The 56,861-nt window shown below is 65.7% G+C and carries 56 protein-coding genes and 1 tRNA gene (1 of these 57 running past the window's edge); 39 read left to right on the top strand and 18 right to left on the bottom strand.

Translation table 11 applies throughout. From position 1 onward, the window contains the following. The 4 genes from trpS to UC32_RS04915 all read left to right on the top strand — a co-directional run. On the top strand, positions 1-30 hold the 3' end of the coding sequence (trpS, locus tag UC32_RS04930; protein WP_045730143.1) for a tryptophan--tRNA ligase. The gene continues 1,014 nt to the left of window position 1, outside the view; only the last 30 of its 1,044 coding nucleotides appear in the window; its start codon lies beyond the left edge, outside the window; it ends in the stop codon at positions 28-30. A gap of 4 nt (positions 31-34) precedes the next feature. After that, positions 35-628, top strand: coding sequence for a 2'-5' RNA ligase family protein (locus tag UC32_RS04925; RefSeq protein WP_045730142.1), 594 nt, complete (start codon positions 35-37; stop codon positions 626-628). A 37-nt stretch (positions 629-665) separates the two neighbouring features. Further along, positions 666-1,640, top strand: coding sequence for a YihY/virulence factor BrkB family protein (locus tag UC32_RS04920; protein ID WP_200896316.1), 975 nt, complete (start codon positions 666-668; stop codon positions 1,638-1,640). Positions 1,641-1,747: 107 nt separating this feature from the next. Continuing rightward, positions 1,748-3,046: an ABC transporter substrate-binding protein gene (locus tag UC32_RS04915; protein ID WP_045730141.1), complete on the top strand. Its 1,299-nt coding sequence runs from the start codon at positions 1,748-1,750 to the stop codon at positions 3,044-3,046. A gap of 34 nt (positions 3,047-3,080) precedes the next feature. Here the strand turns inward: UC32_RS04915 and UC32_RS04910 are convergent, their stop codons facing one another. The 5 genes from UC32_RS04910 to sdhC form a co-directional block, all read right to left on the bottom strand. Next, a complete protein-coding gene (locus tag UC32_RS04910; protein ID WP_045730140.1) occupies positions 3,081-3,851 on the bottom strand; it encodes an alpha/beta hydrolase family protein in 771 nt (256 codons plus the stop codon). A gap of 161 nt (positions 3,852-4,012) precedes the next feature. Next, positions 4,013-4,795, bottom strand: a complete 783-nt coding sequence (locus UC32_RS04905; protein WP_015936415.1) for a succinate dehydrogenase iron-sulfur subunit — start codon at positions 4,793-4,795, stop codon at positions 4,013-4,015. Position 4,796: 1 nt separating this feature from the next. Then, the gene (gene sdhA, locus UC32_RS04900) at positions 4,797-6,596 is read right to left on the bottom strand and encodes a succinate dehydrogenase flavoprotein subunit (RefSeq protein ID WP_015936416.1); all 1,800 of its coding nucleotides are present in this window, start codon (positions 6,594-6,596) and stop codon (positions 4,797-4,799) included. 110 nt (positions 6,597-6,706) lie between these two features. After that, positions 6,707-7,168, bottom strand: coding sequence for a succinate dehydrogenase hydrophobic membrane anchor subunit (locus tag UC32_RS04895; RefSeq protein WP_015936417.1), 462 nt, complete (start codon positions 7,166-7,168; stop codon positions 6,707-6,709). Between the two features lie 3 nt (positions 7,169-7,171). Then, positions 7,172-7,552 (bottom strand): succinate dehydrogenase, cytochrome b556 subunit, encoded by a 381-nt coding sequence (sdhC, locus tag UC32_RS04890; protein ID WP_015936418.1) that lies wholly within the window; start codon positions 7,550-7,552, stop codon positions 7,172-7,174. Positions 7,553-7,833: 281 nt separating this feature from the next. On the opposite strand from sdhC, the gene UC32_RS04885 reads away from it, so the two are divergent. The 24 genes from UC32_RS04885 to UC32_RS04770 all read left to right on the top strand — a co-directional run bounded on the left by UC32_RS04885 (position 7,834) and on the right by UC32_RS04770 (position 32,936). After that, positions 7,834-8,967 (top strand): mannose-1-phosphate guanylyltransferase, encoded by a 1,134-nt coding sequence (locus UC32_RS04885; RefSeq protein ID WP_045730139.1) that lies wholly within the window; start codon positions 7,834-7,836, stop codon positions 8,965-8,967. A 99-nt stretch (positions 8,968-9,066) separates the two neighbouring features. Continuing rightward, entirely contained in the window at positions 9,067-10,266 is a 1,200-nt protein-coding gene (locus UC32_RS04880; RefSeq protein ID WP_045730138.1) for an amidohydrolase, read from the top strand. Between the two features lie 176 nt (positions 10,267-10,442). Then, complete coding sequence (locus tag UC32_RS04875; RefSeq protein ID WP_045730275.1) at positions 10,443-10,877, top strand: MarR family winged helix-turn-helix transcriptional regulator; 435 nt, start codon at positions 10,443-10,445, stop codon at positions 10,875-10,877. A gap of 74 nt (positions 10,878-10,951) precedes the next feature. Continuing rightward, the gene (locus UC32_RS04870; RefSeq protein WP_045730137.1) at positions 10,952-11,383 is read left to right on the top strand and encodes an organic hydroperoxide resistance protein; all 432 of its coding nucleotides are present in this window, start codon (positions 10,952-10,954) and stop codon (positions 11,381-11,383) included. Further along, complete coding sequence (locus UC32_RS04865) at positions 11,380-12,399, top strand: NADP-dependent oxidoreductase (protein WP_045730136.1); 1,020 nt, start codon at positions 11,380-11,382, stop codon at positions 12,397-12,399. Before UC32_RS04870 ends, UC32_RS04865 begins: the two co-directional genes overlap by 4 nt. A 257-nt stretch (positions 12,400-12,656) precedes the next feature. Further along, positions 12,657-13,763, top strand: coding sequence for a BMP family lipoprotein (locus tag UC32_RS04860; RefSeq protein WP_045730135.1), 1,107 nt, complete (start codon positions 12,657-12,659; stop codon positions 13,761-13,763). A gap of 176 nt (positions 13,764-13,939) precedes the next feature. Continuing rightward, the gene (locus UC32_RS04855) at positions 13,940-15,514 is read left to right on the top strand and encodes an ABC transporter ATP-binding protein (protein WP_045730134.1); all 1,575 of its coding nucleotides are present in this window, start codon (positions 13,940-13,942) and stop codon (positions 15,512-15,514) included. After that, entirely contained in the window at positions 15,507-16,895 is a 1,389-nt protein-coding gene (locus tag UC32_RS04850; RefSeq protein ID WP_045730133.1) for an ABC transporter permease, read from the top strand. The genes UC32_RS04855 and UC32_RS04850 overlap by 8 nt, the downstream gene beginning before the upstream one ends. Continuing rightward, the gene (locus tag UC32_RS04845) at positions 16,892-18,214 is read left to right on the top strand and encodes an ABC transporter permease (protein WP_045730132.1); all 1,323 of its coding nucleotides are present in this window, start codon (positions 16,892-16,894) and stop codon (positions 18,212-18,214) included. The genes UC32_RS04850 and UC32_RS04845 overlap by 4 nt, the downstream gene beginning before the upstream one ends. A 5-nt stretch (positions 18,215-18,219) precedes the next feature. Then, positions 18,220-18,621: a cytidine deaminase gene (locus UC32_RS04840; RefSeq protein ID WP_045730274.1), complete on the top strand. Its 402-nt coding sequence runs from the start codon at positions 18,220-18,222 to the stop codon at positions 18,619-18,621. Next, on the top strand, positions 18,618-19,949 hold the full coding sequence (locus UC32_RS04835; protein WP_045730131.1) for a thymidine phosphorylase: 1,332 nt from the start codon (positions 18,618-18,620) through the stop codon (positions 19,947-19,949). The genes UC32_RS04840 and UC32_RS04835 overlap by 4 nt, the downstream gene beginning before the upstream one ends. A gap of 6 nt (positions 19,950-19,955) precedes the next feature. Beyond that, on the top strand, positions 19,956-20,585 hold the full coding sequence (locus UC32_RS04830) for a DedA family protein (RefSeq protein WP_045730130.1): 630 nt from the start codon (positions 19,956-19,958) through the stop codon (positions 20,583-20,585). 226 nt (positions 20,586-20,811) lie between these two features. Next, a complete protein-coding gene (locus UC32_RS04825; protein WP_045730129.1) occupies positions 20,812-21,540 on the top strand; it encodes a DedA family protein in 729 nt (242 codons plus the stop codon). Positions 21,541-21,579: 39 nt separating this feature from the next. Next, positions 21,580-22,716, top strand: a complete 1,137-nt coding sequence (locus tag UC32_RS04820) for an adenosine deaminase (RefSeq protein ID WP_045730128.1) — start codon at positions 21,580-21,582, stop codon at positions 22,714-22,716. A 58-nt stretch (positions 22,717-22,774) separates the two neighbouring features. Beyond that, on the top strand, positions 22,775-23,380 hold the full coding sequence (locus UC32_RS04815; protein WP_045730273.1) for a MazG nucleotide pyrophosphohydrolase domain-containing protein: 606 nt from the start codon (positions 22,775-22,777) through the stop codon (positions 23,378-23,380). 118 nt (positions 23,381-23,498) lie between these two features. Continuing rightward, positions 23,499-24,779, top strand: coding sequence for a phosphopyruvate hydratase (eno, locus tag UC32_RS04810; RefSeq protein ID WP_045730127.1), 1,281 nt, complete (start codon positions 23,499-23,501; stop codon positions 24,777-24,779). Positions 24,780-24,959: 180 nt separating this feature from the next. Next, entirely contained in the window at positions 24,960-25,676 is a 717-nt protein-coding gene (locus tag UC32_RS04805; protein WP_045730126.1) for an FtsB family cell division protein, read from the top strand. Positions 25,677-25,703: 27 nt separating this feature from the next. Then, a complete protein-coding gene (locus UC32_RS04800; protein ID WP_045730125.1) occupies positions 25,704-26,375 on the top strand; it encodes a DUF501 domain-containing protein in 672 nt (223 codons plus the stop codon). Then, positions 26,372-27,319 (top strand): Ppx/GppA phosphatase family protein, encoded by a 948-nt coding sequence (locus UC32_RS04795; RefSeq protein ID WP_045730124.1) that lies wholly within the window; start codon positions 26,372-26,374, stop codon positions 27,317-27,319. The genes UC32_RS04800 and UC32_RS04795 overlap by 4 nt, the downstream gene beginning before the upstream one ends. 4 nt (positions 27,320-27,323) lie before the next feature. Next, positions 27,324-28,700, top strand: coding sequence for a S8 family serine peptidase (locus tag UC32_RS04790; RefSeq protein WP_045730123.1), 1,377 nt, complete (start codon positions 27,324-27,326; stop codon positions 28,698-28,700). Between the two features lie 60 nt (positions 28,701-28,760). Continuing rightward, positions 28,761-30,221: an NAD(P)/FAD-dependent oxidoreductase gene (locus UC32_RS04785; protein ID WP_045730272.1), complete on the top strand. Its 1,461-nt coding sequence runs from the start codon at positions 28,761-28,763 to the stop codon at positions 30,219-30,221. A 100-nt stretch (positions 30,222-30,321) separates the two neighbouring features. Continuing rightward, positions 30,322-31,266: an N-acetyltransferase gene (locus tag UC32_RS04780; RefSeq protein WP_045730122.1), complete on the top strand. Its 945-nt coding sequence runs from the start codon at positions 30,322-30,324 to the stop codon at positions 31,264-31,266. Positions 31,267-31,286: 20 nt separating this feature from the next. Beyond that, positions 31,287-31,360: transfer RNA gene (locus tag UC32_RS04775), tRNA-Leu, on the top strand. Between the two features lie 220 nt (positions 31,361-31,580). Beyond that, complete coding sequence (locus tag UC32_RS04770) at positions 31,581-32,936, top strand: ABC transporter substrate-binding protein (protein ID WP_045730121.1); 1,356 nt, start codon at positions 31,581-31,583, stop codon at positions 32,934-32,936. A 66-nt stretch (positions 32,937-33,002) separates the two neighbouring features. On the opposite strand, the gene UC32_RS04765 is transcribed toward UC32_RS04770, so the two are convergent. From UC32_RS04765 to UC32_RS04750, 4 genes are read right to left on the bottom strand one after another with little or no spacing between them, the layout of a single operon-like run. Then, the gene (locus UC32_RS04765; RefSeq protein WP_045730120.1) at positions 33,003-33,776 is read right to left on the bottom strand and encodes an ABC transporter ATP-binding protein; all 774 of its coding nucleotides are present in this window, start codon (positions 33,774-33,776) and stop codon (positions 33,003-33,005) included. Next, positions 33,773-34,822 carry an ABC transporter ATP-binding protein gene (locus UC32_RS04760; protein ID WP_045730271.1) on the bottom strand — a complete coding sequence of 350 codons (1,050 nt, stop codon included), beginning with the start codon at positions 34,820-34,822 and terminating at the stop codon, positions 33,773-33,775. The genes UC32_RS04765 and UC32_RS04760 overlap by 4 nt, the downstream gene beginning before the upstream one ends. A gap of 50 nt (positions 34,823-34,872) precedes the next feature. Further along, complete coding sequence (locus tag UC32_RS04755) at positions 34,873-35,841, bottom strand: branched-chain amino acid ABC transporter permease (RefSeq protein ID WP_045730119.1); 969 nt, start codon at positions 35,839-35,841, stop codon at positions 34,873-34,875. A 9-nt stretch (positions 35,842-35,850) separates the two neighbouring features. Continuing rightward, positions 35,851-37,146 (bottom strand): branched-chain amino acid ABC transporter permease, encoded by a 1,296-nt coding sequence (locus UC32_RS04750; protein ID WP_235423590.1) that lies wholly within the window; start codon positions 37,144-37,146, stop codon positions 35,851-35,853. A 446-nt stretch (positions 37,147-37,592) separates the two neighbouring features. Here UC32_RS04750 and UC32_RS04745 point away from each other — a divergent pair, with 446 nt between their 5' ends. Continuing rightward, entirely contained in the window at positions 37,593-38,477 is an 885-nt protein-coding gene (locus UC32_RS04745; protein WP_045730117.1) for a Bax inhibitor-1/YccA family protein, read from the top strand. A 111-nt stretch (positions 38,478-38,588) separates the two neighbouring features. Here UC32_RS04745 and galK read toward each other — a convergent pair whose 3' ends face one another. Beyond that, positions 38,589-39,776, bottom strand: coding sequence for a galactokinase (gene galK / locus UC32_RS04740; RefSeq protein WP_045730116.1), 1,188 nt, complete (start codon positions 39,774-39,776; stop codon positions 38,589-38,591). After that, on the bottom strand, positions 39,773-40,921 hold the full coding sequence (galT, locus tag UC32_RS04735; RefSeq protein WP_045730115.1) for a galactose-1-phosphate uridylyltransferase: 1,149 nt from the start codon (positions 40,919-40,921) through the stop codon (positions 39,773-39,775). The genes galK and galT overlap by 4 nt, the downstream gene beginning before the upstream one ends. Positions 40,922-41,021: 100 nt before the next feature. On the opposite strand from galT, the gene UC32_RS04730 reads away from it, so the two are divergent. From UC32_RS04730 to UC32_RS04715, 4 genes are read left to right on the top strand one after another with little or no spacing between them, the layout of a single operon-like run. After that, a complete protein-coding gene (locus UC32_RS04730; protein ID WP_045730114.1) occupies positions 41,022-41,981 on the top strand; it encodes an aldose 1-epimerase family protein in 960 nt (319 codons plus the stop codon). A 9-nt stretch (positions 41,982-41,990) separates the two neighbouring features. Continuing rightward, entirely contained in the window at positions 41,991-43,316 is a 1,326-nt protein-coding gene (locus UC32_RS04725) for an AI-2E family transporter (RefSeq protein ID WP_082071917.1), read from the top strand. 3 nt (positions 43,317-43,319) lie between these two features. Then, positions 43,320-44,558 carry a threonine ammonia-lyase gene (gene ilvA, locus UC32_RS04720; RefSeq protein WP_045730113.1) on the top strand — a complete coding sequence of 413 codons (1,239 nt, stop codon included), beginning with the start codon at positions 43,320-43,322 and terminating at the stop codon, positions 44,556-44,558. A gap of 20 nt (positions 44,559-44,578) precedes the next feature. After that, complete coding sequence (locus tag UC32_RS04715; RefSeq protein WP_152642569.1) at positions 44,579-45,202, top strand: rhomboid family intramembrane serine protease; 624 nt, start codon at positions 44,579-44,581, stop codon at positions 45,200-45,202. A 76-nt stretch (positions 45,203-45,278) separates the two neighbouring features. Here the strand turns inward: UC32_RS04715 and greA are convergent, their stop codons facing one another. Both greA and UC32_RS04705 read right to left on the bottom strand, forming a co-directional pair. Next, complete coding sequence (greA, locus tag UC32_RS04710) at positions 45,279-45,773, bottom strand: transcription elongation factor GreA (protein ID WP_045730111.1); 495 nt, start codon at positions 45,771-45,773, stop codon at positions 45,279-45,281. Between the two features lie 142 nt (positions 45,774-45,915). Continuing rightward, positions 45,916-46,392, bottom strand: a complete 477-nt coding sequence (locus UC32_RS04705) for a DUF4307 domain-containing protein (protein WP_045730110.1) — start codon at positions 46,390-46,392, stop codon at positions 45,916-45,918. Between the two features lie 126 nt (positions 46,393-46,518). Between UC32_RS04705 and mca the strand changes: the two genes are divergently transcribed. Then, positions 46,519-47,424 (top strand): mycothiol conjugate amidase Mca, encoded by a 906-nt coding sequence (gene mca, locus UC32_RS04700; protein ID WP_045730109.1) that lies wholly within the window; start codon positions 46,519-46,521, stop codon positions 47,422-47,424. Positions 47,425-47,520: 96 nt separating this feature from the next. Continuing rightward, on the top strand, positions 47,521-47,856 hold the full coding sequence (locus tag UC32_RS04695) for a hypothetical protein (protein ID WP_045730108.1): 336 nt from the start codon (positions 47,521-47,523) through the stop codon (positions 47,854-47,856). Positions 47,857-47,890: 34 nt separating this feature from the next. On the opposite strand, the gene trhA is transcribed toward UC32_RS04695, so the two are convergent. Continuing rightward, positions 47,891-48,532 carry a PAQR family membrane homeostasis protein TrhA gene (gene trhA, locus UC32_RS04690; RefSeq protein WP_045730269.1) on the bottom strand — a complete coding sequence of 214 codons (642 nt, stop codon included), beginning with the start codon at positions 48,530-48,532 and terminating at the stop codon, positions 47,891-47,893. A 248-nt stretch (positions 48,533-48,780) separates the two neighbouring features. Between trhA and UC32_RS04685 the strand changes: the two genes are divergently transcribed. After that, complete coding sequence (locus UC32_RS04685) at positions 48,781-49,542, top strand: isoprenyl transferase (RefSeq protein WP_045730107.1); 762 nt, start codon at positions 48,781-48,783, stop codon at positions 49,540-49,542. A gap of 238 nt (positions 49,543-49,780) precedes the next feature. Next, positions 49,781-51,199, top strand: coding sequence for a PhoH family protein (locus tag UC32_RS04680; protein WP_045730106.1), 1,419 nt, complete (start codon positions 49,781-49,783; stop codon positions 51,197-51,199). A gap of 371 nt (positions 51,200-51,570) precedes the next feature. Here the strand turns inward: UC32_RS04680 and UC32_RS04675 are convergent, their stop codons facing one another. Both UC32_RS04675 and UC32_RS04670 read right to left on the bottom strand, forming a co-directional pair. After that, positions 51,571-52,218: a GNAT family N-acetyltransferase gene (locus UC32_RS04675; protein WP_045730105.1), complete on the bottom strand. Its 648-nt coding sequence runs from the start codon at positions 52,216-52,218 to the stop codon at positions 51,571-51,573. A gap of 42 nt (positions 52,219-52,260) precedes the next feature. Continuing rightward, on the bottom strand, positions 52,261-53,055 hold the full coding sequence (locus tag UC32_RS04670) for a hypothetical protein (RefSeq protein ID WP_045730268.1): 795 nt from the start codon (positions 53,053-53,055) through the stop codon (positions 52,261-52,263). Between the two features lie 59 nt (positions 53,056-53,114). On the opposite strand from UC32_RS04670, the gene UC32_RS04665 reads away from it, so the two are divergent. Both UC32_RS04665 and UC32_RS04660 read left to right on the top strand, forming a co-directional pair. Next, positions 53,115-53,675 carry a prepilin peptidase gene (locus tag UC32_RS04665; protein WP_045730104.1) on the top strand — a complete coding sequence of 187 codons (561 nt, stop codon included), beginning with the start codon at positions 53,115-53,117 and terminating at the stop codon, positions 53,673-53,675. Between the two features lie 45 nt (positions 53,676-53,720). Then, positions 53,721-54,191 (top strand): NUDIX hydrolase, encoded by a 471-nt coding sequence (locus tag UC32_RS04660; protein WP_045730103.1) that lies wholly within the window; start codon positions 53,721-53,723, stop codon positions 54,189-54,191. A gap of 130 nt (positions 54,192-54,321) precedes the next feature. Here the strand turns inward: UC32_RS04660 and UC32_RS04655 are convergent, their stop codons facing one another. Both UC32_RS04655 and UC32_RS04650 read right to left on the bottom strand, forming a co-directional pair. Next, entirely contained in the window at positions 54,322-56,031 is a 1,710-nt protein-coding gene (locus UC32_RS04655) for an MDR family MFS transporter (RefSeq protein ID WP_045730102.1), read from the bottom strand. Continuing rightward, positions 56,028-56,699 carry a TetR/AcrR family transcriptional regulator gene (locus UC32_RS04650; RefSeq protein WP_045730101.1) on the bottom strand — a complete coding sequence of 224 codons (672 nt, stop codon included), beginning with the start codon at positions 56,697-56,699 and terminating at the stop codon, positions 56,028-56,030. Before UC32_RS04650 ends, UC32_RS04655 begins: the two co-directional genes overlap by 4 nt. Positions 56,700-56,861: the final 162 nt, after the last annotated feature.

Here is a 56,861-nt window from a genome sequence, read left to right as displayed (position 1 = left end):
CCGTCCCACAGCCTCGCAGGAGTCCGCTAGCACCATGTCTTCCAGCGTCGGCGTCATCCTCGGGTTCCCGCCTGACATCGCAGCAGAGCTCCAGCAATGGCGTGCGTCCTTCGGCGATCCGCTGGCCGGCGTGGTGCCGGCGCACATCACGCTGGTGACCACCACTCCCACCCATGATTGGGAGGCCACCCTGGCCCACGTTCGGGACGTGGCCCGCCGGCAAAGCCCCTTCATGGTCACCATCGCCGGGACCGGATCCTTCCGCCCCGTTTCACCGGTGGTGTTCATTAAGGTCGAGGATGGTTTCGAAGAATGCGTCGAGCTGCACGAAAAGCTCCAGCAGGGTCCGCTGCAGCGTGACCTGCCCTTCGCTTTCCACCCGCACGTCACCATCGCCCACGACGTCAGCCCGGAAAGCCTCGACGAGGCGGAAACGGTGCTGAAAGACTACAAGGCCACCTTCCCCGTGGTTAGCATGGGACTCTACGAGCATGATGCAGACGGCATCTGGCAGCTACGGGAAGAGCTGGACTTTGGGACCGAAACTGACAACGACGCCGGCACCCGATTCGCGGACGGTGCTGCGGAAGCGGCATCCCGAACCGGCGGGGCAGCCTCTTCCCACTGAGCGTGCCCAACTGCAGCTGGCCGTCAGCCAAAAGCGGATGGACTGGAGCAAGGCTCGGCGGTCCGGCGGCGGGGGCATCAAGTCCCTCCTGGCCATGGTCCAGTGGCTGCTTGCCCGGCTGAACGCCTTCCGCCCCATGCGCGCGTTCCGGCACTACAGCCTCCAGCACGGTCCGCTGATGAGCGCCGGTATTGGCTTCAACATGTTTTTCTCCATCACCGGCCTGCTGGCCACCGGGTTCTCCGTTGCCGGGTTGGTTCTGCGTGGACAGCCGGCGCTGCTGGACAGCATCGTCAGCAGTGTGGCCGCAAGCGCCCCGGGCCTGTTGAAGGTGGACGGCGGAACGGGCCTGGTGGACCCCCAGGACCTCCTCAATCCGCAGGGCCTGGGACTCACTGCCATCATCGCCGCCATCGTCACCATCATCACTTCCCTGGGCTGGATCAACGGGCTCAGGGACGGCCTGCGGGGCGTCATGGAACTGCCGCCCCTGGTGGTCAACCCCGTGGTCCTCAAGCTGCGGGACGCGGGCACCCTGCTCCTCCTCGGGGTAGCCCTCGTCATCAGCGCCGGTGCGTCGCTGATTTTCGGGACGGCAGCAGGCTGGGTATCTGACGTCCTGAATCTTAACGATGCTGTGGCGGGCCCGTTAACGACGCTCATCAAAATCGCCGTTCCGCTGGTCCTGAGCTGGGTGACAGCCCTCATCATGTTCCGGCTGGCCGGTGGGCTCAAGCTGTCCCGCCGGGCGCTCCTGGAAGGCACCATCCTGGCCGCCATCGGCACCACGGTGCTGCAGATTTTCAGCACTGAGCTGCTGGGCGGTGCCGGGCGCAATCCGCTCCTGGCGCCGTTTGCCATCATCATCGGGCTGCTGATCTGGTTCAACTTCGTCAGCCAGGTCTACCTCGTCTCGGCAGGCTGGGCGGCTGTCCGCGAAGCCGACCTGGCGGCGGGGGACAAGCCACGCAAATCGATCCTCGGCGCCCGCCACACCATTCCCCAGACCTGAGCAGCCTGCGCCCGGTGCCCACTGGATTCGGCAGGGCCTGTTGGCGGCCTATCCCTTTGTGATACGTTTCACGAAACCGTTTTCTGACGAGGGAAGAAGCTGGCCCGATGACGCGTCACAGTACCCACCGCCTCCGTAAAACCGTCGCAATGCTCAGTGCGGCATGCCTGCTTGGACTGACAGCCGCATGTTCCGCGCCGTCGGGCGGGACCTCTGACGGGCCGGTGGAGATCCGGTTCGCCTGGTGGGGCAATGCGGGGCGCGCTGAGCTCACCAACAAGGCCATCGCAGAATTCGAAGCCGCCAACCCGGACATCACGGTGAAACCCGAGTTCGGGGACATCGGCGGATATTTCGATAAACTCGCCACCCAGGTGGCCGCCAACGATGCGCCGGACGTCATCACCATGGGCGGCGCCTATCCGGCGGAATACGCCAACCGTGGAGCGCTGCTTGATCTCGCCAAAGTGTCAGGTCAGCTCGACCTCGGCAAACTGGACCAGGGCGCGCTGGATAACGGCCAGGTCCAGGGCAAGCAGTACGGCATCTCCACGGGCGCCAATGCCCTCGCCATCGTGGTGAACCCGGCTGTTTTTGCGGCGGCCGGCGTTCCACTCCCTGATGACACCACCTGGAGCTGGGAGGACTTCGCCCAAACCGCCGCGAGCGTGACGTCGAAGAGCCCCAAGGGCACCTACGGCACGGCAACGGTCCTCACCCACGACTCCCTGGACGCCTTCGCCCGGCAGCGGGGAGAGTCCCTCTACACCCAGGACGGCCAGCTTGGCCTCACCAAGGAGACCGTGCAGGACTACTTCGACTTCTCGCTCAAGCTCAGCGAGTCCGGTGCCGCGCCCAACGCCTCGGAAACGGTGGAAAAGCTCAACGTCAGCACCGAACAGACCCTCATGGGCATGGGACAGGCCGGCATGATGCTCACCTGGAGCAACTCCCTGACAGCGCTCAGCAAGGCCTCCGGCGCCGAACTGAAACTCCTCAAGCTCCCCGGCGAAAAGCCGACACCGGGCATCTGGCTCCAGTCGTCGCAGTTCTACACCATTTCTGCCCGCAGCAAGCACACCGAGGCCGCCGCCAAGCTCGTGAACTTCCTGGTCAACAACCAGTCCGCGGCCAAGATCATCCAGAGCGACCGCGGCGTGCCAAGCAACCCTGAAATGCGCTCGGCCATCCAGGACCTCCTGACACCGCAGGGCAAGGTGGAGGCCGCCTACATCGGCGAGATCGGCAAGATGGACTTCGCGCCCACCTACATCGGGCCCACGGGTTCGACGGCGGTCTCCGAGATCACGGCGCGGATCAACACAGAGGTGCTGTTCGAGCGGCTGACGCCGGAGAAGGCGGCGGAGCAGTGGATCAGCGAGAGCAAGGCCGCCATCGGCAAATAGGCCGCGCCCGGATGGCCGGCAGCAAGGGAGCCGGTCAGTGCGCGGCGTCGAGGTACTGGTCGGCCCAGGCCGCGATGATCCTGGCCGCCCGCGCGGCCTGCCCCTTGCCGGTCAGGAGGTGGTCGCTGCCTTCCAGGGAGACAAAGTTCCGGGGGTGCCGGGCGGTCTGGAAGATCGTGCTGGCATTCTCGATACCTACGGTGTTGTCAGTGGGGGAGTGGAGCACCATCAGCGGTTTGTGCAGCTGGCGGATGCAGTCCGTAAGGTCGGCGTTTTCCAGGTCCTCCACGAAGTGCCTGCGAATCTCCACCCGCTTGCCGCCCAGGTCAACTTCGGCGCTGCCTTCGCTCAGGATCCGGTCCAGGGCCGCGTCGAAGACGTGGGCCACGTGCTTGGGCGAGAACGGTGCGCCAACTGTTGCAACGGCGTCGAGCTCCGGGATCTCACGGGCCGCGGCCAGGACTGCCGCGCCGCCGAAGGAGTGTCCCACCAGCAGCGAAATTTCCTTGCCCTCGCTGCGCATGAACTCCGCAGCCTTGACCGTGTCGGCAACCTTATGGCTGAAGGAACCGGCAGACCACTCGCCGGCCGAACCGCCCAGGCCCAGGTTGTCGAACCGCAGCATGCCCACGCCACTGTCCGCAAGGGCCTTGCACATCCGGGATGCGGACGGGCTGTCCTTGCCCAGGGTAAATCCGTGCGAGAACACGCCCCAGCCCTTGACGGGGACTTCCGGAACATCGATGATCCCGGACAGCATCTCTCCGGTGGAACCGGCGAATGTGACCTTCTCTGTGCGGGACACGGTGTCCCCTTCCTTTTCCTGCCGTTGCCCTATCAGATAAGGCTCCTAAAACCCGGTTTTAGGGACCATATCTGATAGGGCAACGTGCGTTTTGGTGATGATACGACGACGGCGCCAGCCCCCTTGAGTGGGGACGGCGCCGTCGTCAGGTTGTTCCTACGTCAGATCTTGCGGGACAGGATCGCCTGCTTGACCTCGGCGATCGCCTGCGTCACCTGGATGCCGCGGGGGCAGGCCTCGGAGCAGTTGAAGGTGGTGCGGCAGCGCCACACGCCTTCCTTGTCATTGAGGATCTCGAGGCGCATGTCGCCGGCGTCATCACGGGAATCGAAAATGAAGCGGTGCGCGTTCACGATGGCCGCCGGGCCAAAGTACTGGCCGTCGGTCCAGAAGACCGGGCAGGAGGACGTGCACGCAGCGCAAAGGATGCACTTGGTGGTGTCGTCGAAGCGCTCACGGTCCTCAGCGGACTGGAGGCGTTCCTTGGTGGGCTCGTGGCCCTTGTTGATCAGGAACGGCATAACCTCCCGGTAGGACTGGAAGAACGGCTCCATGTCCACGATGAGGTCCTTCTCCACCGGCAGGCCCTTGATGGGTTCCACAGTGATGGGCTTGGACGTGTCAAGGTCCTTCAGGAGGGTCTTGCAGGCAAGGCGGTTGCGGCCGTTGATGCGCATGGCATCGGAGCCGCACACGCCGTGGGCGCAGGAGCGGCGGAACGACAGGCTGCCGTCCATCTCCCACTTGACCTTGTGCAGGGCGTCCAGGACGCGGTCCGTGCCGTACATGGTGAGGTGGTAATCGTCCCAGGTGGCCTCTTCCGAGACCTCCGGGTTGTACCGCCGGACGCGCATGTGGACATCGAACGTGGGGATTTCGCCGCCCCCGCCGACGCCGGCAGGCAGTTCAATCTTTGAGGCTGGCTCAGCGATTTCAGCGGTCATCTTAGTACTTCCTCACCATCGGCTCGTAGCGGGTAAAGACGACCGGCTTGGTGGCCAGCCGGATACCGGCGATTGCTTCCGCCGATCCGTCAGCCGGCGCGTGGTCATCCTTGTACGCCATGGAGTGCTTCATGAATTTCTCGTCGTCACGGTCCGGGAAGTCCTCGCGGAAGTGTCCGCCGCGGGATTCCTCGCGGTGCAGGGCAGCAACAGTCATGACCTTGGCCAGTTCCAGCAGGAAGCCCAGTTCCACGGCCTCGAGGAGGTCAAGGTTGAAGCGCTTTCCCTTGTCCTGCACGTTGATGTGCTTGTAGCGCTCCTCGAAGGAGGCGATGTCGCTCAGGACCTGGTTCAGGGTGTCCGCGGTGCGGAACACCTGCATGTTGGCGTCCATGGTGTCCTGCAGTTCCTTGCGGATCTGGGCCACCTTCTCGTCGCCGGTGCCGTTGCGGGCGATGTCCAGCAGTTCCGTGGTGTAGTCCAGCGGGTTCTCCGGCAGTTCCACGAACTGGGCCGTCTTGGCGTATTCCGCGGCGGCAACGCCGGCACGCTTGCCGAATACGTTGATGTCCAGCAGGGAGTTGGTGCCCAGGCGGTTGGAGCCGTGCACGGACACGCAGGCCACCTCACCCGCGGCGTACAGGCCGGGGATCACGGTGTCGTTGTCCTGGAGGACTTCGGTTTCGATGTTCGTGGGGATGCCGCCCATGGCGTAGTGCGCGGTGGGGAACACCGGCACCGGCTCCGTGTAGGGCTCCACGCCAAGGTAGGTGCGGGCGAACTCGGTGATGTCCGGAAGCTTGGCGTCGATGTGCGCCGGTTCCAGGTGGGTCAGGTCCAGGAGGACGTAGTCCTTGTTAGGGCCGCAACCGCGGCCTTCCCGGACTTCGTTGGCCATGGAACGGGCCACGATGTCTCGCGGTGCCAGGTCCTTGATGGTGGGGGCGTACCGCTCCATGAAGCGTTCACCGTCCGAGTTGCGCAGGATGGCGCCCTCACCGCGGGCGGCCTCCGAAAGGAGGATGCCCAGGCCCGCAAGGCCTGTCGGGTGGAACTGGAAGAACTCCATGTCCTCCAGGGGGATGCCGCGGCGGAACGCGATGCCCATGCCGTCGCCGGTCAGGGTGTGGGCGTTGGAGGTGGTCTTGAAGACCTTGCCGGCGCCGCCGGATGCGAACACCACGGACTTGGCCTGGAACACGTGCAGTTCGCCGGTGGCGAGGTCGTAGGAGACTACACCCGCGACGCGCTTCTGCTTGTAGGAGGTGCCGTCTTCGCGGACTGCATCCTCTTCGACCGTCAGCAGGTCCAGGACGTAGTACTCGTTGTAGAACTCAACGTTGTGCTTGACGCAGTTTTGGTACAGGGTCTGCAGGATCATGTGGCCGGTACGGTCCGCTGCGTAGCACGCACGGCGGACGGGGGCCTTGCCGTGGTCGCGGGTGTGGCCACCGAAGCGGCGCTGGTCGATGCGGCCTTCGGGCGTGCGGTTGAACGGCAGGCCCATCTTCTCCAGGTCAAGCACGGCGTCGATGGCTTCCTTGGCCATGACCTCGGCGGCGTCCTGGTCCACCAGGTAGTCACCGCCCTTGACGGTGTCGAACGTGTGCCACTCCCAGTTGTCTTCCTCGACATTGGCAAGGGCTGCACACATGCCACCCTGCGCCGCACCGGTGTGCGAGCGGGTGGGGTAGAGCTTGGTCAGTACTGCTGTGCGCGCGCGCTGACCGGATTCGATCGCGGCGCGCATGCCAGCGCCACCGGCACCGACGATGACGACGTCGTACTTATGGACCTGCATACCAGACGCTCTTTCTCTCAAAATTCGCAATAAAACAAACGGGGGCGTGTTGCTGTCCCCGCACAACAGGGCCCGCGGTCTATGCCCGCGGGCCCGGGATGATGCTGGTGCTAGGCAGGGCAGAAACCGCCAGGCAGCGGAACGCCGTCCACCACGGGGCACGGATCGAAGGTGAAGATCACCAGGGTGCCCAGGACGATGATGACCACTGTGGCCGAGTAGAGGACCGTCTTCAACCAGCGGCGGGTTGAATCCTTCTCGGCGTAGTCGTTGATGATGGTGCGCACGCCGTTTGTGCCGTGCAGCATGGCCAGCCACAGCATGGCCAGGTCCCAGAACTGCCAGAACGGATCCGCCCACTTGCCGGCCACGAAGCCGAAGTCGATGGCGTGGATGCCTTCGCCGACCATGAGGTTCACGAACAGGTGCCCGAAGATGAGGACCACCAGCACCACGCCGGAGAGGCGCATGAACAGCCAGGCGATCATCTCGAAGTTGCCCCGGCTCCCGCCGTTGCGGCGGTACTGGGGTGCGATCCGCCCGCTGCGGGGGCTCTCGATGGTTGCAGTCATGGCTTAGTGACCTCCGAGGGCGAGGGACAGGTGGCGGATGGAGAAGGCAACCATGGTGACAACCCAGAGGCCCAGGACTGCCCAGAGCATCTGGCGCTGGTACTTGGCGCCCTTCTTCCAGAAGTCCACTGCGATGATGCGCAGGCCGTTGAAGGCGTGGAACACGATCGCAGCGACAAGGCCGGTCTCACCCAGTGCCATCAGCGGATTCTTGTAGGCGCCAATGACGGCGGTGTACGCCTCCGGGGACACACGCACCAGGCTTGTGTCCAGCACGTGGACCAACAAGAAGAAAAAGATCACTACACCGGTAATCCGGTGTCCTACCCATGACCACATGCCTTCACGGCCGCGGTACAAGGTGCCAGCTGGTTTTGTCGGCACTGATAAACCTCCCTGCAACACAGCGGCGCTGGCATGAGATCCACGCGGGGGGAACGCCTGCTGCGAGAGCACTCGTAGCTCAGGCCTAAATCTAGGCTTCGCTCACAGCTTATTCAATTTAGGAGCATCTTGCTGCCCAGCAGTGGCGCGGTTTTTCTGATTTTTTGAGACAAACGCCACAAAGCCTTGCTCCGACAGCGGCTGTCCTGCATTCAGGCATGGCTCCGGGCGCGGGTCCGTCTACGCAGCCAACCGCACCCGTTCGGCTAAAGTGGGCCTTGATGAGTACAGACAAAGTGACAAGCCCGGCATCACCTCTGGACCGCTTCTACGCGGTGATTCCGGCGGGCGGAGTGGGGACCCGCCTCTGGCCCCTGTCACGAGCCGCAGCTCCCAAGTTCCTCCACGACCTCACCGGTTCGGGCAGCACCTTGCTGCGCGCCACCTACGACCGGCTCCAACCGCTCGCGGGGGACCGGATGCTGGTGGTCACCGGAAAGGCGCACCGCGATGCAGTGTGCAGGCAGCTTCCGGAGGTACAGGACGCGGACCTGGTGCTTGAATCCGAGCCGAAGGATTCCGGTGCCGCAATCGGACTCGCTGCCGCCATCCTGCACGAACGCGATCCCGACACCATCATGGGGTCCTTCGCCGCGGACCAGGTGATCAGCCCTGACCAGCTCTTCCAGGAAGCAGTCCGCGAGGCGATCTACACCGCAGCCGCCGGGAAGATCGTCACGATCGGCATCAAGCCCACCCACCCATCCACGGGCTTCGGCTACATCCGTTCGGGCCAGGAGCTCCGCGTCGAAGGAGCGCCCAGCGCGCAGGACGTTGTGGAATTCGTCGAAAAGCCGGATGAGACGGTGGCCCAGCAATACGTTGAAAGCGGCAACTACGTCTGGAACGCCGGCATGTTCGTCGCTCCGGTGGCGCTTCTGCTCAAGCACCTGGAAGCCAACCAGCCCGAACTGTTCCAGGGGCTGCAGGAAATCGCCCGTGCCTGGGACACTCCGGAGCGGGATGTTGTCACCGCGCGGGTGTGGCCCACGCTGCCGAAGATCGCCATCGACTACGCAGTGGCCGAACCCGCCGCGGAAGCCGGGGACGTCGCCGTCGTGCCCGGAACCTTCCGGTGGGACGACGTCGGCGACTTTGCCTCCGTGGGCCGGCTCAACTCCGCCAGGGAAGTGGATGACGTCACGGTGCTGGGCGAGGGTGCCCGCGTCTTCACGGAGAATTCCAGCGGCGTAGTGGTCACCGACACCAAGCGCGTCATCGCCCTGATCGGCATTGAAGACGTAGTGATCGTGGATACCCCCGATGCCCTCCTGGTCACCACCATGGCCAACTCGCAGCGGGTCAAGGCCGCGGTGGACGCCCTCAAAGCCAGCGGCGACACCGACGTTCTCTAGGGTCACCCCCAACCACATCCCGGGCACCGGCCGTTGCCCGGGATGTAACGCGGCGACTGTGATGGACGCTATTGCGGCCACCATCGCTAGAGTGAAGCAGTGCGCAATTACACTACTGAAGCCGAACCCACCGCTTTGGTGGCTCCGTGGCTGGAGCCGCTCCTGCCGGAACTGATCGAATTCCGCCGGGATCTGCACGCGCATCCGGAACTTTCGTTCAAGGAGTACCGCACCACTGACAAGCTGGCCGAGCGGCTGGAAGCCGCAGGCCTGGCGCCGCGCCGGCTGGAGGGGACCGGGCTCACCGTCGATGTAGGTGAGGGCCCCATCGCCACGGCGCTCCGCGGGGACATTGACGCCCTGCCCATCATCGAAGAAACCGGCCTGCCCTTCGCGTCAAAGAACCACGGCGTAACGCACGCCTGCGGCCACGACGTCCACACCACCACCATGCTGGGGATCGCGCTGGTCCTGCACCGCATGCACCAGGAATCGCCCCTTGGCGCGACCATCCGCATCATCTTCCAGCCGGCCGAGGAAACCATGCCCGGTGGCGCCCATGCGTGCATCGAGCAGGGTGTGCTGGACGGTGTTCCGCGGATCCTGGCCCTGCACTGCGACCCCCGGATCGAAGTGGGCAAGATCGGCACGCGCATCGGGGCTATCACTTCGGCTTCGGACACCATCCGGATCGAACTCTCCGGCCGCGGCGGCCATACCTCCCGTCCGCACCTCACCGAGGACCTGGTGTTCGCGCTGGCGCAGATCGCCGTCAATGTGCCCGCCGTGCTGTCGCGGCGGGTGGATGTCCGGAGCGGCGTATCGGTGGTATGGGGGCAGATCACGGCGGGCTCGGCCCCCAATGCCATCCCGGGCACCGGCTACATGGCAGGCACCATGCGCTGCCTGGACAGGGACGCGTGGCACGCCGCCGGCGAACTGCTGGACGAAGTAGTGCACCAAGTGGCCGCACCCTACGGCGTCGACGTCCACCTCGAACACACCAGGGGAGTGCCGCCCGTGGTCAACTCCGAACACGAGACCGCCCTCATCGAGGCAGCGGCCCGCGCTGAAATCGGCGAGAGCGCCGTGGTGCTTACCCCGCAGTCCATGGGCGGTGAAGACTTCGCCTGGTTCCTGGCCGAACTTCCCGGCGCCATGATGCGGCTGGGTACCAAGACGCCTGGCGGTGAGGAATACGACCTGCACCGCGGGGACTACATCCTGGACGAAAAGGCGCTGGGTCTTGGGATCCGGGTGCTCACCGGCGCGGCCCTGCGCACCATCCGCGACCTGTAGGCCGCGAACCCGTCCGGGCGGCACGGGACGCCGCACTGTACGGCCCATACAGGCAAGAAGAAAGCGCGACGCCGGCACTTACCAAAGTGCCGGCGTCGCGCCTTTTCGCGTGCCGGGGAAGAGCAGTGATCGAAGATAAGTTGTGCACAATTGAATTGTGGACTAGCATTATGGTCGTGACTGATGCTCCCCGACTCGACCGGCAAGTGTGTTTCGCCCTCTACTCGGCTTCCCGTGCCGCCACGGCCGTCTACCGGCCTGTGCTGGAGGAACTGGGACTGACCTATCCGCAGTACCTCGTCATGCTGGTGCTGTGGGAAAACGAGCCGCGGGGGGTCAAGGACGTCGGCCACGAGCTCGGCCTCGATTCGGGAACGCTGTCCCCGCTGCTGAAGCGGCTCGAAGCCCTGGGCCTGGTGGAACGCCGCCGCTCCGGAGATGACGAGCGCCGCGTGGCCGTCCATCTGACGGCCGCCGGGAAGGACTTGAGCAGCAAGGCCGGAGCGATTCCCCAGCGACTGGCCGACGCCGCCGGGCTGACGGCCGGAGAGCTTGAGCAGTTGCGCGGAACCCTCAGCAAGCTCACCGCCGCCCTCCACGACGCGGTCTGAAGCTGCCCGGCCACAACGCTCCCGCGAGCCCAAGAATTTACCCAGACACCAACCATGAAAGGGCGGTCATCCACGTGAAGACCCTTTACACAGCAGAAGCGCTTGCCTCCGGCGAGGGCCGGGACGGCAGCGCCCGGTCCAATGACGGCAAGCTCGAAGTAGGCCTCGCCAGCCCGGTGGAACTCGGTGGCAACGGCGAGGGCACCAACCCTGAACAGCTGTTCGCGGCCGGCTACGCCGCATGTTTCCATTCGGCGCTCCGCCTGGTGGGCCGCAAGGAGCGCGCTGACCTGACCGACTCGGCCGTCGCCGCCAAGATCCACCTGGGCCAGCTGGACGATGGGGCAGGATTTGGCCTCGCCGCCGAACTGGAAATCGCCCTTCCCGCCCTCGACCTCGAAACGGCGGAAGCCCTGGTGGCCAAGGCCCACCAGGTCTGCCCTTACTCGAACGCCACCCGCGGCAACATCACCGTCGAACTCAAAGTTTTGGAGTACGCAGCATGAGCACCACCACCCTTCCCGCAGCAACCCGTGAAATCCAGCTCGCCTCACGCCCCGTGGGCCGGCCCGTCCCGGAGAACTTCCGCCTGGCCGAGTCGCCGCTGCCCGAGGTGGGCGAGGGCCAGATCCTGGTCCGGAACCTCTTCATCTCCGTGGATCCCTACATGCGAGGCCGCATGAACGACGCCAAGTCCTACTCCGCGCCCTTCGCGCTGGACAAAGCGCTCGACGGCGGCGCCGTGGGTGAGGTCATCGCGTCCCGTTCCGAGGCGCACAAGGAAGGCGACGTCGTCGTGCATGCCCTCGGCTGGCGCGAATACGCCGTGGTTGACGGCAACGCTGCCTCCCCGGCCCGGACCGACCTGGCACCCGCATCGGCGTTCCTGGGTGCGCTGGGCATGACCGGCCTCACCGCTTACGCAGGCCTCCTCAAAGTGGCCGAGTTCAAGGAAGGGGACGCCGTCTTCGTTTCCGGCGCCGCCGGTGCCGTCGGTTCGCTCGTGGGCCAGATCGCCAAGGCAATGGGCGCTTCCCGGGTAATCGGCTCCGCAGGCTCGCCCGCCAAGGTGGCCAGGCTCCTCGAGCTCGGTTTCGACGCGGCCTTTGACTACCACGATGGTCCCGTGCGGGAACAGCTCGAGAAAGCCGCAGGCGCCCAGGGCATCGACGTCTACTTCGACAACGTGGGCGGCGAACACCTCGAAGCAGCGTTGTCCGTCCTGAACGTCGGCGGCCGGGTGGCCATGTGCGGAGCCATCACCCAGTACAACTCCACTGAGCCCACCCCCGCCCCGCACAACCTCATGCAGGCCATCGGCAAGCAGCTCACCCTGCGCGGCTTCCTGGTGGGCGGCCAGCGCCAGCACGCTGCAGAGTTCGCCGAGAAGATGGCCGGCTGGCTGGCCAGCGGCGCCGTCCGCTACGACGAGACAGTGGTGGACGGGCTGGAAAATGCACCGCAGGCCTTCATGGACCTGCTGGATGGAGCCAACACGGGCAAGATGCTGGTCCGCCTGTAGGGCCGAGGCTCGAACCTCACCAAGCACCAGGGGTGCCGCGGATCCGCGGCACCCCTACTGCTTGGTAACAACTTGTAAACAATCTCCGGGAACAGGTGCCGGCGTGCTAGGGGGACGTGGCGCAGGCCACTAAAGTGATGGCATCAGTGCGCTCCGGCGCATGCTGCGGGCATCAGTGACAACAGAATTTCAGTGCAGAAACGGACACTCATTGAAATCGTGCCGTAGCGCCACTCTCGCATCCTGGAGGAATCTTGATGACATCACTGCGTGCACGCATGAAGCGCGGTTCTATGGCCGGCCTGGCTACCGTCAGCGCCTCGGCCCTTCTTTTGACAGCCTGCGGCGCAGCCCCGGAACCGGGAAGCACCTCGTCCGCCGGTGCCAGTGACTACACCGGCTGCATCGTGTCCGACTCCGGCGGGTTCGATGACCAGTCCTTCAACCAGTCCTCCTACGAGGGCCTGAAGAAGGCCGAAAAGGACCTGGGCATCAAGGTGAACCAGGTCGAATCGAAGACCAACAACGACTTCGAACCCAACCTCCGCGCCATGGTGACCGCCGGTTGCGACCTCACCGTGACCGTTGGCTTCCTGCTGGGTGACGCCACCAAGGCGCAGGCCGCGGCCAACCCTGACAGCCACTTCGCCATCATCGACTTCGGCTACGAGACGCCCATCAGCAACGTCAAGCCGATCATCTACGACACCGCGCAGGCGGCCTTCATGGCCGGGTACCTGGCCGCAGGCACCACCAAGACGGGAACCGTGGCCACCTTCGGCGGCATCAAGATCCCCACCGTCACCATCTTCATGGACGGCTACGCGGACGGCGTGAAGTACTACAACGAACAGAAGGGCAAGGACGTCAAGCTCCTTGGCTGGAACAAGGATGCCCAGGACGGCAGCTTCACCGGCGACTTCGAAAAGCAGGATGTCGGAAAGCAGCTCACCCGGAACTTCCTGGACCAGGGCGCCGACATCGTCATGCCGGTGGCCGGGCCCGTGGGCAAGGGTGCAGGCGCCGCCCTGCAGGAGGCCAAGAATTCCGGCAAGGACGTCAAGCTGATCTGGGTTGACTCCGACGGCTTCCTCACCGCCCCGGACTACAAGGAAATCATGCTCTCCTCGGTCATGAAGCAGATGGGCGAGGCCGTGGAAACCGTGGTGAAGGAAGACAAGGACGGCAAGTTCAGCAACACCCCCTACGTTGGCACCCTCGCCAACGACGGCGTGCAGCTGGCACCGTTCCACGACTTCGATTCCCAGGTTCCCGCGGACCTGAAATCTGAACTGGACCAGATCAAGAAGGACATCGTGGACGGCAAGCTGAAGGTCGAATCCGACGCGAGCCCGAAGGCCTGACACCGCACTTGGCGCCACTGCCGGCCCGTCCCTGACTGGCCGGCAGTGGCGCTTTTTGCTGGCATCCCTTTTTCGGGCCACCGCCCGGTTCTCCGACGGCTGCACCCACTAGGCTGGAGCTGCAGCCACATATCCCGTCCGGTCGATCACCGGGCGCTTCGAGATTGGTCAGAGTTTTGAAACTTGAACTCAGAGGCATCACCAAACGCTTTGGGACCCTGCTCGCCAACGACCACATCGACGTGGTGGTTGAATCCGGCCAGATCCACTGCCTGCTGGGCGAAAACGGGGCCGGTAAATCCACCCTGATGAACGTGCTCTACGGACTGTACGAGCCGTCCGAAGGCGAAATCCTCATAGACGGCAAGCCCGTCTCCTTCCGCGGCCCCGGTGACGCCATGGCCGCCGGCATCGGCATGGTGCACCAGCACTTCATGCTTGTACCGGTGTTCACCGTCGCGGAAAACGTCGCACTGGGTGCCGAACCCACCAAAGCGGCGGGCTTCCTCAACCTTGATGAAACCCGGCGCCGGATCCGGGAAATCTCGGACCAGTACGGCTTCGACGTCGATCCCGACGCCCTGGTGGAAGACCTCCCCGTCGGCGTCCAGCAGCGGGTTGAAATCATCAAGGCGCTGGTCCGCAACGCCAAGGTCCTCATCCTCGACGAACCCACCGCTGTCCTCACCCCCCAGGAAACCGACGAACTCCTGGACATCATGCGGCAGCTCAAGGCGGGCGGCACCTCCATCGTCTTCATTTCCCACAAACTGCGTGAGGTGAAGGAAGTCTCGGACACCATCACCGTGATCCGGCGCGGCAAGGTGGTTGGCTCCGCAGAACCCTCGGCCTCCACCACAGACCTTGCATCGATGATGGTGGGCCGTGCCGTCAGCCTCACCCTCGAAAAGGCCCCCGCGAAGCCGCAGGAGAAGACCTTCGAGGTCCGGGACCTGACAGTCATCGCCCACAACGGCCAGCACGTGGTGGACGGACTCAGCTTCGACATCGCCCGGGGCGAAATCCTCGCCGTCGCCGGCGTCCAGGGCAACGGCCAGACCGAACTCACCGAAGCCATCCTGGGACTCCAGGACAGGGTGTCCGGTTCCATCACCCTCGACGGCAAGGAACTCCTGGGCCGGTCCGTCAAGGACGTCCTGAAAGCCGGCGTCGGGTTTGTCCCCGAAGACCGCAAGGTGGACGGCCTGGTGGGAACCTTCTCCGTCGCCGAAAACCTGGTCCTGGACCTTTACGACAAGCCTCCCTACGCCAAGGGCATCAGCATGAGCCCGGCCAGGATCCTCGAAAACGCCAAAGCCCGCATCGACGAGTTCGATGTCCGCACACCCTCCGCAGCGGCCGCCGCGGGGACACTGTCCGGCGGCAACCAGCAAAAGGTGGTGATGGCCCGCGAGCTCTCCCGCCCCCTGCGCCTGTTCATCGCTTCCCAGCCCACCCGCGGCGTGGACGTCGGCTCCATCGAATTCCTGCACCGGCGCATCGTCGCCGAACGCGACCAGGGCACCCCGGTGATGATCATCAGTACCGAACTCGATGAGGTCATGGAACTCGCTGACCGCATCGCCGTGCTGTACAAGGGCAAGCTGGTGGGTATCGTTCCCGCCGGCACGGGCCGCGACGTCCTTGGCCTGATGATGGCCGGAATCCACCCTGATGAACAGGCCCACCCCCAGCCGGCGGCCAGCCGCCCGGCTCCCACCTCCGACGCCGAGGGAGGCGACCATGTCTGAGCAGCATCCCCCCAAACGTCCTGCCGGCGATGAGCAGGGTGACACCCAGCCTGCAAAGCCGCACCAGCCCAACCTTGCCGCCGAGGAAACCGCCGCCGTCGTGTCCGTGGACACGGCCGGCGGCGCCATGGGCCCCTCGGCCGTCCCCGCCAGCGCCCAAAGCGGCCAGCTGCCCGGCGGTCCTGACACCTTGCTCCGCAAGATCTTCACCGGCAGCGGCATGGTGTCTGTCCTGGCAGTGTTCCTGGCCCTCGTCATCGGCGGCCTGCTCATTGCCAGCACCGACACGCGGGTGGCCTCCACAGCCAGCTACTTCTTCGCCCGCCCCACCGATTTCCTGACCGCCGTCTGGAACGCCGCCACCCGCTCCTATATCGCCCTGTTCCAGGGAGCCGTGTTCAACCCCCGCGGCAACAGTGTGGCAGCCCAGTTCGCTCCGTTCATGGAGACCCTCACCATCGCCACGCCGCTGATCACCGCCGGTCTGGGCGTGGCGCTTGCCTTCCGGGCAGGGCTCTTCAACATCGGTGCCCAGGGCCAGATCATCGTGGCAGGCATCCTTGCCGCCTGGGTTGGCTTCGCACTGCACCTCCCGCTGGGCCTGCACCTGCTGCTGGTCCTGGTGGCCGGCATCGTTGGCGGCGCGCTCTGGGGCGGCCTCGTCGGCGTGCTGAAGGCCCGCACGGGCGCCCATGAGGTCATCCTCACCATCATGTTCAACTACATCGCCCTGTACTTCCTGCGGTACCTGCTGAATACCCCGGCCTTCCAGCGCCCGGGGGAGTCGAACCCCATCTCACCCATCCTGGATCCGTCCGCCGTCTACCCGCAGATCTTCGGCAGCCAGTACCGGCTCCACCTGGGCTTCATTCTCGCCATCGGCGCCACCGTCCTGGTCTGGTGGCTCCTGAACCGGTCCACGGTCGGCTTCGAATTCCGTGCCGTGGGTGCCAACCCCAAAGCTGCCCAGACGGCCGGCATCAACGTGTCCCGCTCCACCATCCTGGTAATGGCCATCGCCGGCGGGCTGGCCGGCATGTCCGGCGTGGCCCAGGTGGCCGGCACCGAAAAAGTCCTCACCGACGGGGTGGCAGCCACCTACGGTTTTGACGCCATCACCGTCGCGCTGCTGGGGCGTTCGACGCCGTGGGGCACCTTCGCAGCGGGGCTGCTGTTTGGAGCCTTCCGCGCCGGAGCCGTCCAGATGCAGATCCAGACCGGCACCCCCATTGACATCGTCCTGGTGGTCCAGTCGTTGATCGTCCTCTTCATCGCAGCGCCCCCGCTGGTGCGCGCCGTCTTCGGGCTCAACCCGCGGCGGAAGAAGCCCGCCCGCGCCGCGAAGTCCACGAAGGCAGCCACCACCGGAGGTGCAGCATGAGCACAACAGTTTCATCCCGGCCGGGCAACCCGCAGCCGGACAACGCCGCGGCGGACACCGGCGCGGCAAGCATCTCCGCCAAGCCGGTGAGTTGGAAGACCCCCGTCCTGCTGGCCGCCTTCGGGCTGATCGCCCTCGTGTTCTTTGGCCTGCTCGGCCCCAACAAGACGGCCAGCTTCGGCATCTCCACCGGAAGCGACTTCTTCCAGTTGCCTGCACTGGAGGTCAACGCCTTCGGCGGCGGCATCGTGCTGTCGGTGCTGCTCCTGGCCCTGGCGGCCTACGCCGTCTACCTCAAGACCAAGGGACGCCCTGCCCCCGTCTGGCTGACCGTCACGTTCATCGTCCTCTTCGTGGCCGCGTTCCTGATTTGGGTGGTGGGCGGTGCCCGCACGCCCAGCATCTCGCTGGCGGGCCTCATCGCCGGTTCGGTCACGCTGGCCGTCCCGCTGGTGTTCGGTTCACTCTCCGGCGTACTGTGCGAACGCGTCGGCGTGGTCAACATCGCCATCGAGGGCCAGCTGCTTGGCGGCGCCTTCACCGCAGCCATTGTTGCCACCATGACGCAGAACCCGTTCATCGGCCTGGCTGCTGCGGCCGTTGCCGGCGCCGTGGTGTCCATGGTCCTGGCCCTGTTCAGCATCAAATACCTGGTCAACCAGATCATCGTGGGCGTGGTCCTGAACGTTCTCGTCTCCGGCGTCACCGGCTTCCTCTTCAGCACCGTGATGCAGGAAGACAAAGCCCGGTACAACTCGCCGCCGGGGCTGGACATCATCCAGATCCCCATCCTGTCCGAGGTTCCCATCATCGGACCCATCCTGTTCCGCCAGTCGCTGGTGGGGTACCTGATGTACGTCGCCGTCCTGGTGGTCTGGGTAGGCCTGTTCAAGACGCGCTGGGGCCTCCGGGTCCGCGCCGTGGGCGAGCACCCACAGGCCGCGGACACCCTGGGCATCAACGTCAACGCCACCCGGTTCTGGAACGTCACCCTTGGCGGTGCGGTGGCCGGAATCGGTGGGTCGTTCTTCACCCTGGTGGCCATCGACAGCTTTACCAAGGAGATCTCCGGCGGCCGCGGGTTCATCGCGCTGGCAGCACTCATCTTCGGCAGGTGGAACCCCATTGGGGCGTTCTTCGCAGCGCTGCTGTTCGGCTTCGCCGACAACCTGCAGAGCATTGTCACCATCATTGGAACCCCCGTTCCCAGCCAGTTCATGGCCATGCTCCCGTACCTGGTGACTGTCCTGGCCGTTGCCGGCCTGGTGGGCAGGTCACGGGGGCCTGCGGCCAGCGGCATACCGTACGTCAAGGGTTGACCGGCGTGGGGAACACTGTTGACTGGCCCGCGCTGGAGGCGGCCGCCGTCGACGCCATGCGCAAGGCCTACGCGCCCTATTCCAAGTTCCCGGTGGGGGCTGCGGCCCTCACCGGGGACGGCCGGATCGTCAGTGGCTGCAACGTGGAGAACGCCAGCTACGGCCTGACGCTTTGCGCCGAATGCGCCCTGGTGGGCAACCTCCAGATGACCGGGGGCGGCAGCCTCCGTGCCTTCTACTGCGTGGACGGCGCCGGCAACGTGCTGATGCCGTGCGGGCGTTGCCGGCAGTTGCTCTACGAATTCCGTGCTCCGGACATGGAGCTCATGACCACCCAAGGAATCAAGACCATGGACCAGGTCCTTCCTGATGCCTTCGGTCCCGAACACCTGGAGGAAACCCGATGACAGAGACCCGCGCAACGGACACCACTGCCGAAGCCTTCGACGCCGTGGACATCATCCGCGTCAAGCGGGACAAGGGCACGCTGAGCCCGGAGCAGATCGACTGGACCATCGATGCCTACACCCGCGGCGTCATCGCCGATGAGCAGATGGCCGCGCTGAACATGGCCATCCTGCTCAACGGCATGGACCGCACCGAGATTGCGCGTTGGACGGCCGCGATGATCGCCTCCGGCGAACGGATGGACTTCTCCAGCCTCCGCCGCCCCGACGGCGGCCTGAAATACACGTCGGACAAGCACTCCACCGGCGGCGTGGGAGACAAAATCACCCTGCCGCTGGCCCCCCTGGTGGCGGTGTTCGGCATCGCAGTCCCGCAGCTGTCCGGCCGCGGCCTGGGGCACACCGGCGGCACCCTGGACAAGCTGGAATCGATACCCGGCTGGCGGGCGTCACTGAGCAACGACGAAATACTCGCCCAGCTCCAGGACGTAGGCGCCGTCATCTGCGCCGCTGGAGCGGGCCTGGCCCCGGCCGATAAGAAGCTGTACGCCCTGCGCGACGTCACCGGCACGGTGGAGGCAATCCCACTGATTGCCTCGTCCATCGTGAGCAAGAAGATCGCCGAGGGCACCGGCTCCCTGGTGCTCGACGTGAAGGTGGGCAGCGGCGCCTTCATGAAGGATGAGGCAAAGGCCCGCGAGCTGGCGGAAACCATGGTGGCCCTGGGCCAGGACGCCGGCGTGAACACGGTGGCACTGCTCACCAACATGGGCACCCCGCTCGGCCTGACCGCCGGGAACGCAATTGAAGTCGAGGAGTCGGTGGAAGTGCTGGCGGGCGGCGGCCCGGCCGACGTCGTCGAACTGACGGTCAGGCTCGCCGAGGAAATGCTCGCCTGCGCGGGAGTGCGCGACGCCGATCCGGCCGCAGCGCTCAAAGACGGGCGCGCCATGGACGTCTGGAACAGGATGATCCGGGCCCAGGGAGGGGACCCCGCCGCGAAGCTGCCGGTGGCCCGGGAATCGGAGGTGGTCTACGCTCCTGCCGACGGCGTCCTGGTGGAACTGGACGCCCTCGCCGTGGGCGTGGCCGCCTGGCGGCTGGGCGCCGGACGTGCCCGCAAGGAAGACGCGGTACAGGCCGGAGCAGGCGTGCGCATGCACGCCAAACCGGGTGCAATGGTCCGCGCCGGCGAACCGCTGATGACCCTGCTTACTGACACCCCCGAACGCTTCGACAGGGCAAAGGAAGCGCTGGAGCATGCAGCGGTAATTGCACCGGAGGGCTCCCGGCCGGCGCAGCAGTTGATCATCGACCGAATAGCATAGAAAGCTATGCAGGCCATCAATGACTTCATCCTCGCGGCAGCCGGACAACCCTGGGTACTCTTCCTCGTCCTGGCCTGCTGCGTCATTGACGGTTTTTTCCCTCCCATCCCCAGCGAATCCGTCGTGGTGGGCCTGGCAGCCGTGGCCGCCACGGCGGACGTCCCCAACCCGTACGTCCTCATGGCAGTGGCCGCACTGGGCGCGTTCGCCGGGGACAACATCGCCTACCTGATCGGCCGGAAGGTGGGCACCACCCGATGGGCCTGGATGCGCGGCCAGCGCATGCAGGGAGCGTTCCGTTGGGCCGGCGCGGAACTGCGGAAGCGCCCCGCCTCGCTGATCCTCGTGGCGCGGTTTGTCCCCATTGGCCGCGTAGCCGTCAACCTGACGGCCGGGGTGACCCACTACCACCACCTGCGCTTCGTCGGCCTGACCTGCCTGTCGGCCGTCCTGTGGGCGGCCTACTCGGTGGGTATTGGCCTGTTTTTCGGACAGTGGTTCGAGGAGAACCACCTCCTGGGCGCAGCCATCGCCATCGTCTGCGCCGTGGCGCTGGGCATCATCGTTGACCTGGCCATCAACAAGCTCCGGGGCAAGCCCAACGTGGTGGATCGGATTCGCGAACCCGAGGCCTGAAACCCCTCCGCGGCGCCCCCGTCTCCACCCGGGGGAGGAGACCCGGACGGAGCCAAGATCAGCCGCTGGGACGACGCCGCCGCACCCGCTGCCGGGATAGCGTTGCAGTGGTGTTCCCGGGGCGGGGGCGTAGCGAACGACGCCTCCGCCGTGGGACACTTAGGAACGATTTCCGCTTTGGCTGCGCCGCTATGGCAGCGGCATTTTTGTCTAGGAGCAAGACTGCGTGGAGTTTATTAATGAGGCCGTGCTCCATGCAGCGGGCCAGTGGTGGATCTACCCAGTCCTCTTGGTGTTCTTTTTCGTGGACGGCTTCGCGATGGTGGTCCCCAGTGAGACCCTCATCGTCGCCCTGGCGGCGTTCTCCCGGCACAGCGGCGAACCCAATCTGTGGATCCTTGGCGCTACCGCATTGATCGGCGCGATCGCCGGGGACAACATGGCTTTCATGCTGGGCCGCAAGATCGGCCTGGACCGGTGGAAGTGGATGCGCCGGCCCAAGGTCCGGAAGGTCTTCAGCTGGGCGCGCTACGAACTGGATAAGCGCGGCGCGGTACTGATCTTCACGGCACGGTACATTCCCTGGGGCCGGGTGGCGGTCAATTATGTGGCGGGCAGCACCGGGTTCGGCCACCGCCGCTTCTTCGTCCTTGACGCCTTTGCCTGCCTCACCTGGGTGGGCTACTCCATCGGCATCGGCCTGCTGGCCAGCTCGTTCCCCTGGCTGCACCACAACCCGCTGCTCAGCGCCGGCATCGCCGTGGTGTTCGCCATCGTCCTGGGCGTCCTCCTTGACCACATGCTGCGCTGGTGGCACAAGCACCTTGCCCGCAAGGACGCCAAGGAAGTGGACGAGTGGCTGGACGGCGGCCCGTCCGGCGCCCGTGACAGCTCAACCGGCGGACCGGCGTTCCTGGCACCGGCAGCAAAAGACGGCGGACCCACCGCCGCCTAGCGGCTGGCATTGAACCGGCCCCCACCCTAAGGTGGGAACGTGACTGAGCCTATTGTTGACGAAGCCCCTGCCATCGATTTCGACCTGAAGAGCCTGCCGAAGGTGTCGCTGCACGACCATCTGGACGGCGGACTCCGTCCGGCCACCATCATCGAACTGGCGGAGGCCGTGGGCCACCAGCTCCCGTCCACCGATCCCGTGGCACTGGGCGAATGGTTCCGCGAGTCCGCGGACTCCGGTTCCCTGGTCCGCTACCTCGAAACCTTCGACCACACGGTGGCCGTGATGCAGACGCACGAAGGCCTGGTCCGGGTAGCCAAGGAATTCGTCGAGGATTTGGCGGACGACGGCGTGGTGTACGGCGAGGTGCGCTGGGCACCGGAGCAGCACCTCCAGAAGGGCCTCACCCTCGACGAGGCAGTCGAAGCGGTCCAGGAGGGCCTCGAAGCCGGCGTTGAGGCAGTCAGCGACAGCGGCCGCGAAATCCAGGTGGGGCAGCTCATCACTGCGATGCGCCACGCCGACCGCGGCCAGGAGATCGCCGAACTGGCCGTCCGCCACCGCAACAAGGGCGCGGTCGGCTTCGACATCGCCGGAGCCGAGGACGGCTTCCTGCCTTCCCGCTTCCGGGACGCCTTCACCTACCTGGCGCAGCAGAACTTCCCCGCCACCGTCCACGCCGGCGAAGCTGCGGGGCTGGACAGCATCCAGTCGGCCCTCGTGGACGGCCGCGCGCTGCGCCTGGGCCACGGCGTCCGGATCGCCGAGGACGTCACGGTGGAATTCGACGACGACTCCGAATCCGAGGACACGGTGGGCCTGGTCACGCTGGGAGATCTGTCGAGCTGGATCCGGGACCGCGGCATCGCCCTGGAAATCTGCCCTTCGTCCAACCTCCAGACCGGAGCGATCGCAGCCTTCGGCGAGGACATCGAAAGCCACCCCCTGGACATGCTGTACCAGCTGGGCTTCAACGTCACTATCAACACCGACAACCGCCTCATGAGCGGCGTCACCCTGACGGACGAGTTCGAACTGCTCGTGGAGACGTTCGATTACGACCTTGACGATCTGCTGGAGCTCACCCTGAACGCGGCCGAAGCCGCCTTCCTGCCGCTCGAGGAAAAGGAAGCGCTGGTGGAGTACATTAACGACGCCTACGCCAACCTTGGCTGAAACCGCGGTAAACCGGCTTGTAACGGTCATCGCCCAGCTGCGGGAGCACTGCCCGTGGATGGGCGCCCTGACCCACGCATCGCTGGTGGAGTACCTCCTCGAGGAGGCTTACGAGGTGGCCGAGACCATCGAGGAAGGGCACCCGGACAGTGAGCTGCTCGGCGAGCTGGGCGACGTCCTCCTCCAGGTGGTGCTCCACGCCCGGCTCGCCGAGGAGCGCGGCGCGTTCACGTTCGACGACGTCGCGCGCGGCCTGGGTGCCAAGATGATCCGCCGCAACCCGCACGTCTTCCGCCCGGACGGCACCCTGCAGGACAGCTTTCCCGCCACGGTGGACCAGATCGTGCAGAAGTGGGACGCGGTCAAGCGGGCCGAAAAGCCTGGGCGGAAGGACCCGTTCGAGGGCATTCCGCAGGCGTTGCCGGCCCTCGCCAGGGCACAGAAGTCACTCGACCGGGCTGCGCGGGCCGGCGTACCCGGGCCCGCTGACATGGAAACCGGCCCCTTCGCGACGGAGGAGGAGCTCGGAAAGCTGCTCTTCGCCGTCGTGCACTCCGCCCATGAGAGTGGATTCGACGCCGAACGCGCCCTCCGCGGCGCCGTGCGGCAATACCAGCAGGGCACCGGCCGGAACCCGGCGGCGCCCAACCCGGCACCATCATGACGTCCGCGGGTGGTGAGGTTTCCGTAACCTCCACCACTCTCGACTACGCTGTTTCCTGACGAGGACGTCGAGTTTTTCTGCAACATCCCCCCGTTAATCGCCCATAAGGAGCAAATTCATGGCGCTTATCGATGCCATCCACGCCCGCGAGATCCTCGATTCCCGCGGCAACCCGACCGTTGAAGTTGAGGTCCTGCTTTCTGACGGCCAGATCGGCCGCGCAGCAGTTCCGTCCGGTGCATCCACCGGCGAGCACGAGGCAGTCGAACTCCGCGACGGCGACAAGGGCCGCTACCTCGGCAAGGGCGTCCAGAAGGCCGTTGACGCCGTGATCGACCAGATCGCTCCCGCCCTCACCGGTTTCGACGCAACCGACCAGCGCAGCATCGACCAGGCCATGCTGGACCTGGACGGCACCCCGAACAAGGGCAAGCTGGGCGCCAACGCCATCCTGGGTGTCTCCCTGGCCGTTGCCAACGCTGCCGCCGCTTCGGCTGACCTGCCGCTCTACAAGTACCTGGGCGGCCCCAACGCCCACGTCCTGCCCGTGCCGCTGATGAACATCCTCAACGGTGGTTCGCACGCCGACTCCGACGTCGACATCCAGGAATTCATGATCGCCCCCATCGGCGCCGAGACCTTCTCCGAGGGCCTGCGCTGGGGCGTTGAGGTCTACCACAACCTCAAGTCCGTGCTGAAGGAGCAGGGCCTGTCCACCGGCCTCGGCGACGAAGGCGGCTTCGCGCCCAACCTGCCCTCCAACCGTGCAGCACTGGACCTGATCCAGGAAGCCATCAAGAACGCCGGCTACACCCCGGGCAAGGACATCGCCCTGGCGCTGGACGTTGCCTCCTCCGAGTTCTTCAAGGACGGCGCCTACCAGTTCGAAGGCAAGGCACTGTCCGCCAGCGAAATGAGCGCCTACTACGCCGAGCTCGTTGCAGATTACCCGCTGGTTTCCATCGAGGATCCGCTGGACGAGAACGACTGGGAAGGCTGGAAGACCCTCACCGACGCCATCGGCGACAAGGTCCAGCTGGTGGGTGACGACCTCTTCGTCACCAACCCCTCCATCCTGCAGCGCGGCATTGACACCCGGACCGCAAACTCCCTGCTGGTCAAGGTGAACCAGATCGGTTCGCTGACCGAGACCCTGGACGCTGTCAGCCTCGCACAGCGCGCCGGCTACACCACCATCACCTCGCACCGTTCCGGCGAAACCGAGGACACCACCATCGCCGATATCTCGGTGGCCACCAACGCCGGCCAGATCAAGACCGGCGCCCCGGCCCGCTCCGAGCGCGTCGCCAAGTACAACCAGCTGCTGCGCATCGAAGAGGAACTCGACGACGCCGCACGCTACGCCGGCCGCAGCGCGTTCCCGCGTTTCAAGGGCTAGTAGCCGCGTAATCCAACGGGCGGTGGCTATGGTTGAAAGACCATAGCCACCGCTGTTGTTTTTGCAGCAGCCCGTCCCGCCCGGTTGTTGCCCGGCGCACGTTGTTGACCAACTGCGTAGTGCAACAAAGGATCATCACAGACAGTGGCGGCCGCAGGCAGGCCGCGTTTCAGGAGTGTCATGGCCACCCGCCGTCCCAAAGTTCCCAAGGTTGCCCCCAACCGCCAGGCCAAGGACACGTCCGACGCCGGTCACGCACAAGGTGCCGACGTCATCAGGGCGCACTTCGGTTCCGGCAAGGACGGCTCCGGGCACGCTCCGGGCGGTGCGGCGGGCTCTTCACCCTCGGGCAGGAATTCCAGCAGCCCCGCTGCACCCCGCGGTGGATCCGGAAACGGACAGGCACCGGCCAAGGCCCCCGTCGCGGGCACTGCACGGAACGGCGCAGCTGCCGGGAAGGCCGGCCCTAAGGGCGGCACCCAGTCCTCGGAAGCGGACCAGCAGCCCGTCCCGGCCAAGGCGTTCTCCGGACGGATGCTGGCCCTGGCCGTGGTCATGGTGGCCATCACCATCATGCTGGCGCCCACAGTCAAGGTTTTCTTCGACAAGAAAGCCGAAATCGACGCCCTCAATGCGGACATCGCCGCACGCCAGGCCGCCGGGGACGCCCTCCGGCAGCAGGTTTCGCGGTGGCAGGACCCCAACTACGTGAAGCAGCAGGCCCGCGACCGCATTAACATGGTTATGCCGGGCGAAACCGGCTACTGGGTATTCGGCAGCGATCTGCCCGCCGACGAAACCGGCGGCCAGCCCGGTGCCGCAGCCGCCCAAGACCCCGCAGATCTGCCGTGGGTGGATTCCCTGTGGGAATCCATTACGCGCGCGGCGACTGAATAAACGCAACAGGAAGGACGGCCCGCGACAGTGGAAAACAACACGGCAGCCGCCCGGGAGAACTCCCGCCAACCATCCGCACACGACCTGGACGTATTGAGCCGGCAGCTGGGACGCCCCGTCCGCGATGTGGTGGAAATTCCTGCCCGCTGCGTCTGCGGCAACCCGCTCGTGGCGGCCACCGCCCCGCGGCTGGGCAACGGCACCCCGTTCCCCACCACTTTCTACCTGACGCACCCCGTCGTCACGTCCGCGGTCTCGCGGCTCGAGGCAACCGGCGTCATGAACGAGATGAACGGCGAACTCGCCGCAGACGAACAACTCGCTGCGGCCTACCGTTCCGCCCATGAGGCCTACCTGGCCGCCCGTGATGCCATCGGGGAACGGTCCGGGATCGGCGCCGTCCCCGAGATCGACGGTGTCTCCGCCGGCGGCATGCCCACCCGCGTCAAATGCCTTCACGTCCTGGTGGGCCACTCCCTGGCAGCAGGACCCGGCGTCAACCCCCTGGGTGACGAGGCCCTGGTCCGCATCCGGGAATGGTGGACCGCGGACCGCTGCTACTGCGACGGCGCCTGGGACTCCACGGGAGAGGCCCCGTCGAAGGACCTCAGCCGGCACGGCCCCCAGGGCCTGCCCGGAATCGTGGGCCGGCCGGCGCCGGTGCGGAAATCAGCTGCAGCCACGGAGGCCCCGGAATGACCCGCGTGGCCGCCATCGACTGCGGCACCAACTCCATCCGCCTGCTCATCGCCGACATCGACCGCAGCACGGGCACCCCCCGCCTCACGGACGTCGTCCGGGAAATGCGCGTGGTCCGGCTCGGGGAAGGCGTGGACGCCACGGGGGAGTTCACCCAGGGCGCACTGGAACGCACCTTCGCGGCCACCGCCGACTACGCTGAACTCATCCGCCGGCACGGCGCCGAAAAGATCCGGTTCGTGGCGACATCCGCCAGCCGGGACGCCCGGAACCGGGACGTCTTCGTGGACGGCATCCGCGACCTGCTGGGCGTCGCCCCTGAGGTCATCTCCGGAAGCGAGGAAGCCGCGCTGTCCTTCGCCGGGGCCAGCAGCGTGCTGCCCATCCTGGATGGCCACGAGGTGCTGGTGGTTGACCTCGGCGGCGGAAGCACCGAGTTCGTGCTGGGCACCGGAGCCGGCGTCACCGCGGCCCGGTCCGTGGACATCGGCTGCGTGCGCCTCACCGAGCGGCACCTGCAGGACGATCCGCCCACCGCCGAACAGATCGCCGCAGCGGAAGCCGACGTGGACGAAGCCATCGCCCTCGCAGGCCGTGACGTCCCGCTGGAACGCGCCACCGCCGTCGTCGGCGTTGCAGGCTCCATCACCACCATCACGGCGCACGCACTCGGGTTGAGCGAGTACTCGCCGGACGCCATCCACGGCGCCGAACTGCCCATCGACACCCTGCGGGACGCGTCATCGGACCTCCTGGGCATGGTCCGCGACGACCGTGCGGCCCTGCCCTACATGCACCCCGGCCGGGTGGACGTCATCGGTTCCGGCGGACTGGTGTGGCGCCGCATCCTGGAACAGGTGAACCGGCTCTCAGGCGGCCGGGTGACCACCGCAACGGCGAGCGAGCACGACATCCTCGACGGCATTGCCCTGAGCATCGGCTGATTCCATGGTTTCCTCACCTGCATCCGTACTCCGGACGGCGGGGTCGGCGGTGCTGGCCCTTGTCCTGGTGGCCTGCTGCCTCTGCGCCGGCCTCGTGGCCGCACCGGCCGCCCACGCCGACGACTGGCGCGACAAGCAATACTGGCTCGCCGAATCCGGCATCACCAAGGCCTGGGAGGTTTCCAAGGGCGCCGGCGTCAAAGTGGCAGTCATCGACAGCGGCGTGGACGCCCAGCACCCGGACCTCAAAGGCGCTGTGGTGGGAGGCTATGACGCCTCCGGCGCCGGCCAGCCCGACGGGCAGAAGAGCGTCGGCTCCAAGCCCGAACACGGCACCCTCGTAGCCACCATGCTGGCCGGCCGCGGCCACCAGCCTGCAACCGCCAGCCCCAAGCCTTCGCCCGGTGCTGCCACCCAGGGGCCGGACGGCATTGTGGGTGTGGCTCCGGAGGCTGAGATCCTCTCTGTCTCCACGTGGCTGGGATCCACCAACCCCTCGGGCAAGAGCGACCAGGACCAGATCCCGGAGGCCGTCCGCTGGGCCGTGGACAACGGAGCCAAGGTCATCAACATTTCCCTGGGAAGCACCACCCCGCAGTGGCCGCAGAGCTGGGACGCCGCCTTCCTCTACGCCGAACAGAAAGACGTGGTCATCGTGGCCGCTGCCGGCAACCGCGTGGGCGGCAACATCCAGGTGGGCGCGCCCGCCACCATTCCCGGTGTCCTGACGGTTGCCGGGCTGGACCGCAAGAACACCGCCAGCGTTGACGCTTCGTCCCAGGGCATCAGCATCGGCGTCGCGGCCCCGGCCGAGGACCTGCTCGGCGGGCTTCCGGGCGGCGGCTACGCGGAATGGGCGGGAACGTCCGGCTCCACGCCGATCGTCTCGGGGGTGGCAGCGCTGATCCGGTCCAAGTGGCCTTCCATGACCGCCGAGCAGGTCATCAACCGCATTGTCACCACCGCCAAGGACGCAGGCGTTCCCGGGAAGGACCCGCTGTACGGCTACGGCATCCTCAACGCCGAGGCCGCGCTCAAGGACGATGTGCCCGAGGCATCCAGCAACCCGCTGGGCTCGGTGGCCGAATGGATCCGCGTCCACCGGCGCGGCAACCTCGCAACGCCCGCGCCGCTGCCCACCGCGGACGTCCCCAGCGCGGTACCCACGCTTCCCGAAGCGACGGTGCCCGCGGCCGAGGCGCCCTCGCAGCGGGACAGCGCGATCAGCGCCGCCGTCGTCATTGGATTCGCGGTGCTGTTCCTCGCGATCATCGCCGCGGCCGCCGTCCAGTTGACAAGGGCGGCCAGGAACCCCGCACTGGCGCGAGACGAAACCGAAACCGGGGTCCTGGACAAGGTGGACTCGGAGCGGAAACCCTAGCGTTACGGGCGCCTGACGCAGTTAGTGAAGATTTTCACAAACTGGGCTATCCTTGAAAGCATGGCAACCACCCCACAGCTCCAGGACCGTCCCCGGGTGCTCGTCGTCGGCGGCGGGTACGTCGGCCTGTACGTAGCACTCAAACTGCAGAAGAAGATCGCGAATGCAGGTGGCATCGTCACCGTCGTTGATCCGCTGCCCTACATGACTTACCAGCCGTTCCTTCCCGAGGTGGCAGGCGGCAACATCGAGGCCCGCCATGCCGTGGTGTCCCACCGCAAGCACCTCAAGCAGTCCGAACTGATCCAGGGCCGCGTCACCGCTATCGACCACGCCAACCGCACCGCTGTGGTTGCTCCCTCCGACGGTGGCGAGAACTTCGAGGTTCCCTACTTCGACGTCGTCCTGGCTGCCGGCGCCATCACCCGCACGTTCCCCATCAAGGGCCTTGCGGACAAGGGCATCGGCCTGAAGACCATCGAGGAAGCCGTTGCCCTGCGCAACAAGGTCCTCGAGCGCATTGAGCTCGGCTCCACCATGACCGATCCTGCTGCCCGGGCGAAGGCCCTCACGTTCGTCGTTGTCGGCGGCGGGTTCGCAGGCATCGAATGCATCACCGAGATGGAGGACATGGCGCGCGCCGCTGTCCGCAACAACCCCCGGGTCAAGCAGGAGGAAGTCCGCTTCGTCCTGGTTGAAGCCATGGGCCGCATCATGCCCGAGGTCACCGCCTCGCAGGCAGAGTGGGTCGTGGAGCACCTCCGCAGCCGCGGCATCGAGGTCCTGCTCAACACCTCGCTGGACAGCGCTGAGGGCGCACTGAAGCTCATCAACCTTCCGGACAAGACCCCGGCACAGGAATTCGAAGCGGACACCCTCGTGTGGACCGCCGGCGTGCAGGCCAACCCGATGGTCCGCTCCACCGACTTCCCGCTGGAACCGCGCGGTCGCGTCCGCGTCCTTCCGGACCTGCGCATCGGCGGCGACGAAGGCATCGTCGAGAATGCCTGGGCCGCCGGCGACATTTCCGCCGTTCCGGACCTCACCGGCAAGGGCCTGCCTGACGGTACCTGCGTCCCCAACGCCCAGCATGCGCTCCGCCAGGCCAAGCGCCTCGCGAAGAACCTGTGGGCCTCCCGTTGGGACAAGCCGCTGAAGGACTACAAGCACAAGAACCTTGGTGCTGTGGCCGGCTTCGGTGAATGGAAGGGCGTTGCCAACATCAACCTGCTGGGCCGCATCGGCCTGAAGGGCCCCCTGGCCTGGCTGGCACACCGCGGTTACCACGGCATGGCCATGCCCACGTTCGAGCGCAAGTTCCGTGTGATCCTGAACTGGATCATCGCCTTCTTTGCCGGCCGCGACACCACGCAGCTGCTGGACCTGGACAACCCGCGCGGCGCCTTCGTTGCTGCCGCCACCCCGGCGCCCAAGCCGGCTGCCGCTACGGCTCCCGCGGCCCCGGCTGCAGGGTCCTCCGTGGTGGAGCCGAAGGAACCGGTCGCGGCCCAGGCCAAGTAACCGGCTTCGCGCCACAAGCACGACGGCGGCTGTCCCCGAAAGGGGGCAGCCGCCGTTTGCATTGTGCGGCCAGGGCGGCCCGGCCTCCTAGACTGGCCTCATGACCGGCGAAAAGAACCTCCAGTCCCTTTTGGCGGGGATGCATCCCGTCCAGCGCGACGGCGAGTACGTCTACGTCCTCTGGCCACATGGCCGGCCCCTGGAAGGCCACATCGAGGCAGCCGTCCGCGAGGCCGAAGGGCTGACTGCCGTCCTGCCCCGCGCGGAGGCCGACCGGCTGGGGCTGTCCTACGACTTCGTCGCTGCCTGGATCACGCTCGAGATCCATTCGGCACTGGAAGCCGTTGGCCTGACCGCGGCGGTGGCGAGGGCCCTGACGGACGCCGGCATCAGCTGCAATGTCCTGGCGGGGTTCCATCACGACCACCTCCTGGTGCCGGCGGCGGACGCCCCGAGGGCCCTGCAGGTGTTGGCCGATCTTTCGGCCGAAAACCAGGATGCGCCGCGTCCAGGCCTGCAGCTGCGCACCGAAACTGCCGCGGACCGGGACGCCATCCTGTCGCTGACCGCCGAGGCATTTGCCGTCTCCCCGGCAACCGGGCTTCCCGCGGAAGGGGAGCCCGTCGAAGTGAAAATCCTCCGGGCCCTTTTCAAGGCTGACGAATACCTTCCCGAACTCAGCGTGGTGGCGGTGCTGGGTGGCGAGGTGGTGGGCCACGTCATCAGCACCCGGGGCTGGGTGGGCAGCCACGAGCTGCTCGGACTGGGGCCGATCAGCGTGACACCCAGGCTTCAGCGCCAGGGCATCGGATCAGCCTTGATGGCGGAGACCATTGCAAGGGCCAATGCTGCGGGGGAGAGCGGGATCGCGCTCCTCGGCAGCACCGAGTACTACCCCCGGTTCGGGTTCGTCCCGTCGGCGTCCTTCGGCGTGCTGCCGCCGGATGAGGCGTGGGGCGGGCACTTCCAGCTCCTGCCGCTGGCGCTGTGGCCAGGCGGGGTGCACGGGACGTTCCGGTACGCCGAACCGTTCGAACGCTTCTGACGGGATACCATTGACCCGACGCCCCAGTAGCCCAATTGGCAGAGGCATCGGACTTAAAATCCGCGTGTTGTGGGTTCGAGTCCCACCTGGGGTACGGAGCAGAGGATGCCCGCCAAACGGCACCGAATCGACGGAAGCCGCCCGCAGTGCGGGCGGCTTCCGTTGTTTAATTTCGCATATGCAACGACTGTTATAAGGATGTGACCTCAGTCACTTATCTTCGCCTGGGATTTGCATTAGCTTGAAGCTAAATCAGGAACACCTGATTTTTCGCGTCAAAGGCCGTTCGCACCTTTAGATCGAGGAGCTCGTAAATGACTTTATTCCCCCAGGCGGGAACCCGCGCTGCCAAGCTGACAGCGCTTGGCATCGGCGTCGCCTTCATGGTGACAGCGTGCGGCGGTTCGTCCACACCCACGACGTCCGAGTCCGCTTCCTCCGCATCGGCCGGAGGCATCGCGTGCCCCGCACCGGAAACCGGAGGGGGTGCCGCAGCCACGCAGAGCGCGGCGCCGGCAGCTGTTCCGCCGTCCACCGGCAGTACGGAGACTCCGCTGAAGATCGGCTCGCTGTTGCCCACCACCGGATCCCTGGCCTTCCTCGGCCCGCCCGAAATCGCCGGTGTGAACCTCGGCATCAAGGAAGTCAACGACGCCGGCGGCGTCCTGGGCAAGCCGGTGGAAGTGATCCACCGCGACTCCGGTGACACCAAGACGGACATCGCCACCCAGTCCACCTCCGCATTGCTCGGCCAGGGTGTCAGCGCCATCATCGGCGCCGCGTCCTCGGGCGTGTCCAAGACGGTCATCAACCAGATCACCGGTGCTGGCGTCATCCAGTTCTCGCCGGCCAACACGTCCCCGGACTTCACCACCTGGGATGACAAGGGCCTGTACTGGCGCACCGCACCGTCCGATGTCCTCCAGGGCAAGGTCCTGGGCAACTACATGGCAACCTGTGGGGCCCAGACCGTCGGCATGGTGGTCCTGAACGATGCCTACGGCACCGGCCTGGCCAAGAACATCAAGGAATCCTTTGAGGCGGCAGGCGGCCAGGTTGTTGCCGAGGAACTCTTCAACGAAGGCGACAGCCAGTTCAGCAGCCAGGTGGACAAGGTACTTGCCGCCAAGCCGGACGCCATCGCCCTGATCACCTTCGACCAGGCAAAGAGCATCGTTCCGCTGATGACCGGCAAGGGAGTCAAGCCCACCCAGATGTTCCTGGTGGACGGCAACACCTCCGACTACAGCAAGGACTTCCAGGCCGGCACGCTGAAGGGCGCCCGGGGTACCATCCCCGGCACGTTTGCGCAGGACGCCTTCAAGAAGAAACTCCTCGCCATTGACCCGGCCTTGAAGGACTACAGCTACGCCGGTGAGTCTTACGACGCCGTCAACCTGATCTCCCTGGCCGCGGAAGCTGCCAAGAGCACCAAGGGGACGGACATCGCTGCGAAGCTGAAGGAAGTTTCGGAGGGCGGCGAGAAGTGCACGTCCTACGCCGCCTGCGTCACCCTGCTCCGCGAGGGCAAGGACATCGACTACGACGGCCAGTCCGGTCCGGTGACCTTCTCCGACGCCGGTGACCCCACCGAGGCGTACATCGGTATCTACGAGTACCAGGACGACAACAAGTACACGGCAGTGAAGGAAGAGTTCGGCAAGCTCTAGACCCTTCCCAGGCACAAAGAAGCCCCCGTCCATCGGACGGGGGCTTCTTTGCGGTTGTGCTCCGGTTTACTCGACGGTGTCCGCCAGGGTGCCCAGGTACAGCTGGATCACCTTGGGGTCCTTCATCAGCTCGCGGCCGGTACCGGTGTACGCGTCCCGGCCCTGGTCCAGCACATAGCCGCGGTCGCAGATCTGCAGGCAGCGGCGGGCGTTCTGTTCCACCATGATGACTGAGACGCCGGCACGGTTGATTTCGTGGACGCGGAGGAAGGTCTCATCCTGCTTGACGGGGGAGAGGCCTGCTGAGGGCTCGTCCAGCAGCAGGACTGCAGGATCCATCATCAAAGCGCGGCCCATCGCCACCATCTGGCGCTCGCCGCCGGACAGGGAACCGGCCCGCTGGGAGCGGCGCTTCCCGAGTTCCGGAAAGAGCCGAGTGACAAAGTCGAACCGCTCGGCAAAGTCCTTGGGCCGCTGGAACATGCCCATCTGGAGGTTCTCTTCGATGGTGAGGGCCGCAAACACATTGTTGGTCTGCGGGACGAAGCCGACGCCGCGGGTCACGAGCTTGTTGGCCTTCAGCCCGGTAATGTCCTGGCCGCGGACCACCACGGTGCCGGAGTGTACCTTTACCAGGCCGAACATGGCCTTGAGGAGGGTCGACTTGCCGGCGCCGTTGGGGCCGATGATGCCGATCAGCTCGCCCTTTCGGGCTTCAATGCTGCAGCCGTTCAGGATGTTGACGCCGGGAATGTATCCGGCCACAAGGTCGGTGACCTTGACGACTGCTTCGCCGTCGTCCACGGGCTGGGCGGCCGGTGCCGCGCTGGTGCTGCTCATTGGCTGTCCCTATCTGTCCGGTCTTTCCCATCGGTTTCCGTGTCCCTGTGCGCGCGCCTGCCGCGTTGCACGTCTCCGGGGGACTGTTCCGCCGGGCCGGCCGTGCCGGACTCGTCCCCGACGACGTCCAGGGAGATGATCCCGGCGTTATCGGTGCCGACGATGGATTCGTCGTCGGCAACGAGTTCGGCAGCGAGCTCCTTGATGCCCTCTGCGTCGCCGAGGTCGACGTCGTGGTGGGCACCCAGGTAGGCGTCGATGACGGCGGGGTTCTTCATGACCTCCCCGGGCGGGCCTTCGGCGACAACCTTGCCCTCGGCCATGACCACCACCCAGTCCGCGATGTGCCGGACCATGTGCATGTCGTGTTCAACGAACAGGACCGTCATGCCCTCGGCCTTCAGGTTCTTGATGTGGTCCAGCAGTGACTGCGTCAGTGCCGGGTTAACGCCCGCCATTGGTTCGTCGAGCATCACCAGCTTGGGCCGCACCATGAGGGACCGTGCCATCTCCAGGAGCTTGCGCTGTCCGCCGGAGAGCGATGCGGCGTAGTCGTCCTTTTTGGCGTCGAGTTTGAACTTCTCCAGCAGGACGTCGGCCTGGGCCGTGATCTCTTTTTCTCGGCCGCCCCAGATGCCCTTGAACAGGGCTTTGGCGAGGCTTTCTCCGGGTTGGTTGGACGCTCCCAGGCGCATGTTTTCCATGACCGTCAGCTTGCCCATCACTTTCGTGAGCTGGAACGTGCGGACCATGCCCATGCGGGCCACCTTGTAGGGGGATACCCCCGCGAGGCTGTGGCCTTCAAACTGCCACTTGCCGGTGTTGGGGGTGTCGAATCCGGTCAACAGGTTGAAGAGGGTGGTCTTGCCGGCACCGTTGGGGCCGATCAGGGCAGTGATCTTGTGCCGGGGGATCTCCAGGTAGTCCACATCCACGGCGTTGATTCCGCCGAAGCTGCGGGTGACGTTTTCTGCCACCACGATCGGATCCCGCTTCTTGCAACCGGGCGCTGTTTCGCCAGCGGCGATGGGGCGGGTGTCGGTCATGTAGTCCGGTGCCGGGGCACCGGACGTTTCGGGGTTTTCATTGTGTATGCTCACGCGAACGCCAGCTCCTTCTTGTTTCCGAAGACGCCCTGCGGCCTGAAGATCATCAAGAGCATCAGCGCCACGCCTACCAGGATGTAACGCAGCTGCCCGGCCTGGACGGTGTTCAGCCACATAACGGCACCGGACTCAATGAGGCCGTAGAGGATGCCCTGTGTCAGGGAGAGGACCACCCAGAAGATCATCGCCCCGATGACGGGGCCGAGGACCGTGCCCAGGCCGCCCAGCAACAGGCAGGTATAGAGGAAGAACGTCAGTTCCGTGCCGTAGTTGGCAGGCTGTACGGCGCCGCGGGGCAGGGTAAAGACCATGCCCGCGAGGGCGCCGAGGACGCCGCCGATGACCAGGGCCTGCATTTTATAGGCGTAGACGTTCTTGCCCAGGGACCGGACGGCGTTCTCGTCCTCGCGGATGCCCTTGAGCACCCGGCCCCACGGGCTGCGCATCAGCAACCACACAAGGGTGCAGCAGAGGGCCACCAGGGCCCAGCCCACCACGCGGATAAAGAAGTCGCGGTTGTTCATGCCGAAGTATGAGCCCTCGGGGAACGGGTTCATGGCGTAGAAGCTGCCTTCAAACGCCGCCAGGCCATTGGCGGAACCGGTAACCGCAGTGAGTTGGTTGGTGGTGACGATGTAGCGCACGATTTCCGCGGCGGCGATGGTCACAATGGCCAGGTAGTCCGCCCGGAGTCGGAGGGTGGGGATGCCCAGCAGCAGTGCAAAGACCGCGGAGGCCGCAATGGCGATGAGCAGCCCCACGAAGAACGGGACGCCGAAGGTCAGGGTGGAGATCGCGAACCCGTACGCGCCCACTGCCATGAAGCCGGCCTGGCCGAAGTTCAGCAGGCCCGAATAGCCGAAGTGGACCGCGAGCCCCAAGGCAGCCAAGGCGTAGGCAGCCGTGGTGGGGCTGAAGATCTCGCCGGCAGCGCTGGAAAGAATGAAACCAAAATCCATGTCTGTTTCCTAACCCACGCGCTCGCGACGGCCCAGGATGCCCTGTGGCCGGAACAAGAGGACAACGATCATGATGAACAAAGCTCCCACGTACTTGAGGTCGGCAGCGAGGCCGAACACAGTGGTCAGCTCCACGAAGATGCCAACGATGATGGAACCGATCAGGGCGCCGAAGACGGTTCCCAGGCCGCCGAGGGTCACACCGGCGAAGATGAGCAGCAGGATGGCCGAGCCCATGTCGAAGGTGACGCCCGGGCGGTAGTAGGCCCAGAGGATGCCGCCAAGGGAAGCGAGCATGCCGCCGGTGATCCACACCAGCCGGATGACGGCGTCCACGTCAATGCCTGAAGCGGCAGCCAGGGCGGGGTTGTCCGCCACTGCGCGGGTGGCCTTGCCAAGCCTGGTCTTCAGCAGCACGATGCCGATCAGGGCGATGACCACGGCGCTGATACCCAGCGACCACAGGTTGTTCGGTGAAATGGAGACCGGGCCAATCTGGACCTCGGGGCTTTGGGCGTAAGGCAACTGCTGGGTGGCGCCGCCGAAGTAGAACTGGATCACGTAGCGGACCGCGAGGGCCAGGCCGATGCTGACGATCATCATGGGGACCAGGCCCGTGCCGCGGCGGCGCAGCGGCCGCCAGAGCCCGCGGTCCTGGGCGTAACCGAAGAGGCCGCCGCCCACCAGGGACAGGATCAGTGCCAGCCAGAAGGGAAGCCCCATGGCGTTGAAGCCAAAGACGAGGACCGCGCCAAGGGTCACCATCTCGCCGTGGGCGAAGTTGGTGAGGCCGGTGGTGCCGAAGATCAGGGACAGGCCAACCGATGCCAGGGCCAGGAGCAGGCCAAAGCTCAGGCCGGCCACCAGCCGGTTCAGGAGGTTCTGGCCGAAGTCCTGTTGCTGCACCACGATGCCTTTGCCGAACGCGAAGATCACCGACAGGTTGGAGGTCTGGCTGAACGTCACGTCGCGGGGGTTTTCCTGGCCGTCGGCCAGCTTGATGCCCTCGGGAAGCGTGGATTCATCCAGTTCCACCGTGTAGGTGCCTTGCTCCGGCACGCCGATGTTCCAGGCGCCGTTGGCCGATGACTTGGCAGTGCCGGTGAAATCGCCCTTCTTTGCCGTGACTGTCACGTCCGCCAGGGGTGCGCGGGTGTCATCACGGAGGAACCCGCTGATGTTGTTCTGGAAGGTCTGGTTCGACGGGGATGGTGTCGGTGACGGGGAAGCGGCCTGGCTTGCCGGTCCGGCCACCAGGAGGATTGCGAAGATGGAAGCGCCAATGGCTCCCAACAGTCTCAGCAAACCGAGGCGCCTTCCGGCCCGCTGGCCTTGGGGTGTACTTCTCAAATTGATAACCTCCACTTGGGGGCGGTCTAGGCCGCGCCATTGCAGCCGCTGCGAACGGTCGCAGGGTGGGGAAATGCCATGACGCCCGACACCCACAAGTGTGAGTTCCGTCACCCTGCTTGGCTTATGCTACAGCGCATCAGAACCGGTGAATGCCGTGGTCCAGGCCATATTGGTAGCGATCGGATAACAACTGCGGGGCCCGCAGCTGCGATGTGGCGCGGATCGTGGGAAACAACCTTTGTTGAGTAGCGGTGTCTCCGCGGGCGCAGCATGTTCACTGGCAGGTCACGGTTGTATTGCAGGGAAGGTCGGCGGGAACTTTAGGGGCGCCGGCTACGTGGGAATTGGTAGCGTAAACCTTAAGATCCATCACACACCCAGCATGGAGGAATCCCGCAATGGCACTTGGCGGAAACCCGATCTTCAACGGAAAGAGCTTCCGTGGAGCCACCCAGGCACCGCCTGCCCCGCAGGGCTATGGCGGCGCCCCTTACGGCCAGCAGCCGTACGCCCAGGCACCCTATGGCCAGCAGGCCTGGAACGCCCAGCCGCAGGGCATGACGGACAACCAGCTCCAGGACATGTACAACCAGCCGTCGGCGGGTCCGGCGGATACCGGGCGGATGACCTTCGACGATGTCATCGTCAAGACGGCAGCCTGCCTCGGCGTCGTTATCCTCGGCGCGGCAGTAACCCTGACCGTCGGTTTGGGGCTTGCGTCGCTGCTGATGATCGTCGGTGCCCTCGGCGGTTTCGTCCTAGCCCTCGTCAACACGTTCAAGAAGCAGCCTTCCCCTGCGTTGATCCTGGCCTACGCCGGCCTAGAAGGACTCTTCCTGGGTGGCCTGACCCGCATCCTCGATACCCAGTACCCGGGTGTTGGCCTGCAGGCAGTGGTAGGCACGCTCTCCGTGTTTGCCGTCACCCTGCTGCTGTTCAAGAGCGGAAAAGTCCGTGCCACCCCCAAGGCGATGCGCTTCTTCATGATCGCCCTTGGCGGTTACGCCCTGTTCTCAGTAGTCAACCTGGTCATGATGCTGACCGGCGTCACCCAGGAGCCCTTCGGCCTGCGCAGCGGCATGATTGGCGTTGTTATCGGCCTGCTCGCCATCGGCCTCGCCGCTTTCTCGCTGATCATGGACTTCACCAGCATTGAAGCCGGCGTCCGCAGCGGCGCTCCGCAGCGTTTCTCCTGGACCGCGGCGTTCGGCCTGACCGTCACCTTGGTCTGGCTGTATGTGGAGATCATCCGCCTGCTGGCCATCCTCCGCGGCGACGACTAGCGCCCGGGCGCCAAACCGCCGTCGTCCGATGCCTTAAATAGAACAGGCCCACCGCAAGGTGGGCCTGTTCTATTTAAGGTTGTAGCGTTGAGCGGCCTCCCGGTCGGGTTGCTAGGCGACGCGCATGGCGCCCGCTGCCGGGGAGACAGTGAAGATGTCCGGCGCGGCATAGCCCGCCTCGGCGAAAGCACTGACGACGGCGGCGCGCACCTTCGCTTCGGAAGCGACGGGGGTCAGGGCAATCGCCGCACCCCCGAAACCGCCTCCGGTCATCCGTGCCCCGATGGCCCCGTTGGCGCGCGAGGTCTCCACCGCCAGATCCAGTTCAGGACACGAAATTTCGAAGTCGTCCCGCATGGAGGCATGGCTGGCATCGAGCAGGGTGCCGATGGCGCCGGGTCCCTCGGCGGCCAGGCGCTCCACCGTCTGCAGCACCCGGTCGTTCTCCGTGACAACGTGGCGCACGCGCCGGAACGTCACCTCGTCCAGCAGTCCGCTGGCCTCCTCCAGGTCACCGACCTGGACGTCGCGGAGCGCCTTGACGCCCATGACCTCGGCGCCGAGCTCGCAGGAGGCGCGGCGCGAGGCATACCCGCCGTCGGCGTGGGAGTGCGAGACCTTGGTGTCAATGACCAGCAGGACCAGTCCTGCCGGTTCCGTTTCGAACGGCACCAGGGTGGCATTCTGGTCACGGCAATCGAGGAAGACCGCGTGGCCCTTGGCCCCGCGAATGGAGGCGGACTGGTCCATGATGCCGGTGGGAGCCCCCACGAAGTCGTTTTCGGCGCGCTGGGTCACCAGGACCATGTCCTCCGCTGTCAGGCCAGCGCCGGTGAGCTCGTTGAGGGCGGTGACCACCGCGCACTCGATAGCGTGTGACGAGGACAGGCCTGCGCCGAGCGGAACGTCCGAGTCCAGCAGCAGGTCAATTCCGGGAACATCGATGCCGCGTTCGCGGAGGGCCCACATGACGCCGAGGGGATACTTGGTCCACCCCTTGGCGGAGCCCGGTTCCAGGCTGTCGAGTGCGGTGGAAACCATGCCCTGGTCACCGTACGTTGACAGCAGGCGAACGGTGGAGTCCGGGCGGATGCCCACTGCTACCCGGGCAGTCCGGTCGATGGCGAACGGCAGCACGAAGCCCTCGTTGTAGTCGGTGTGCTCACCGATCAGGTTGACCCTGCCCGGTGCCTGCCAGACGCCTGCCGGGGCGGCCCCGAACTCCTGGGCAAACCGGGCAGCCAGGTCCTGCGTGCCCGGGGCGGCTGAATCTGCGGTGGGGTGGGGTGCGGCGCTCAAGCGGGAACTCCTTGGGACGGAGCGGCCTCGGCGGCCGCAGTGGCAGGTGCCGGAACCGTTGCGCGCAGCCGCTCGGCCACGCTTTCCGGTGTGGTGTCGTTGATGAAGGCACCCATGGCTGCCTCGGACCCGGCAAGGTATTTCAGCTTATCCGCAGCCCGCCGGGGTGAGGTCAGCTGAAGGTGGAGGTAGCCGGCGGCGCGGAGTCCGGGCACCAGTGGAGCCTGGTGCCAGGCGGAGATGTACGGGGTGGGCGTGGGGTACAGGGCATCCACGCGCTTGAGCAGATCCAGGTAGACGTGGGCGAGCTCGTCCTTCTCCTCCCCGCTTAGGGCCGCTAGGTCTGGAACGTGACGGTGGGGGACCAGGTGGATTTCCAGCGGCCAGCGGGCTGCGAACGGGACGTAGGCGCTGAAGTTTTCGCCTTCCATCACCATCCGGCTGCCGTCTTGCCGTTCCGCTTTCAAGAGGGAGCCGGTCAGGGTTTCGCGGCCATCGTGCTTCTCGTAGTGGCGCAGGGCAGCCGAACCCAGCACGCCCGCCCGGGGAGTGACATACGGGTAGGCGTAGATCTGGCCGTGCGGGTGGTGGAGGGTGACGCCAATATCTGCGCCGCGGTTCTCGAAAGGAAACACCTGCTTGATGCCTGCCAGCGAGCTGAGCGCTTCCGTGCGCTGGGCCCAGGCTTCGATCACGGTCCGGGAGCGGGTTTCGCTGAGTGTGCTGAAGGAGCCTGTGTGTTCGGGCGTGAACGACACTACTTCGCAGCGGCCGTAGGCCGGACCCTTGGTTCCCCATGCAGCGTTTTCCGGAACCGGACCGAGGGCGGGGCCGAGGGACGGGAAGCGGTTCTCGAAGACCACCACGTCATAGTTAGCCGCAGGAATCTCGGACGGGTTGTTGGGCGTCGTGGGGCAGATGGGGCACTGGTCCGCGGGCGGGAGGTGGGTTCGGGTCTGGCGGTGCGCCGCCACTGCCACCCATTCGTCCGTGAGGGCATCGAAGCGGACCTCACCGGGCTCGCCCCTCGGTGGCAGGCCGCGCTGGTCGGCAGGCCCCGCTGCCCGGGCCGCATTGGTGCCCGGGTCATCGAAATAGAGCAGCTCCCGGCCGTCGGAGAGTCTGGTGCTGGTGATCGCTGTCATGGAACTATTTTCGCATGATCAACCAAAAATGAATAGTTAAGAACAAAAAACAACATCCAAGGTTCAGCATGACCACAGTAGCCGCGGTACGGTAAGGCGCATGACCCAGTTCTCGTCCCAGGACACACCCGACAGCCCGCACCTGCGCGCCTTTGCCTCAGGCCGCCAGTATGAACTTCGCCGCGGCGACGCCGTGGCCGTTATCACCGAGCTCGCCGCCGGGCTCCGGTCCTACAGCCGGGGCGGCGTGCTCCTGACCGAAACCTACGGCGACGACGTCATTCCGCCCGGCGGGGCCGGAATCACCCTGGCGCCCTGGGCCAACAGGGTGGAGGATGGCGCCTGGGTCCTGGACGGCAAAAAGCAGCAGCTGGACATCACCGAGGTGTCCCGCAACAACGCCAGCCACGGCCTGCTCAGAAACGTGGGTTACACGCTGGTGGACGAATCGCCATACTCCGTTTCCCTGGAAGCCACGGTCTTTCCGCAGCACGGCTACCCCTTCCTGGTGCGGCACCTCGTGCGGTACGAGCTGACCGCAGACCTTGGACTCGCGGTCCGCCAGAGCCTGACAAACCACGCCGCAGCAGCTGCACCGTTTGTCCTCGGCGCGCACCCCTACCTGCGGTTGGGAGACACGCCCGCCGAGGAGCTGGTACTGACCGTCCAGGCCGACACCCAGCTCATCGCCGATGAACGGCTGATACCCCGCAGTTCCGCGCCCGTCGACGGCGACACCGACTTCCGCGGCGGCCGCACCATCGGCGGCCTCAGCGTCGACGTCGCTCTCACCGGCCTCGGGTACGAGGATGGCAAGGCCCGCCACGTGCTGGCGGGGCCGGACGGCCGCAGCGTCAGCCTCTGGCAGGACGAATCCTGCGAGTACGTCCACGTCTTCGTCAGCACTGTCTATCCCGGCCGGAGCCGCGCGCTCGCCGTCGAACCGATGACCGGTCCGGCCAACGCCTTCAACTCCGGCGACGGCCTGCGCTGGCTCGAACCGGGGGAGTCCTTCGCCATGGAGTGGGGAATCGACTACCACGCCGCCACAGGCGGCTAGAGTTTCCTTATGACGCCCACCGCGGACGACGCCACCCAGTCCACGCCATCTCCAGCCCCCGCCACGGCGGCACCCCTCCGGGTCCTGACAGACCGTGAGCTAGACCGCGACATCCCGTACGGTGTACGGATTGCCGCATCCTGGTCCTGGCGCCTGGGCCTCATCCTCCTGATGGCCGGCACGCTGATCTGGCTCCTGAGCCACATCACCTTCCTGATCATCCCGGTCATGGTGGCGGCGCTCCTCGCGGGGCTGCTGAGCCCTGTCACGGCCTGGCTGAAGCGGCGCGGACTGCCCGCCGGCCTTGCCGTCGCCCTTACGGTCCTTGGCTTTATCGCAGTGATCTCCGGTGCGCTGGCCCTCGTCGGCCGGCAGCTGGTGATCGGCTTCGGCGAATTGTGGCAGCAGGCGCTCGAAGGCGTGCGGCAGGTCCAGACCTGGCTTTCCGACGGGCCGCTGCACCTGACGGCGGCCCAAATCGACCAGTACGTCAAGGAAGCCAGCGACGCCCTGCAGAACAACAGCAGCAGCATCCTCAGCGGCGCCCTGTCATTTGGCAGCACGGCCGGACACTTCGCCGCCGGATTGCTCCTCGCCCTGTTCATCCTCATTTTCTTCCTGCTGGAGGGAGACCGGATCTGGGCGTTCCTTGTCCGGCTGCTTCCGCGGCGGGCGCGGGCCGCTGCTTTCGGCGCCGGCCGCAAGGGCTGGGCCTCCATGGTGAGCTATGCACGAATCCAGATGTTCGTTGCCGCGGTGGATGCGATCGGCATCGGCGTGGGTGCCGCGATCATTGGAGTCCCGCTGGCCCTGCCCCTGGGCGTGCTGGTTTTCCTGGGTTCCTTCATCCCGGTGGTGGGTGCCCTGGTGACCGGCGTGATTGCCGTCCTGCTGGCCTTGGTGGCCAACGGCCCCGTGAATGCGCTGATCATGCTCGCCATCGTCCTTGCGGTCCAGCAGCTGGAAGGACACATCCTGCAGCCGCTGGTCATGGGCAAGGCCGTGTCCCTCCATCCGGTAGCCGTCATCCTCAGCGTTGCCGCCGGCTCCTACCTTGCCGGCATCCCGGGCGCACTGTTTTCGGTACCCATCCTGGCCGTAGCAAACTCGGCCATTCGCTACATCGCCGCCAGAACATGGGAACATGAACAGGTGCCGGTGATTGCCGGGAGGCCCCTGACAGCTCCGGCTGGCGGGGACAACACCATAGAAGACGTTGAACCGCCGAAGGACTTTGGCGGAGAAGGCGAAACGTCTGCCGGCGCCACAGCTGAACACCGCGGTGCCCACTCCGCACCCCGTCGGGGCGCCGGGGACGAACCTAGAGGAGAGTAGTACGTGAACATCCTGCAAACCCTTCCCGTCACGCTGGACGATGTCCTTGAGGCGCAGAAGCTGCTTGACGGGATTATTGCGCGCACTCCGGTGGAATCGTCCCGTGCGCTGGGCGTACAGGTGGGCGGCGAGGTCTACTTCAAATGCGAGAACCTCCAGCGTGCCGGGTCGTTCAAGGTCCGCGGTGCCTACGTGCGCATGGCCCGCCTGTCGCCCGAAGAGAAGAAACGTGGCGTTGTGGCGGCGTCCGCAGGCAACCACGCACAGGGCGTTGCGGTGGCAGCCAAGAGCCTGGGGATCAAGGCACGCATCTACATGCCCCTCGGTGTTGCGCTGCCAAAGCTCGCCGCCACCCGCAGCCACGGCGCCGAGGTGATCCTGCACGGCCACAACGTGGACGAGGCGCTGGCGGAGGCCCAGCGGTACAGCAATGAAACGGGGACGGTCTTCGTCCACCCCTTCGACAACGTTGATGTGGTGGCAGGCCAGGGCACTGTTGGCCTGGAAATCCTCGAACAGATCCCCACCGTGGACACCATCCTGATGGGCGTCGGCGGTGGCGGCCTCCTGGCCGGGGTTGCGGTCGCCATCAAGGCCCGGGCCAAGGAACTTGGACGCGACATCCGCATCATCGGGGTGCAGGCGGAAAACGCTGCGGCCTACCCTCCCTCCCTCGCCGCCGACGCCCTGGTGCCGCTGAAGAAGGTGTCCACGATGGCTGACGGCATCGCCGTCGGACGGCCGGGGCAGCTGCCGTTCAGCATCATCCGCGAACTCGTGGACGACGTCGTGACGGTCAGCGAGGATTCGCTGGCCCGCGCACTGATCTTCCTGCTGGAACGCGCCAAAATGGTAGTGGAGCCCGCCGGCGCGGTCGGTGTCGCTGCCCTCATGGACGGCAAGATCGAAAATCCGGGGACCACCGCCGTCGTACTGTCCGGCGGCAATATCGACCCTATGCTAATGCTTAAAGTCATCCAGCGCGGCCTTTCCGCAGCCGGGCGGTACATGACTGTCCGCATGATGCTGGACGACCGTCCCGGCTCGCTGGCAACCATCGCCAGGATCATCGCCGAAAACGATGCCAACGTCACCGGCCTGGACCACACCCGCGTGGGCGGCTCCATCAGCATGGGCGACGTTTCCATCACCGTGAACCTGGAGACCAAGGGCCACCAGCACGGCGAGCAAGTCCTCAGCGCGCTGCGTGCCGAAGGATTCCAGCCCATCGTGGTGCACTAGGGGTACGCGTGGCTGGCCTGATGCGGAACGGGGATTTCCGGGAACGGCAGACGACGGCGGCGCGCGCCAAGGGCGGGCTGCTCGTCCTGGGCGGTTTCGTAGCACTCCTCTTTGTCATTGAGCTGTTCAACACGCTGACCCTGGGGTCCCTGACCCGCACGTTCGGACTGCGGCCCCGGAGCGCGGACGGGCTCCTGGACATTTTCACGTTTCCGCTGCTGCATGCCAACCTGAACCACCTGCTGTCCAACAGCCTGCCGCTGATCATCTTTGGCTTCCTGGTGTTCCTCTCCGGGCTCCGGGTCTTCCTGACTGCCCTCGCGCTCAGCTGGCTGGGATCGGGAATCACCGTCTGGCTGATCGGCGATGGCGGGATCACCGTAGGGTCCTCAGGCCTCGTCTTCGGACTTTTTGCCTTCCTCCTGGTCCGCGGCTTCTTCAACCGCAGCTGGAAACAGATCCTCCTGGCCGTGGTCCTGTTCATGGGCTACGGCAGCATTCTGTTCGGGATGCTGCCCATTGTGTCCGGCTTCGTGTCCTGGCAGGCCCACCTTGGCGGGGCTGCAGGGGGAGTGGTGGCCGCACTGATCCTCCGCCCCCGTACGGGCGCCGACAGGCAGCGGGACCGCGCAATTCCCCTATAGCTGCCGCCCACAGGCTGAATACAACAAAGCGCCTGCCGCCCTTGGGGCGGCAGGCGCTTTGGCAGCTAAGGAAGAACTAGGCTGCGTAAGGCTTCGCGGAAAGGATTTCCACCGTGATGTCCTTGCCGTTGGGCGCAACGTAGCTCAGCGTCTCGCCTTCCTTGTGGCCCAGGATTGCAGAGCCCAGGGGGGACTTTTCGCTGAAGACGTCCAGGTCCGAATCGCCGGCAATTTCACGGGATCCGAGCAGGAAGGTCTCTTCGTCCCCTGCAATCCGGGCCACAACGATCATGCCGGGCTCCACGATGCCGTCATCGGCGGGGGATTCACCCACGTGGGCATCCCGAAGCAGGACGGTCAGCTGGCGGATGCGGGCCTCGATCTTGCCCTGCTCCTCCTTGGCAGCGTGGTAGCCGCCATTTTCCTTGAGGTCACCCTCCTGGCGGGCAGCGTCGATCTTCTGGACAATCTCCGCCCGGCCGGGGCCGGAAAGTTGGTCCAGCTCTGCCTTCAGGCGGTCAAAAGCTTCCTGGGTGAGCCAGGCTGCAGCTGCGCTGTTGGTGGTAGACACGGACTTCTCCTTTAGTGGTCCTACATGCAAAAGACCCCGCCACGGTGGCCACTAATGGAACAGCAACCAGCTCAGCGGGGTGAAGGTATTGATCCATTGTAGTCAAACCCCTGGATTTATCCCAACGAGCAAGCGGCCCACATCACACCTTCTGGCCGGATCCGTCCGTTGCCCAGCAGCTGTCCACAACCCCGGATACGGACAGGGACTCGGTGCGGACCATGACCCGCTGGGAAACCGTCCTGCCGCCGTCGGCCGTCTCCTCGGATCCCTCAGGGGCGTCGGCGGGAATGTCCACCACCTTCCAGCCAACCACTGCGTACTTGGAATCGAGGGCCTTCACGGCGCACTTGACTGGCGTGCCGGGCTCGCGCGTCACCTGGAAGTCCACCTCGGCAACAGTTGCATCAGGCGTGCTGTAACCCACGTCCTTGAAGGTCACCGCGGACAACGAGTTCGACGTGGAGACCCAGGCCAGGAAACCGATACCGACGGCGAGGGCGCCGCCGGCGATGGCGCGCTTGACGGCGGGTGTCAGGCTCCGCTTTTGGCCACCATATCGATTGGCTAGGCTAGTGTCTGCGGGCGCGGATGGGGCCGACTGGTCCGGGGAAGTCACCAGACCAGTTTAGTGCCCATCCCGTGGTGGCCAATTGCACTGGCCATGGCGGTGTTCTCCGTCCGCCCGCATACCGCAGCATCCCCGCACCGCCACAAACCAAGAAGAATGAGGAGCCGTCCTTCCATGACAGCGTCCAGCACCTCCCCGGCACCGCTTCGGCTGCTCGCCGTGCATGCCCACCCGGATGACGAATCCAGCAAGGGTGCTGCCACGATGGCCATGTACGCTGCCGCCGGCGTAGAGGTCATGGTGGCCACCTGCACCGACGGGTCGCGCGGCGACATCCAGAACCCCGCCGTTGAAGGCGAGCCGCATCCCAAGCGGGACATGGCCGGCGCACGGCGCCTGGAGATGGACCGGGCGGCGACGATCCTCGGCATCCGTCAGCGCTGGCTGGGGTTCGTGGACTCCGGGCTGCCCGAAGGCGATCCGCTTCCGCCCCTACCGGCAGGATCCTTCGCCACGCTGCCCCTCCACCATGCCGCGGCGCCCCTGGTGCGGCTGGTCCGGTCCTTCAAGCCGCACGTCATCCTCTCCTATGACGAGAACGGCGGCTACCCCCACCCGGACCACATCATGGCGCACAAAGTGGCAGTGGAAGCGTTCGATGCTGCCGGTGACGCTGACAGGTACCCCGAGGCCGGGGAGCCATGGGAGCCACGCAAGCTGTACTACGACCGTGCTTTCAGCCCGGAACGCTTCCGCGCGCTGCATTTCGCGCTCGAGGAAGCCGGACTCCAGTCGCCTTACGCGGAACGCCTTGCGGCGTGGCTGGAGGCCGACGCTGAGGGGCACACGCCGCCGCCCGCGACACATGCCACCACCACCCAGGTGGATTGCGGAGACTTTTTTGAAGTGCGCGACGACGCCCTTCGTGCCCACCGCACCCAGGTGGACCCCTTGGGCTTCTTCTTCGCAGTGTCAGCAGACATGCAGCGGCGGGCCTGGCCGTGGGAGGACTACTCCCTGATCAAGTCCCGGGTCTCTTCCGAACTGCCCGAGACGGACCTGTTTGCCGGGCTAAGATAGAACCGGCAGCGATTTCTATGCCGCGTAGAAGTTAGCCATAGGCGCTTCGGGCGTGACATATGTCCGGCTGCAACCCGATCCCTGAAGGTATTACACGTGCAAAACTTGCTCCTCAGCCTGGCCACCACTCCCACGCCGATGCCCACTCCAACCCTGCGTGACGGGATCACGGAGGACCAGGTAACGCCCGGTTTGCTGGGCTTTATCATGACGGCATTTTTCGTTGTGGCCACGGCGCTGCTCATCGTGGACATGGTCCGGCGGATCCGGCGCGTACGGTACCGGGCGCAGGTAGAGGAGGAGCGCATCGCAGCTGCTGCCGAAGCTGACATTGAGGCGGAGGAAGCCCGCGAAGAACCCGTGGCTCCGCAGGAAAACCGGGACACCAATGGAAACGGGTTCAGCCAGGGTAACTCCCTGCCGCGGGACTAGGGGCTTACCCAAAGACCCTGGCGGAGCCTGAAAGTCAGCCCAGGACGGCTATGGCGATGGCCGTGAAATGGGCGGCGAACGCAAAGACGGTGAAGGCGTGGAAAAGTTCGTGGAAGCCGAAGTGGTGGTAACTGAAGTTCGGCTTCTTCAGCGCATAGAACACGGCCCCGGCGATGTAGAGCGCGCCGCCCACGCAGATAAGGGTGGCTGCCGGAAGGCTCGCCTGGAAAAACTGCGGCAAGTAGAACAGCGCACCGCATCCCAGCGCGATGTAGATGGGCACGTACAGCCAGCGCGGCGCATCGGTCCACAGGAGCCTGAACAGCACCCCCAGAATGGCGCCGGACCAGATGATCCAGAGCAGGAGGACGGCCTGCTGCCGCTCAAGCAGGGTCCAGGCCAGCGGCGTGTAGCTGCCGGCAATGACCAGCATGATGTTGGTGTGGTCGAGTCGTTTCAGGACCCGCTTCACCACTGGTGACCAGTTGCCGCGGTGGTATACGGCGCTGACGCCAAACAGCAGCACGCCGGTGGCGGCGTAGATGGCCGAGGTAATTTTGCGGTCGGCAGTGGGAGCCAGGATCACCAGGACGATTCCTGCGGCCAGGGCGAACGGGGCTGCCACGGTGTGGATCCAGCCCCGCCACTTCGGCTTGATCATCAGCAGCTCAGCCAGCCTGATGGCGGCATCGTCAACCGGAGAGTTTCCTGATGGAGCGGGTTTTTCATCCTCCGGCTGCGGCGTGCGCGGAGCCTCGGAAGAGTCGCTGTTCATGGGACCAGAATAACCTACGTTCCGGTAAGTTACTCATCGGTAACTCGAGGTGTGTGACCCTCTGCGGGCCCCATCACCGGCAGGCGCTGCCCGGGCGGTAGCCTAGGATGTGCAAGTACGAACAGCGAGGAAGTCAGGTGAGTGGACGCGTGGAGTTGCCCGGGTTCCTCTATGGCTATTACGAGCGACGTCTGCTCAAGGATCTCTCCCGGGACCGCATCCCGCGGCACATCGGTGTGATGGTGGACGGCAACCGCCGCTGGGCGAAGCAGTTCAATGCACCCACCAGCCAGGGCCACCAGGCCGGTGCGGACAAGATCCATGAGTTCCTGGGCTGGTGCCAGGAGCTAGGCGTCAAAGTGGTGACGCTGTACATGCTCTCCACGGACAACATGAACAGATCCAGTGAAGAACTGGACCTCCTCATGGGCATCATCGCCAACACGCTGGACCGGCTGGACGAGGACGAGAACATTTCCGTCCACGCCATGGGTGCGCCGGAGCTGCTTCCCGGCTATCTTGCCGAGCGCCTGAACAAACTGACGGCACGGACGCCGGTCCACGAAAAGATCCACGTCAATGTGGCCGTGGGATACGGCGGTCGGCGCGAAATCGTGGATGCAGTCCGTGAGCTGCTGCATGACGCCGTGGCCAAAGGCGCCGACATCAACCAGCTTGCCGATGAACTTAGCGTGGATGACATCTCGCGGTACCTGTACACCCGCGGCCAGCCCGACCCGGACCTGGTCATCCGGACTTCCGGCGAGCAGCGGCTCTCAGGGTTCCTCATGTGGCAGAGCGCCTACAGCGAGTTCTATTTCTGCGAGGCGCTCTGGCCCGCGTTCCGCAAGGTCGACTTCCTGCGGGCACTGCGTGACTACGCGGGCCGGCAGCGGCGCTACGGTTCCTGACACTCCCGGTTCACCCGGAGTTCACAACGCCGCAACAGGAATCGCCGCGTAATGGTTGCGGAAATGCCGGGGGGTGGATTTACGTTATATCCATCAGCAGGCAAACCGCCGGCTGATCGGGGAGGCCAGTACATGGAGCGAAACATCGCACCGGTTGTATGGGAGGCCGGACCCGGCCTCTTGGCCGAGCCGCCTCACCAATAACAAGGCCGGGCTGGGGCCCGGGGCTGGAGTCGATGTGGCTACTTCTGAAAAACTGCACGAGGTCGTATCAGGCCAGGCAGGAACAGCTACCTCTCGCACTGTGCGAGCCACTGAACAAACCGGCGCGGCAACCGATGCTGCGGCCGGTTTTGCCGTCTCCGGAGGGGATTCCCTGATCCACACCTTCGTGATCGACACCTCCGTCCTCCTCTCGGATCCCCGGGCGCTGCTACGGTTCGCCGAACACGAAGTCATCGTCCCCATCGTGGTGATCACAGAGCTCGAAGCAAAACGCCACGACCCAGAGCTGGGCTACTTTGCCCGCACGGCCCTGCGGCTCCTTGACGATCTCAGGGTCAAGCACGGCGGACTGAACCAGCCCATCCCCATCGGGGACGACGGCGGGACCCTCACGGTGGAGCTCAACCACATCTCCGCCGAGGTGCTTCCGCTCGGGTTCCGCAGCGGCGACAACGACAGCCGTATCCTCGCCGTCGCGAAGAACCTCGCGAACGAAGGCAAAAACGTCACGGTGGTGTCCAAGGACCTGCCGATGCGCGTCAAGGCCTCCGCGATGGGGCTGACGGCGGATGAGTACCGCAACGAGCTGGTCAAGGATTCCGGCTGGACCGGGGTGGCCGAAGTGGAGGCCAACGAAGAGGAGATCTCCACCCTTTACGGCCACGAACCGGTGTTCATCCCCGCAGCCGCGGAACTGCCGGTCAACACCGGGCTGGTCCTGTTGTCCAACCGGGGCTCCGCCCTCGGCAGGGTAGGCGCGGACAAGCAGGTGCGCCTGGTCAAGGGCGACCGGGACGTGTTCGGACTCCATGGCAGGTCCGCCGAGCAGCGGCTGGCCATCGATATGCTGATGGACCCTTCCGTCGGCATCGTCTCAATCGGCGGACGGGCCGGGACCGGCAAGTCGGCCCTGGCCCTGTGCGCGGGCCTCGAAGCGGTCCTGGAACGTCGCGAGCACCGCAAGGTCATCGTGTTCCGCCCCCTTTACGCCGTGGGCGGCCAGGAACTCGGCTACCTGCCCGGCTCCGAGTCCGAAAAGATGAACCCCTGGGCCCAGGCCGTCTTTGACACGCTGGGCGCGCTGGTCAGCCAGGAAGTGGTGGAGGAAGTCATGGACCGCGGAATGCTCGAGGTCATGCCCCTCACCCACATCCGTGGCCGTTCCCTGCACGACGCATTCGTCATCGTGGACGAGGCCCAGTCCCTCGAGAAGAACGTCCTGCTGACAGTCATGAGCCGCATCGGCCAGAACTCGAAGATCGTACTCACCCACGACGTCGCCCAGCGCGACAACCTCCGCGTCGGCCGCCACGACGGGGTCGCCGCCGTCGTCGAAACCCTGAAAGGCCACCCGCTCTTCGGCCACATCACCCTGACCCGCTCGGAAAGGTCCCCGATCGCAGCCCTGGTAACGGAACTCCTGGAGGGCTGACCTCGCCTAAGCAAAGGGCCGTGGCCGGGTTCGCCGGGCCACGGCCCTTCGTGCGTGACCGTGGCCGGGTTTGTCCGCCCCGAGCGCTTCGCCGTCGCTTAGACACCTCCCGGCGCGCCGCTCCGGTCGCTGGGCGACCTGCGCAACGCTTTGGTCGGCGATGCGCTCCTACGCGAAGCGTTCGGACCGGACGTGTGCCAAGGCTCACCCGGGCAAAAGCACACACAAGCCGGGTTACGGCCCTTCTCGTAGGAGCGCATCGCGGCGCATCGGCCGCCGCAGGTCGCCCAGCGACCGAAGGTGGCCCTATGCGCTGTGTCTAAGCGACGGAGAAGGACCGTGGCCCGGCGTACCCAGCCGCGGACCGGCACTCAACGCGCGCTGAGGAACTTCGCTGCTGCTTCGTGGCCTTCAACCTGCAGGGTCCAGTCGGGGCGCTTGAAGGTCTCGGGTGTGACCCGGACTTTCTGGACCGTCTCAACCTGCTTGCCCCAGGCTTTGCGGGTGATTCCGTTCAGCTCGTAGCCGAGGGAACGGGAGACGCCGAGGGAGGCTGCGTTCCACTCCGCCGCTTCGGATTCGGCCACGTCGGCGCCCAGCCAGTCAAACGCCCAGAGCACGACGGCGGCACGCATCTCTGCGCCCAGGCCCCGGCCCTGGGCGGACTGCTTGAGCCATGATCCGGTGGAAACGGTCTTCAACAGTGCGAAGTCCTTGGCGCCCACGTCCTGGCAGCCGATGAACCGGCCCTCGTGCCAGATGCCCAGGAGCAGTGTCCAGGCCTCGGGGCTACATTCTGCCCGAAGGCGCCACTGCCATTGGGCCATCCGCGGCCCCATCTCGGTCAGGGGTGCCTCTGCCCAGGCTGTGCTGAACGGGTTTCGGCCGGGCTCGTGAACGCCACTGCTGGCAGCGGCAACGGCTGCCGGGATGTCCTGTTCGGTGACGGGCCGGAGCTCCAGCCGGGGCGTCGTCAGTTTCAGATCGTACAGCGGCCAGATGGAGCTCATGCTAATCATCCGCGAAGCCTAGCCGATGGCGTGCACCACTGCCTGTCACGTTCAGGCGGGTATGTCCCAGCTGATGTGCCGGCGGACGTCGGTGAGGTTCATAGACTCGGCGAGGAAAAGGTCGTCCAGCATATATTCGTCGACGCCGAGGATCCGCAGCCAGTGCCCGTAGCCCTCGGTTTCGTGCTCCAGCGAACGGCTGGCCACGCAGACGCCCGTGCCAAGGTCCACCCGCACCAGGGTGCGGCCGGCAAGGCACAGGGGAGCCGCCGGGTCCCAAGGCTGGTAAGCGGGGGTGGGAACCACTACGGCCTCCACGGCAGGCCTGCCCTCGTGCTCCAGGGTGCGCACGTCCTCCACCTGGACCGGATTGCTGCCCGGAAACTCCAGCGGCGCGGGGGCGCTGCCGGCAAGCTCCACAGGGTCCAGTGCAGCGGAGAACCGTCCGTTGCCGAACCCGGGCTCTCCGTAGGCTGCTTCCGGACGCCGTTTCACCAGCCCGGACGCGCCGTACACGGGGGAAACCAGATGGGGCGGGAGGAGCCAGGACTTGCGGGTGGAACTGACGTAGAGGCCATCCCGGGAATCGTTGATTCCAGTGGTGCTGTGGAGGACCAGTCCTTCGGGGCTCTCCAGCCGAAGCGCACCGGGCCGGCGCAGCCACGCCCGGACCAGGGAAGCCCCCGGAGCCGGTGCTGCGTTGAACGGCTCGTCCCAGTACTCAAAGCGAAGAGACTGCCACTTCCAGGGGGAAGACCGGCACAGGCTGCGGAACATGGCGGGGAGATCTGAGGGGGATGCGCCGCCATCGGGGTCCGGGCGCCGCCGGGAATCCCAGGCTGACATATCCACAGTTTACGCGGACACTGTGGGGCGGGCAGGGGAATTCCAGTAGCATCCGAGGGGTGATCGGACGACTCGGCGACCTGTGGCTGGACACCCCCCTTGCGTTCTGGCTGGTGCTGGCGGCATGCCTCTATTTTGCGGTGATGGCAGTGCGCCTCACGGTGATCGATATCCGCCACCACCTGCTGCCCAACCGGATCGTTTTCCCCTCCTATGGCGTGGCCGGGGTGCTCCTGCTCGCCGCGGTGGCGACGGTCCTGGTGGCCGGGGCGGACGCTGCGGCCGTACCCGACGGCGGTGCCAGGCTTTTTGGCCTGCCCGGCGGTCGTGTCCTGGCCGGGGGAGCGGTGCTGTGGCTGTTCTACTTCGTCCTCCGCCTGGTGTATCCGCCCGGCATGGGATTCGGCGACGTGAAGCTCGCCGGCGTCCTGGGCATGTACCTGGGTTACCTCGGCTGGGGGCACGTATTCGCCGGAACGTTTGCGGCCTTCCTCCTGGGCGGCCTCTGGAGCCTCGGACTGCTTGCCACCCGCCGCGGCAGCCTCAAATCCGCCATTCCCTTCGGCCCGTTCATGCTGGCAGGGACAGCCGCCGTGATGCTCCTGCTGCCTGCCGCCTGACGCCGCCGAGGCCTGGACATGGGCTGTGGCGGCTAGGCTGAAGCCATGGCAGCGCCCGAGTTCATCCTTAAACTCCGTGAAAAAATAGGCCACGATCCCCTGTGGATTCCTGCCGTGCGGGGCGTGGTGGTCAATGACCGCGGACACATCCTGCTGGGCCAGCGATCTGACAACGGCCGGTGGGCACTGATTTCGGGCCTGCTGGATCCGGGGGAGCACCCGGGCCCCGGGCTGGTGCGGGAAATCTTCGAAGAGACCGCGGTGGTGGCAGAGACCGAACGCATGGTTTCGGTCGGTGTCTCCGGCCCCGTCACCTTCCCCAACGGGGATGTGTGCGACTTCCTGGACATCGTGTTCCGTTGCCGGCACGTGTCCGGCGAGCCCCGGGTCAACGATGACGAATCCCTTGCCGTGGGCTGGTTCCCCATCGACGGCCTGCCGGACATCCGGCCGCGGGACCGTGAAAGCATCGAACGCGCGCTGGCGCCCGACGACTCCGTCCACTACGAGCCCTGAAACCCCGCGCCCCAACCCCGGCGGGCCGCTGACACGAACAGGGACGCCGCAACCCCCAAAGATTGCGGCGTCCCTGTCAGCTCATCCGCGGCACCCGGAGCGGGTACGGCGGCGGTGCGTACGACGGCGGTCAGCGGCCCTGCGAGACCAGCTCGCAGTCGTCGACCCGTGCCATGGTGTCTGCCGTGTCGCCAGCCTCCACGACCTTCCTGGCGGGCTCGGCCTGCCCTGCGGAAGCGCCGGGCAGGCCGGCGGCCAGCCGCTCGGCTTCCTCGCCGCCGACGGCCTCGCCGCGGGCCACCATGCCGGCAGTATCGGACAGTGGGATCTGCTTGAGGGTGATGGCCAGCAGCAGGGCGATGGCGATGAACGGCACCAGGTACCAGAACACAGGAGCCAGCGAATCCGCGTAGGCGTTGACGATGGCGTCCCGCAGCTGCTCCGGGAGCTGGTTCATGGCCTGCGGGTCCAAGGTGCTGGTGGACTGCGACGCCTGCTCGGCCGATGCGCCCGCACCGGTGAAGGCGCTGGTCAGCGACTCGGACAGGCGGGTGGTGAACAGGGATCCAAAGATTGCCACGCCCATGGCGGCGCCCACCTCGCGGAAGTAGTTGTTGGTGCTGGTGGCGGTGCCGATCTGTTCCGCCGGCACTGAGTTCTGGACCACCAGGACCACTACCTGCATGATCAGGCCCAGCCCGGCACCGAACACGAACAGCTGCACGCAGATCACCCAGATGGGGGTGCTCGCGGCCAGGGTGGTCATCCACAGCATGGCGGCCATCGTGAGCGCGGCGCCCAGGATGGGGAACATCTTGTACTTGCCCGTCTTGGAAATCCGGATGCCCGAGTAGATGGAAGTACCCATCAGGCCGGCCATCATGGGGAGCATGAGCAGCCCGGACTCGGCGGCGGAGGTGCCGGAGGACATCTGCAGGAACGTGGGAACGAACGCAATGGCCGAGAACATGCCCAGGCCCAGGGTGAACCCGATGGCCGTGGCGTTGATGAAGATGCGGTTGCGGAACAGGCTGAGCGGGATGATCGGGTCTTCCGCGCGGCGCTCCACCATGACGAACGCGGCGGCGGATACCAGCAGGCCCGCGCCGAATGCCCAGGTAAGGGGTGAGTCCCAGCCCTCGTCCTTCTTGCCGCCGAAGTCGGTGAAGAAGATCAGGCAGGTGGTGGCCGCGGAGAGCAGCACAACGCCCAGGACATCGATCCGCTTTTCAGCCTTCTTGTTCGGCAGCGTCAGGGCGAACCAGGCGATGGCGAAGGCGGCCAGGCCAACAGGGATGTTGATGTAGAAGGCCCATTCCCAGGTGAGGTGGTCCACAAAGAAGCCGCCCAGCAGCGGACCGGCCACGGCGGACAGGCCGAAGATGGCGCCCAGCGGGCCCATGTACTTGCCGCGGTCCTTGGCCGGAACGATGTCGGCGATGATGGCCTGGGAAAGGATCATGAGTCCGCCGCCGCCCAGCCCCTGGATGGCGCGGAAGATGACGAAGCCCCAGAAGTCCGTGGCCAGGGCGCAGCCGACGGACGCGAGGGTGAACAGGGCGATGGCCACCAGGAACAGGTTGCGCCGGCCCAGGATGTCACCGAATTTCCCGTAGATGGGCATCACGATGGTGGTGGCCAGCAGGTAGGCGGTGGTGATCCAGGCCTGGTGTTCCACGCCGCCGAGCTTGCCCACGATGGTGGGCATGGCGGTGGAGACGATGGTCTGGTCAAGGCTGGACAGCAGCATCCCGGCGATCAGGGCCGAGAAGATGATCCAGATGCGTTTTTGGGTCAGCAGCAGGGGCCCTGCCGGCGGTGTGGCGGTTGCGGTACTCATGCGTTTCCTTTTGCTGCGGCGGTGGCCGTGCTGTCGAATGATTGGGAGAAGAGGAGGCTTGCTGCGGAGATGTTTTCCAGCAGCAGCTCCGGGTAGCTGCGGGTGTTGCCGTCGGAGAAGTAAGCCATGCTGCTTTTACGGGCGATGGTGCTGAGCAGGACCACGGCCATCTGCACCACGGGGTGGTCCGGCGCCACCCCTTCACGCCTGGCGACGTCCCGGGCGAATTGCGCCTCGCGCTGTTCTGTCACCCCGATGATCCGCAGGATGAGTTGGGGCTCCTTCTTGACCACCCCGATCAGCTGACGGGTCTCTTCCTCGGACTCGGTCATGTCCTCCGCCAGCCGCAGCGAGAGCGTGACCAGGTCCTGGAACAGCGTGGGGGAGATTTCGCCTGCGGGGGAGCCCGCGGCACCGGCGACGAATTCTTCGATGACGTCCGCGGGAACGTCGTCCTCGGCGTGGCCGATGATGGCGTCTTCCTTGGTGGGGAAGTAGTTGAAGAAGGTCCGGCGTGAGATGCCGGCCGCCTCGCAGACTTCCTCCACGGTGTAGCCGTTGAGGCCCCGCGCCGAGGTCAGGGACCTGGCGGCGCCGGTGATGGCGGTCCGGGTGGCCGTCCGCTTGCGCTCCCGCAGGCCGGGGTCAAGATTTGCACTATCAGTCACAGAGTAAAGTTTTGCACTAAGTCGAATATGGTGCAACTTTACCTTCAGGCCTTCAGAATTTTTGGACAGCTACAAGGACTTGGGAGGCGCGGAAGTCCCGTTATCTGTTCAAAAACTCCAGGCGGTTAAAGTACGACGGCGGCCGCCCACCTTCCCTGGGAA

It is taken from the genome of Pseudarthrobacter chlorophenolicus (genome assembly GCF_000962805.1).
Taxonomy (GTDB): Bacteria; Actinomycetota; Actinomycetes; order Actinomycetales; family Micrococcaceae; genus Arthrobacter; species Arthrobacter chlorophenolicus_A.
Note: the sequence above shows the minus strand (reverse complement) of the source record. Positions and strands in the feature narration are given on the sequence as shown.

Excerpts from the sequence above, each read along its gene's own strand:
- UC32_RS04925 (WP_045730142.1), top strand. The coding sequence starts at position 35 with ATGTCTTCCAGCGTCGGCGTCATCCTCGGGTTCCCGCCTGACATCGCA.
- UC32_RS04920 (WP_200896316.1), top strand. The coding sequence starts at position 666 with ATGGACTGGAGCAAGGCTCGGCGGTCCGGCGGCGGGGGCATCAAGTCC.
- UC32_RS04915 (WP_045730141.1), top strand. The coding sequence starts at position 1,748 with ATGACGCGTCACAGTACCCACCGCCTCCGTAAAACCGTCGCAATGCTC.
- UC32_RS04905 (WP_015936415.1), bottom strand. The coding sequence starts at position 4,795 with ATGACCGCTGAAATCGCTGAGCCAGCCTCAAAGATTGAACTGCCTGCC.
- sdhA (WP_015936416.1), bottom strand. The coding sequence starts at position 6,596 with ATGCAGGTCCATAAGTACGACGTCGTCATCGTCGGTGCCGGTGGCGCT.
- UC32_RS04895 (WP_015936417.1), bottom strand. The coding sequence starts at position 7,168 with ATGACTGCAACCATCGAGAGCCCCCGCAGCGGGCGGATCGCACCCCAG.
- UC32_RS04885 (WP_045730139.1), top strand. The coding sequence starts at position 7,834 with ATGAGTACAGACAAAGTGACAAGCCCGGCATCACCTCTGGACCGCTTC.
- UC32_RS04865 (WP_045730136.1), top strand. The coding sequence starts at position 11,380 with ATGAGCACCACCACCCTTCCCGCAGCAACCCGTGAAATCCAGCTCGCC.
- UC32_RS04860 (WP_045730135.1), top strand. The coding sequence starts at position 12,657 with ATGACATCACTGCGTGCACGCATGAAGCGCGGTTCTATGGCCGGCCTG.
- UC32_RS04850 (WP_045730133.1), top strand. The coding sequence starts at position 15,507 with ATGTCTGAGCAGCATCCCCCCAAACGTCCTGCCGGCGATGAGCAGGGT.
- UC32_RS04845 (WP_045730132.1), top strand. The coding sequence starts at position 16,892 with ATGAGCACAACAGTTTCATCCCGGCCGGGCAACCCGCAGCCGGACAAC.
- UC32_RS04835 (WP_045730131.1), top strand. The coding sequence starts at position 18,618 with ATGACAGAGACCCGCGCAACGGACACCACTGCCGAAGCCTTCGACGCC.
- UC32_RS04830 (WP_045730130.1), top strand. The coding sequence starts at position 19,956 with ATGCAGGCCATCAATGACTTCATCCTCGCGGCAGCCGGACAACCCTGG.
- UC32_RS04815 (WP_045730273.1), top strand. The coding sequence starts at position 22,775 with ATGGGCGCCCTGACCCACGCATCGCTGGTGGAGTACCTCCTCGAGGAG.
- eno (WP_045730127.1), top strand. The coding sequence starts at position 23,499 with ATGGCGCTTATCGATGCCATCCACGCCCGCGAGATCCTCGATTCCCGC.
- UC32_RS04805 (WP_045730126.1), top strand. The coding sequence starts at position 24,960 with ATGGCCACCCGCCGTCCCAAAGTTCCCAAGGTTGCCCCCAACCGCCAG.
- UC32_RS04795 (WP_045730124.1), top strand. The coding sequence starts at position 26,372 with ATGACCCGCGTGGCCGCCATCGACTGCGGCACCAACTCCATCCGCCTG.
- UC32_RS04790 (WP_045730123.1), top strand. The coding sequence starts at position 27,324 with ATGGTTTCCTCACCTGCATCCGTACTCCGGACGGCGGGGTCGGCGGTG.
- UC32_RS04785 (WP_045730272.1), top strand. The coding sequence starts at position 28,761 with ATGGCAACCACCCCACAGCTCCAGGACCGTCCCCGGGTGCTCGTCGTC.
- UC32_RS04780 (WP_045730122.1), top strand. The coding sequence starts at position 30,322 with ATGACCGGCGAAAAGAACCTCCAGTCCCTTTTGGCGGGGATGCATCCC.
- UC32_RS04770 (WP_045730121.1), top strand. The coding sequence starts at position 31,581 with ATGACTTTATTCCCCCAGGCGGGAACCCGCGCTGCCAAGCTGACAGCG.
- UC32_RS04765 (WP_045730120.1), bottom strand. The coding sequence starts at position 33,776 with ATGAGCAGCACCAGCGCGGCACCGGCCGCCCAGCCCGTGGACGACGGC.
- UC32_RS04760 (WP_045730271.1), bottom strand. The coding sequence starts at position 34,822 with ATGACCGACACCCGCCCCATCGCCGCTGGCGAAACAGCGCCCGGTTGC.
- UC32_RS04755 (WP_045730119.1), bottom strand. The coding sequence starts at position 35,841 with ATGGATTTTGGTTTCATTCTTTCCAGCGCTGCCGGCGAGATCTTCAGC.
- UC32_RS04745 (WP_045730117.1), top strand. The coding sequence starts at position 37,593 with ATGGCACTTGGCGGAAACCCGATCTTCAACGGAAAGAGCTTCCGTGGA.
- galT (WP_045730115.1), bottom strand. The coding sequence starts at position 40,921 with ATGACAGCGATCACCAGCACCAGACTCTCCGACGGCCGGGAGCTGCTC.
- UC32_RS04730 (WP_045730114.1), top strand. The coding sequence starts at position 41,022 with ATGACCCAGTTCTCGTCCCAGGACACACCCGACAGCCCGCACCTGCGC.
- UC32_RS04725 (WP_082071917.1), top strand. The coding sequence starts at position 41,991 with ATGACGCCCACCGCGGACGACGCCACCCAGTCCACGCCATCTCCAGCC.
- UC32_RS04715 (WP_152642569.1), top strand. The coding sequence starts at position 44,579 with ATGCGGAACGGGGATTTCCGGGAACGGCAGACGACGGCGGCGCGCGCC.
- mca (WP_045730109.1), top strand. The coding sequence starts at position 46,519 with ATGACAGCGTCCAGCACCTCCCCGGCACCGCTTCGGCTGCTCGCCGTG.
- UC32_RS04675 (WP_045730105.1), bottom strand. The coding sequence starts at position 52,218 with ATGATTAGCATGAGCTCCATCTGGCCGCTGTACGATCTGAAACTGACG.
- UC32_RS04670 (WP_045730268.1), bottom strand. The coding sequence starts at position 53,055 with ATGTCAGCCTGGGATTCCCGGCGGCGCCCGGACCCCGATGGCGGCGCA.
- UC32_RS04660 (WP_045730103.1), top strand. The coding sequence starts at position 53,721 with ATGGCAGCGCCCGAGTTCATCCTTAAACTCCGTGAAAAAATAGGCCAC.
- UC32_RS04655 (WP_045730102.1), bottom strand. The coding sequence starts at position 56,031 with ATGAGTACCGCAACCGCCACACCGCCGGCAGGGCCCCTGCTGCTGACC.